Source organism: Viridibacillus sp. d25.2, from assembly GCF_055456015.2.
The window spans coordinates 3171517-3229187 of record NZ_CM196652.1 but is presented as its reverse complement, the minus strand read 5'-3'; the positions used below and the strand labels follow the sequence as shown (position 1 = coordinate 3229187).

At 34.3% G+C, this 57671-nt stretch carries 55 protein-coding genes and 6 pseudogenes (1 of these 61 running past the window's edge); 46 read left to right on the top strand and 15 right to left on the bottom strand.

Features of this window, described 5'->3' with window-relative positions; all coding sequences use genetic code 11:
• Nucleotides 1-422, top strand: a pseudogene (locus tag ACZLO7_RS15915) (serine hydrolase domain-containing protein) (its annotated part extends 619 nt beyond the left edge of the window); the annotation flags it as partial.
• A gap of 480 nt (nt 423-902) precedes the next feature.
• On the opposite strand, the gene ACZLO7_RS15910 reads toward ACZLO7_RS15915, so the two are convergent.
• On the bottom strand, nt 903-1754 hold the full coding sequence (locus tag ACZLO7_RS15910) for a DegV family protein (protein WP_464941359.1): 852 nt from the start codon (nt 1752-1754) through the stop codon (nt 903-905).
• Nucleotides 1755-2220: 466 nt separating this feature from the next.
• Here ACZLO7_RS15910 and ACZLO7_RS15905 point away from each other — a divergent pair, with 466 nt between their 5' ends.
• Both ACZLO7_RS15905 and ACZLO7_RS15900 read left to right on the top strand, forming a co-directional pair.
• A complete protein-coding gene (locus tag ACZLO7_RS15905; RefSeq protein WP_464941360.1) occupies nt 2221-3435 on the top strand; it encodes a hypothetical protein in 1215 nt (404 codons plus the stop codon).
• Nucleotides 3436-3508: 73 nt separating this feature from the next.
• Nucleotides 3509-4705: a hypothetical protein gene (locus ACZLO7_RS15900; protein WP_464941361.1), complete on the top strand. Its 1197-nt coding sequence runs from the start codon at nt 3509-3511 to the stop codon at nt 4703-4705.
• 366 nt (nt 4706-5071) lie between these two features.
• On the opposite strand, the gene ACZLO7_RS15895 is transcribed toward ACZLO7_RS15900, so the two are convergent.
• Nucleotides 5072-6295, bottom strand: a complete 1224-nt coding sequence (locus ACZLO7_RS15895; RefSeq protein ID WP_511261352.1) for an IS110 family RNA-guided transposase — start codon at nt 6293-6295, stop codon at nt 5072-5074.
• Between the two features lie 585 nt (nt 6296-6880).
• Between ACZLO7_RS15895 and ACZLO7_RS15890 the strand changes: the two genes are divergently transcribed.
• The 4 genes from ACZLO7_RS15890 to ACZLO7_RS15875 all read left to right on the top strand — a co-directional run bounded on the left by ACZLO7_RS15890 (nt 6881) and on the right by ACZLO7_RS15875 (nt 9620).
• A complete protein-coding gene (locus tag ACZLO7_RS15890; RefSeq protein ID WP_464941409.1) occupies nt 6881-7333 on the top strand; it encodes a hypothetical protein in 453 nt (150 codons plus the stop codon).
• A 237-nt stretch (nt 7334-7570) separates the two neighbouring features.
• Nucleotides 7571-8344, top strand: coding sequence for an SDR family oxidoreductase (locus tag ACZLO7_RS15885; protein ID WP_464941410.1), 774 nt, complete (start codon nt 7571-7573; stop codon nt 8342-8344).
• Nucleotides 8345-8758: 414 nt separating this feature from the next.
• Nucleotides 8759-9289, top strand: coding sequence for an RNA polymerase sigma factor SigY (gene sigY / locus ACZLO7_RS15880; RefSeq protein ID WP_464941412.1), 531 nt, complete (start codon nt 8759-8761; stop codon nt 9287-9289).
• A complete protein-coding gene (locus tag ACZLO7_RS15875) occupies nt 9276-9620 on the top strand; it encodes a YxlC family protein (protein ID WP_464941413.1) in 345 nt (114 codons plus the stop codon). Before sigY ends, ACZLO7_RS15875 begins: the two co-directional genes overlap by 14 nt.
• A gap of 593 nt (nt 9621-10213) precedes the next feature.
• Here ACZLO7_RS15875 and ACZLO7_RS15870 read toward each other — a convergent pair.
• Complete coding sequence (locus tag ACZLO7_RS15870) at nt 10214-10372, bottom strand: hypothetical protein (protein WP_511261351.1); 159 nt, start codon at nt 10370-10372, stop codon at nt 10214-10216.
• A 276-nt stretch (nt 10373-10648) separates the two neighbouring features.
• On the opposite strand from ACZLO7_RS15870, the gene ACZLO7_RS15865 reads away from it, so the two are divergent.
• The 4 genes from ACZLO7_RS15865 to yidC all read left to right on the top strand — a co-directional run bounded on the left by ACZLO7_RS15865 (nt 10649) and on the right by yidC (nt 12523).
• Nucleotides 10649-10969 (top strand): YbjQ family protein, encoded by a 321-nt coding sequence (locus ACZLO7_RS15865; RefSeq protein WP_402758604.1) that lies wholly within the window; start codon nt 10649-10651, stop codon nt 10967-10969.
• Nucleotides 10969-11205 carry a hypothetical protein gene (locus ACZLO7_RS15860; protein ID WP_464941414.1) on the top strand — a complete coding sequence of 79 codons (237 nt, stop codon included), beginning with the start codon at nt 10969-10971 and terminating at the stop codon, nt 11203-11205. The genes ACZLO7_RS15865 and ACZLO7_RS15860 overlap by 1 nt, the downstream gene beginning before the upstream one ends.
• Nucleotides 11206-11590: 385 nt before the next feature.
• Complete coding sequence (locus ACZLO7_RS15855) at nt 11591-11866, top strand: hypothetical protein (protein WP_368635160.1); 276 nt, start codon at nt 11591-11593, stop codon at nt 11864-11866.
• A gap of 24 nt (nt 11867-11890) precedes the next feature.
• The gene (yidC, locus tag ACZLO7_RS15850; protein WP_464941415.1) at nt 11891-12523 is read left to right on the top strand and encodes a membrane protein insertase YidC; all 633 of its coding nucleotides are present in this window, start codon (nt 11891-11893) and stop codon (nt 12521-12523) included.
• A gap of 233 nt (nt 12524-12756) precedes the next feature.
• On the opposite strand, the gene ACZLO7_RS15845 is transcribed toward yidC, so the two are convergent.
• Nucleotides 12757-13992, bottom strand: a complete 1236-nt coding sequence (locus ACZLO7_RS15845; protein ID WP_511261350.1) for an IS110 family RNA-guided transposase — start codon at nt 13990-13992, stop codon at nt 12757-12759.
• Between the two features lie 352 nt (nt 13993-14344).
• Here ACZLO7_RS15845 and ACZLO7_RS15840 point away from each other — a divergent pair, with 352 nt between their 5' ends.
• The 4 genes and pseudogenes from ACZLO7_RS15840 (at nt 14345) to ACZLO7_RS15825 (ending at nt 19149) form a co-directional block, all read left to right on the top strand.
• Nucleotides 14345-14890, top strand: a complete 546-nt coding sequence (locus tag ACZLO7_RS15840; protein WP_464941440.1) for a GNAT family N-acetyltransferase — start codon at nt 14345-14347, stop codon at nt 14888-14890.
• Nucleotides 14891-15055: 165 nt separating this feature from the next.
• A pseudogene (locus tag ACZLO7_RS15835) lies at nt 15056-16371 on the top strand (IS3 family transposase); the annotation flags it as partial.
• Nucleotides 16372-16496: 125 nt separating this feature from the next.
• Nucleotides 16497-17951 carry an IS1182 family transposase gene (locus tag ACZLO7_RS15830; RefSeq protein ID WP_511261349.1) on the top strand — a complete coding sequence of 485 codons (1455 nt, stop codon included), beginning with the start codon at nt 16497-16499 and terminating at the stop codon, nt 17949-17951.
• 793 nt (nt 17952-18744) lie between these two features.
• Nucleotides 18745-19149: a hypothetical protein gene (locus tag ACZLO7_RS15825; RefSeq protein ID WP_464941435.1), complete on the top strand. Its 405-nt coding sequence runs from the start codon at nt 18745-18747 to the stop codon at nt 19147-19149.
• A gap of 259 nt (nt 19150-19408) precedes the next feature.
• Here the strand turns inward: ACZLO7_RS15825 and ACZLO7_RS15820 are convergent, their stop codons facing one another.
• Nucleotides 19409-20629, bottom strand: coding sequence for an IS110 family RNA-guided transposase (locus ACZLO7_RS15820; RefSeq protein WP_464941434.1), 1221 nt, complete (start codon nt 20627-20629; stop codon nt 19409-19411).
• A gap of 509 nt (nt 20630-21138) precedes the next feature.
• Between ACZLO7_RS15820 and ACZLO7_RS15815 the strand changes: the two genes are divergently transcribed.
• From ACZLO7_RS15815 to ACZLO7_RS15805, 3 genes are all read left to right on the top strand, one after another.
• The gene (locus ACZLO7_RS15815) at nt 21139-21456 is read left to right on the top strand and encodes a hypothetical protein (protein WP_464941432.1); all 318 of its coding nucleotides are present in this window, start codon (nt 21139-21141) and stop codon (nt 21454-21456) included.
• A 120-nt stretch (nt 21457-21576) separates the two neighbouring features.
• Nucleotides 21577-21777 (top strand): hypothetical protein, encoded by a 201-nt coding sequence (locus ACZLO7_RS15810; RefSeq protein WP_464941430.1) that lies wholly within the window; start codon nt 21577-21579, stop codon nt 21775-21777.
• Nucleotides 21778-21856: 79 nt separating this feature from the next.
• Nucleotides 21857-22006, top strand: coding sequence for a hypothetical protein (locus tag ACZLO7_RS15805; RefSeq protein ID WP_464941429.1), 150 nt, complete (start codon nt 21857-21859; stop codon nt 22004-22006).
• 150 nt (nt 22007-22156) lie between these two features.
• Here ACZLO7_RS15805 and ACZLO7_RS15800 read toward each other — a convergent pair whose 3' ends face one another.
• The 3 genes from ACZLO7_RS15800 to gdhA form a co-directional block, all read right to left on the bottom strand.
• Entirely contained in the window at nt 22157-23392 is a 1236-nt protein-coding gene (locus ACZLO7_RS15800; RefSeq protein WP_511261344.1) for an IS110 family RNA-guided transposase, read from the bottom strand.
• Nucleotides 23393-23932: 540 nt separating this feature from the next.
• Nucleotides 23933-24325 (bottom strand): site-specific integrase, encoded by a 393-nt coding sequence (locus ACZLO7_RS15795; protein WP_464940760.1) that lies wholly within the window; start codon nt 24323-24325, stop codon nt 23933-23935.
• Nucleotides 24326-24746: 421 nt separating this feature from the next.
• On the bottom strand, nt 24747-26120 hold the full coding sequence (gene gdhA, locus ACZLO7_RS15790) for an NADP-specific glutamate dehydrogenase (protein WP_464940761.1): 1374 nt from the start codon (nt 26118-26120) through the stop codon (nt 24747-24749).
• 194 nt (nt 26121-26314) lie between these two features.
• On the opposite strand from gdhA, the gene ACZLO7_RS15785 reads away from it, so the two are divergent.
• From ACZLO7_RS15785 to ACZLO7_RS15775, 3 genes are all read left to right on the top strand, one after another.
• The gene (locus ACZLO7_RS15785; RefSeq protein WP_464940762.1) at nt 26315-26764 is read left to right on the top strand and encodes a YaiI/YqxD family protein; all 450 of its coding nucleotides are present in this window, start codon (nt 26315-26317) and stop codon (nt 26762-26764) included.
• Between the two features lie 17 nt (nt 26765-26781).
• Nucleotides 26782-28107 (top strand): D-serine ammonia-lyase, encoded by a 1326-nt coding sequence (gene dsdA / locus ACZLO7_RS15780; RefSeq protein WP_464940763.1) that lies wholly within the window; start codon nt 26782-26784, stop codon nt 28105-28107.
• 375 nt (nt 28108-28482) lie between these two features.
• On the top strand, nt 28483-29514 hold the full coding sequence (locus ACZLO7_RS15775; protein WP_464940764.1) for a serine hydrolase domain-containing protein: 1032 nt from the start codon (nt 28483-28485) through the stop codon (nt 29512-29514).
• A gap of 69 nt (nt 29515-29583) precedes the next feature.
• Here the strand turns inward: ACZLO7_RS15775 and ACZLO7_RS15770 are convergent, their stop codons facing one another.
• Nucleotides 29584-30405 carry a squalene/phytoene synthase family protein gene (locus ACZLO7_RS15770; RefSeq protein ID WP_464940765.1) on the bottom strand — a complete coding sequence of 274 codons (822 nt, stop codon included), beginning with the start codon at nt 30403-30405 and terminating at the stop codon, nt 29584-29586.
• Between the two features lie 393 nt (nt 30406-30798).
• Here ACZLO7_RS15770 and ACZLO7_RS15765 point away from each other — a divergent pair, with 393 nt between their 5' ends.
• From ACZLO7_RS15765 to ACZLO7_RS15730, 8 genes are all read left to right on the top strand, one after another.
• The gene (locus ACZLO7_RS15765; RefSeq protein WP_464940766.1) at nt 30799-32373 is read left to right on the top strand and encodes an amidohydrolase; all 1575 of its coding nucleotides are present in this window, start codon (nt 30799-30801) and stop codon (nt 32371-32373) included.
• Between the two features lie 95 nt (nt 32374-32468).
• A complete protein-coding gene (coaW, locus tag ACZLO7_RS15760) occupies nt 32469-33308 on the top strand; it encodes a type II pantothenate kinase (RefSeq protein WP_464940767.1) in 840 nt (279 codons plus the stop codon).
• A gap of 250 nt (nt 33309-33558) precedes the next feature.
• Nucleotides 33559-33738, top strand: a complete 180-nt coding sequence (locus ACZLO7_RS15755) for a hypothetical protein (RefSeq protein ID WP_464940768.1) — start codon at nt 33559-33561, stop codon at nt 33736-33738.
• 240 nt (nt 33739-33978) lie between these two features.
• Nucleotides 33979-34398: a MarR family winged helix-turn-helix transcriptional regulator gene (locus tag ACZLO7_RS15750; RefSeq protein WP_464940769.1), complete on the top strand. Its 420-nt coding sequence runs from the start codon at nt 33979-33981 to the stop codon at nt 34396-34398.
• Nucleotides 34386-35564, top strand: coding sequence for an MFS transporter (locus tag ACZLO7_RS15745; protein ID WP_464940770.1), 1179 nt, complete (start codon nt 34386-34388; stop codon nt 35562-35564). The genes ACZLO7_RS15750 and ACZLO7_RS15745 overlap by 13 nt, the downstream gene beginning before the upstream one ends.
• 411 nt (nt 35565-35975) lie before the next feature.
• Nucleotides 35976-36368: a YjdJ family protein gene (locus ACZLO7_RS15740; protein ID WP_464940771.1), complete on the top strand. Its 393-nt coding sequence runs from the start codon at nt 35976-35978 to the stop codon at nt 36366-36368.
• Nucleotides 36369-36549: 181 nt separating this feature from the next.
• Nucleotides 36550-36852, top strand: coding sequence for a hypothetical protein (locus ACZLO7_RS15735; protein WP_464940772.1), 303 nt, complete (start codon nt 36550-36552; stop codon nt 36850-36852).
• A gap of 218 nt (nt 36853-37070) precedes the next feature.
• Nucleotides 37071-37448 carry an SET domain-containing protein gene (locus ACZLO7_RS15730; RefSeq protein ID WP_464940773.1) on the top strand — a complete coding sequence of 126 codons (378 nt, stop codon included), beginning with the start codon at nt 37071-37073 and terminating at the stop codon, nt 37446-37448.
• A gap of 204 nt (nt 37449-37652) precedes the next feature.
• Here ACZLO7_RS15730 and ACZLO7_RS15725 read toward each other — a convergent pair whose 3' ends face one another.
• On the bottom strand, nt 37653-37766 hold the full coding sequence (locus ACZLO7_RS15725) for a hypothetical protein (RefSeq protein WP_511261348.1): 114 nt from the start codon (nt 37764-37766) through the stop codon (nt 37653-37655).
• Between the two features lie 434 nt (nt 37767-38200).
• Between ACZLO7_RS15725 and ACZLO7_RS15720 the strand changes: the two genes are divergently transcribed.
• From ACZLO7_RS15720 to ACZLO7_RS15710, 3 genes are all read left to right on the top strand, one after another.
• On the top strand, nt 38201-38908 hold the full coding sequence (locus tag ACZLO7_RS15720; RefSeq protein ID WP_464940775.1) for a DNA alkylation repair protein: 708 nt from the start codon (nt 38201-38203) through the stop codon (nt 38906-38908).
• A 285-nt stretch (nt 38909-39193) separates the two neighbouring features.
• Nucleotides 39194-39628: a cell wall hydrolase gene (locus ACZLO7_RS15715; RefSeq protein ID WP_464940776.1), complete on the top strand. Its 435-nt coding sequence runs from the start codon at nt 39194-39196 to the stop codon at nt 39626-39628.
• A gap of 483 nt (nt 39629-40111) precedes the next feature.
• Nucleotides 40112-40678, top strand: coding sequence for a DUF4256 domain-containing protein (locus tag ACZLO7_RS15710; RefSeq protein WP_464940777.1), 567 nt, complete (start codon nt 40112-40114; stop codon nt 40676-40678).
• A 322-nt stretch (nt 40679-41000) separates the two neighbouring features.
• Here ACZLO7_RS15710 and ACZLO7_RS15705 read toward each other — a convergent pair whose 3' ends face one another.
• From ACZLO7_RS15705 to ACZLO7_RS15690, 4 genes are all read right to left on the bottom strand, one after another.
• Complete coding sequence (locus ACZLO7_RS15705; protein ID WP_464940778.1) at nt 41001-41177, bottom strand: hypothetical protein; 177 nt, start codon at nt 41175-41177, stop codon at nt 41001-41003.
• Nucleotides 41178-41263: 86 nt separating this feature from the next.
• Nucleotides 41264-42130, bottom strand: coding sequence for a type II toxin-antitoxin system SpoIISA family toxin (locus tag ACZLO7_RS15700; protein ID WP_464940779.1), 867 nt, complete (start codon nt 42128-42130; stop codon nt 41264-41266).
• Between the two features lie 693 nt (nt 42131-42823).
• The gene (locus ACZLO7_RS15695; RefSeq protein ID WP_464940780.1) at nt 42824-43036 is read right to left on the bottom strand and encodes a helix-turn-helix domain-containing protein; all 213 of its coding nucleotides are present in this window, start codon (nt 43034-43036) and stop codon (nt 42824-42826) included.
• A gap of 13 nt (nt 43037-43049) precedes the next feature.
• Nucleotides 43050-43586 (bottom strand): DUF2975 domain-containing protein, encoded by a 537-nt coding sequence (locus ACZLO7_RS15690; RefSeq protein WP_464940781.1) that lies wholly within the window; start codon nt 43584-43586, stop codon nt 43050-43052.
• A 223-nt stretch (nt 43587-43809) separates the two neighbouring features.
• On the opposite strand from ACZLO7_RS15690, the pseudogene ACZLO7_RS15685 reads away from it, so the two are divergent.
• From ACZLO7_RS15685 to ACZLO7_RS15670, 4 genes and pseudogenes are all read left to right on the top strand, one after another.
• Nucleotides 43810-44013: pseudogene (locus ACZLO7_RS15685) on the top strand (tyrosine-type recombinase/integrase); the annotation flags it as partial.
• A gap of 83 nt (nt 44014-44096) precedes the next feature.
• Nucleotides 44097-44231 (top strand): GrpB family protein, encoded by a 135-nt coding sequence (locus ACZLO7_RS15680; RefSeq protein ID WP_464940800.1) that lies wholly within the window; start codon nt 44097-44099, stop codon nt 44229-44231.
• Between the two features lie 394 nt (nt 44232-44625).
• Nucleotides 44626-45450: pseudogene (locus ACZLO7_RS15675) on the top strand (MerR family transcriptional regulator).
• Between the two features lie 80 nt (nt 45451-45530).
• Nucleotides 45531-46673, top strand: a pseudogene (locus tag ACZLO7_RS15670) (agmatine deiminase family protein).
• A gap of 458 nt (nt 46674-47131) precedes the next feature.
• Here ACZLO7_RS15670 and ACZLO7_RS15665 read toward each other — a convergent pair.
• The gene (locus tag ACZLO7_RS15665; protein WP_464940782.1) at nt 47132-48007 is read right to left on the bottom strand and encodes a LysR family transcriptional regulator; all 876 of its coding nucleotides are present in this window, start codon (nt 48005-48007) and stop codon (nt 47132-47134) included.
• Nucleotides 48008-48139: 132 nt separating this feature from the next.
• On the opposite strand from ACZLO7_RS15665, the gene ACZLO7_RS15660 reads away from it, so the two are divergent.
• From ACZLO7_RS15660 to ACZLO7_RS15615, 10 genes and pseudogenes are all read left to right on the top strand, one after another.
• Nucleotides 48140-49384: a hydroxymethylglutaryl-CoA lyase-like TIM-barrel protein gene (locus ACZLO7_RS15660; RefSeq protein WP_464940783.1), complete on the top strand. Its 1245-nt coding sequence runs from the start codon at nt 48140-48142 to the stop codon at nt 49382-49384.
• Nucleotides 49381-50355, top strand: coding sequence for an AEC family transporter (locus tag ACZLO7_RS15655; RefSeq protein ID WP_464940784.1), 975 nt, complete (start codon nt 49381-49383; stop codon nt 50353-50355). Before ACZLO7_RS15660 ends, ACZLO7_RS15655 begins: the two co-directional genes overlap by 4 nt.
• Before the next feature lie 546 nt (nt 50356-50901).
• Complete coding sequence (locus ACZLO7_RS15650; RefSeq protein ID WP_464940785.1) at nt 50902-51228, top strand: metalloregulator ArsR/SmtB family transcription factor; 327 nt, start codon at nt 50902-50904, stop codon at nt 51226-51228.
• On the top strand, nt 51215-51913 hold the full coding sequence (locus ACZLO7_RS15645; protein ID WP_464940786.1) for an SRPBCC family protein: 699 nt from the start codon (nt 51215-51217) through the stop codon (nt 51911-51913). The genes ACZLO7_RS15650 and ACZLO7_RS15645 overlap by 14 nt, the downstream gene beginning before the upstream one ends.
• Nucleotides 51914-51961: 48 nt before the next feature.
• Nucleotides 51962-52304 (top strand): annotated as a pseudogene (locus tag ACZLO7_RS15640) (LysE family translocator); the annotation flags it as partial.
• Nucleotides 52305-52474: 170 nt separating this feature from the next.
• On the top strand, nt 52475-53221 hold the full coding sequence (locus ACZLO7_RS15635; RefSeq protein WP_464940787.1) for a nucleotidyltransferase domain-containing protein: 747 nt from the start codon (nt 52475-52477) through the stop codon (nt 53219-53221).
• A gap of 264 nt (nt 53222-53485) precedes the next feature.
• The gene (locus tag ACZLO7_RS15630) at nt 53486-53923 is read left to right on the top strand and encodes a GNAT family N-acetyltransferase (protein ID WP_464940788.1); all 438 of its coding nucleotides are present in this window, start codon (nt 53486-53488) and stop codon (nt 53921-53923) included.
• Nucleotides 53924-54072: 149 nt separating this feature from the next.
• Nucleotides 54073-54639, top strand: coding sequence for a GNAT family N-acetyltransferase (locus tag ACZLO7_RS15625; protein ID WP_464940789.1), 567 nt, complete (start codon nt 54073-54075; stop codon nt 54637-54639).
• A gap of 204 nt (nt 54640-54843) precedes the next feature.
• Nucleotides 54844-56070 (top strand): eIF2A family protein, encoded by a 1227-nt coding sequence (locus ACZLO7_RS15620; protein WP_464940790.1) that lies wholly within the window; start codon nt 54844-54846, stop codon nt 56068-56070.
• A gap of 318 nt (nt 56071-56388) precedes the next feature.
• Complete coding sequence (locus ACZLO7_RS15615) at nt 56389-57228, top strand: YitT family protein (RefSeq protein WP_464940791.1); 840 nt, start codon at nt 56389-56391, stop codon at nt 57226-57228.
• Nucleotides 57229-57671 lie beyond the last annotated feature (443 nt).

Below are 57671 nucleotides of genomic sequence, written 5' to 3'. Positions count from 1 at the left end.
GTCACGAAATTCCGGGTAAGCATGCCACAGGATATAATATGGACAGATCGGGTCATTTGTATGATTTTACAGAAATGAATCAATCATGGGCAAATGCAGCCGGAGATATAGTCTCAACAACCATAGATTTGACTACCTTCTTCAGTGCGCTGTTGGGCGGGGAGCTTCTATCTCAAGAGATGATGGACCAGATGCACACAACAGTAGATGGACCTTTTGGTAAAGTCGGACTAGGAATTTATGAATTTAAAACAGCAGACGGGCAATCCTACTGGGGGCATGCCGGCGGTACTTTCGGATATGAATCGAGAGCCTTTGGATCTCTAGACGGGAAGCATATTTTGGTAACGGCCATCAACGCGGTAGGCCCGGTAGTGTCGCCGGCTCACGATAAAATAATCAATAAGGAGTTTGGCCGTTAAGTTTAAAGCCGACATCGCTCCCTTTATTTGAGAGCGATGTCGGTTTTCTTGCTGAGATTGCAGTCTCTTCATGTAAGGGTTACTGCCAACATTTCGGGGATCTTGTAAAGTAAGCAAATTTAACCTTAAAAAAGCCGTTAAGGAATCAACCTTTTATTTTTCTTGTTGTTACAAACGTTAAGTCGAATGGTTCTCAAAAAAACAAATTATATGTTTTTGTACAATTACCAATGAGTAAAAAGAATGTACATTGTGAAAGTAGCTCTTACAAGGAACAGTCATTAAATTATCGTTGTTAATTTTTGATAGCTATTAGATTTCATTAAGATACTTCATTTACTAACAGGTGCGTTCAAAAAAGGCTGATCCATCTGATACAATTGTACGAAGTTTGATATCCAACAATCGGGCGCGATTGTTTTAGAAGGCTTCTTCTTATCGATGAAGCCTTCTTAGATTTTTAATGTACTGTATACAATGTTAAACTTCTATTCCTGCAATCCCAAATCCTCCAGGACCAGAATGAGTAGAGATCATAGCACCGGCTTGAATCCAAGTAATATTTTTGAATCCAGTTTTATTTGCAATTTCATTTACCCGTTGCTTGATATTTTCACTGAGTCCGATTGAGTATATAAAATAAATTTGTTGTCTATCAATGTCATATTGATTTAAATAATCACGCATTAATTTTTCAGCAACAGTGCTCATATTTCCACGATATTTTTTAGTTGAAACAAGCTTTCCTTCTACTAATTCAATGCATGGCTTTATTTTCAACAAAGCACCTCCGAGATAAGCTAAATTACTTACTCGTCCACCTGCTCTTAAAAAATCTAAGCTACCAGGAATGAAAGCAAGCCTGGATTTAGGAACCTTTGATTCGATTTTTTCTATTAAGTGAACAGGATCAATCCTAGGTTCTTTCTCTAGCAAAGAAACAGTATACATCACAACTGCAGTTAATCCACCTGTAACGTTCAAAGCATCAATTAAAAAAAGATCCTTAAAATCTTCCCCTGCTATTAACGCATTTTGAAAGGAAGCAGATGCCTTTGACGTATAACCAATATGAATAATGATACTATCAGGAAAATCCTTTCTAATTTTCTTGAAAAACTCATGATACTCATGGACATTAGTGGCAGATGTAGATGGTATCTTTTTTGTGCAATCATAAAAATCATAAATTTCATTTACGGATAGATGACCATCTAAATAATCCTGACCATCCATGATTACGTGCATCGGTATCACTTGTACATCATGTTTGTCCGCTAAAACTTCCGGCAAATCGGCCCCACTCTCAGTCGATAAAATAATTCTTCTCACTGTACATCTCCTCCAACTTACATTCTATTAGTGCTTAGCTTTAAAATTTACTCTAACTATACATTAAAAATGTGGGGTATATGTTGAAATGGATTAAATTTGTAAAGTAATGGTTTTATTTGACGAACGGGTGCTTTATTTGAAGATCATTGGGTTGCATATGCAGCTCTTTTTTCATTATTGAACTAGCGGGGCAGGTTTGTTTAAAAAATAATGTATAATAAAACCATTGGTAGGGGGACTTTTATGTTAAAAGTAATGTGCTGTATGGAATAGTAATGGTTTTTAAAAGGTGTTACATAATGTAGAACGTAAAACTAGTCAATTAGATTGTACATACTTAGGTGTAATGATTGTATCGTAAAAATATGATTGTGACGAAAGGATATCGAAGAACACTATCCAAAATATAAATTCCACCCAATACGAGAGCTATTTTATATCAAGAAGACTAGGAGATGATGAGATGGGTAAACTTAGTAAAAACTTAATGTTAGGTGTACTTAGTACGGGATTACTATTATCTAGTGTAGTTGTAGTAGGTACTGAATCTACTGTTCAAGCTAGTACTAAAACTAGCACTGTAAAAAGCAAGGCAGTAAGTCAAAAAGCGTATGTTTCGTCCGCAAAGAAAAAATTAAGTGTGTATAAGAAGCGCTTAGCTGAAAATACCGCTAAATATAATGAGTATCATATTATCCGAGAGAATTTAAGACCTGTAATACGTGATTTAGTAGACAAATGGGAAGACGCAGACGACTACGATGAAGATAAATATTATTATTTAGTTCCAGATTATATAAGTTACGAACGATCAAAGTATATATCTAAAATAGGTGATGTAAGGGAAATTAACGATTTAGACGAATACACGCTTAAATATCCGTCTAGAAAGACACTTAATGAATTCAAAAAAGTAGATTCAGAGTTAAGAAAGAAGAAAATAGATAGAAAAAAGGTAGATAGTCTTCTGTACAATATAAAATCGTCATTACCTTCAAGCAGTACATTCCTTAATTATCCGTATAATTTAGTACTGAAAGTTACCTTTGATGCAAAAGAAATGAACTTCTTACATAGTGAGATGTACGGTGGGAACGCTGTAAGAAGTAAAGTAGTAAAGAAGTTCACTCCTCTTGAGTTAAACTATATTAAACTTATTGAAAGTAAACGTGTGGAGCTATCTTCCTTGAATACTCGCTATTTGGAAACAAGGAATTCCATTAAAAATCGTACGGATGAATTAGAGAACTATACAAAATTAAATAAATACGGGGAATACGTTAAAGGACTTGTATATGATACAAGTGTATATAGTAAATTAACTGTAAAACAGAGGGAGAATGTAACTGCCGCACTTGATTGTTATAGAAATACGAGAACTGAATTGATGAATAATGGTATATACAGTGAAGATGATATAAGTAAAAGAAAAGAAGATATGCTAAAAAGGACCGAAGAATACTACGAGGCATACTCAAAAGCCTCTGAAGAGGTAAAAAATACGAACGGTAAGAAGAGCGGTAAGATTGATATATACAACAAAGCAGCTACTGACATGGTGTTCAACATACAACTGGCTAATGATATTTACGGCCATTGGAACGAGGTAACGAGTACACAACCGATTCAAACTATGTCTTCGCTATTGAAAAAAGCAGGAATGGATATGGAAGAATAAAGAGTAGATAAAACCAACCAAAAACCACTAATGCGGAACGAGAGCTGATTTATATTAATAAGGAGATGATACAATGGGGAAATTTAGTAAAAGCGTTTTGTTAGGAGTATTAAGTACAGGAATACTATTATCAAGTGTAGTTGTAGAAAGTCCTAAATCCACAGTTCAAGCTAGTACTAATATAGAAAAAAGCAAAGTAGTAAGTCAAAAAGCGTATATTTCGTCTGTTAACAAAAAAATCAAACTATATAAGAAACGTATAAAAGAAAATGAGGTTAAATATCAAATATTTTATAGTATGCAAAAGGATTTAAAACCTCTGCATAAAGAAGTATTCAGTAAAATACCAAAGGAAGATATAATCAAGGGAGAAAAGTATTACTCTGAACTTACACCGTATGTCAGCTTTGAAAAATCGAAATATTTATATAGAGTAAATAATGTAGGTTCTATTAATAGATACCAATCATTTGCAGATCAAAACAAGAAATACCCGACAAAAAGAGTAACTGATGAATTCAAGATAATAGAGAAGGAACTAAAGAAGAAAAAGGTTAATAGAACAAAAGTAGATAGACATTTGCGCTATGCAAAATCAGCGGTACATTCAGCCTATTCATCCATAAAACTAATGAATACTGCAACTTCACGAACTACCTTTTATATAAAAGAATTGAATTTCTTGCATAGTGAACTGTTTGGTGGAGACGCTAAACGTAGTAATGTAGTAAAGAAATTTACTCCTGCCGAGTTACATTATATTGATTATATTTCTAGAGCCAGCAGAAAACTATCACCGAGCTACGCGAGTAGTATAAAGTCCCTGGATGAATTAGATACCTATACAAAATTGAACAAATACGGTGAATACCTAAACGATATAGTAAACGATGACAACGTATACAGTAAATTAAGTGTAAAACAACGAGATTACGTAAGTTCTGCGCTTAAGCGTTATGAAGGAGCTAGAGATGAACTAATAAAGAATGGTATATACAGTGAGGATGATATAAGTAAAAGAAAAGAAGAAGTATTAAAAAGAATGGAAGATTATTTTGACCGTAATGTTAAAGCGTTCGATGTAGTAGTAAAAACGTACGGTAAGACAAGCGGTAAAATTGATGATTACATCAAATCGTCAACTGACATGACCACGAGTGTAATTATGATGGACGCTACGCGTGACAATTGGCACAAAGCGTTTAGGGAACAAACGATTAAAGATATCTCTTGGTACTTGAAAGAGGTAGGGCTGGATATGGAAGACTGATAGAGGATAAAAATAAACTTAAAAACCACAAAGAATAATAATTTCTCTGTGATTTTTATGATTATTTTACTTGTTAATCCACAGCGTGTGCAACTGTATTTTAATCAAACTTTATTACTAAGTTACAGTAACTTTATAAAAAGATTGATAAAAATCACCTCTTGAGTTTTTCTTAGAGGTGATTTTTTATTGGATATTTATGCTGAAATCAATGTAAAGCTTGTGAAGAAATGTACTTAAACTACCATGAAAATAAACTTCTGTAATTTAGGGGAAAAGGCAATACTTAAGAAGACGCAGCTCATTCGTCTTTAAAAAAGGGGAGAGCGTCTAATTCAATGGAATATTGTAGGTAGATGGAATGGATTAAGATGCTTCAGGTTCTTGTAATGTAACTGTGTATCCTAAACCCTCAAGTCTTCGTAAGGAATGCCGAACAATGGATTGTTGTCTCTTTCTATCAAAGTAGTCTTCACCTAAGTCTACATACATTTCTTTTCGTGTTAATAGGTAGTAAGATATTCGCAACATGGCATGTGCTACTACAATTCCTGCTCGTTTTTTGCCTTTTCGAGCTGCTGTACGCCTATACAGTGCGCCGAGATAGTTTTTAGATCCTCTTACAGAATGAGCTGCTTCTGTTAATGCTGATCTCAGATATTTGTTTCCTTTCTTGGTTTTAGCTGATTTTCTTTTTCCAGCACTTTCGTTATGACCAGGAACTAATCCTGCCCAAGAACACATATGAGCTGCACTAGGAAATTGCTTTTTCACATCAGTACCAATTTCAGATAAAATTTGTTCCGCCATTCTTGTAGCTATTCCAGGAATAGAATCTAGTCGGTCAATATCATCTTGATGTGTGCTTACTCTTTCAGCTACTTCTTGATCTAACATCTCGATTTGCTCAGTTAAAAAGTCTATATGTTTTAAAATAGTCTTTAACATTAAGCGTTGATGAGAATTAATATATCCCCTTAGGGCTAGCTCCAGTTCTTCTTTTTTCTTTTTCATAGTACGTCGAGCGAAGTTTGATAGAATTTCAGGATCTGCTTCGCCGTTGGCGATAGCGTTAAGCATATCTCGTGAAGAAACACCCATGACATCTGAAACAACAGAACCAAGTTTGATATTTGCACCCTCTAATACTTTCTGTATGCGATTATGTTGTCTAGCGCGTTCTTCAATAATACTTCGACGGTATCGAACTAGTTCTCGGAGTTCTCGCTGATTTCTGTCGGGAATATAACTAGCTTTTAAAAGCCCATGACTAAGGAGTTTAGCAATCCATTCTGCGTCCTTCACATCTGTTTTACGTCCAGGGACCGCCTTCATGTGTTGGGCATTCACAACTAGAAACTCAATATCTTCAGCTTCTAATAAATTCACAATAGGTTTCCAGTAAACACTTGTGCTTTCCATGGCAACATGCGTACAGTTATTCTCCTTAATCCAGTCGACCAACTGTATTAAAAAAATAGTTTTAGTTGAAAACGTTTTAATCTCCTTTCCTTCTGGTGTGATAATGCATGCGGTTATATTGTCCTTATGCACATCCATTCCACATGCTCTTTCAATGACAACATCCATTGAAAAACATCCTTTCTACGGCTCTAATTATTATTGGAGGCTGGTGCAACAATCAGAATAGGATTAATCTACCATGTGTGCTTCCCGTAAGGGAGCGACAGTCAGTGGTGCACCGTGGTCGTTGGAGTCAGACTAACGGATGGGCTCTAACGCACCATAGTTCATCGACCTTCCTCTCCCAGCCGTAGAATCAGTATGGACGGTTTTTCACCATTTTCATTCTCTGTGGTGAAGCGCTGATTTTGCGCTTCATGGATGGCTAACGGGGTGCTTTTGTTGAAGATCAAAGGTTACTTAGGTAACTCTTTTTCTTATTGAACTAACCTCCCTCGTTAGTTCAATAAGCGCGGGCAGTTTTGTGTTAAATTTCAAACAAAGTAAATTAGTGTTAATATTAAAATGAGGTATCGTCAAAAATCCAAATAGTCAAAGAAAAGGACGGACTACAAAATGAAAATTTCTTCTTATAACATAACAAATTCTTTTGATAAAAAAGTAAAACAGAAAAGTAATTAATTAAATCATAATTTTAAATTTTATCTAAACGAATTAGCCAAAAAGGATTTATCTACTACGAATTCAAACATGCGAGTAGATCCAAATGGAAAACCGTATGAATTTTATCCTATAATTTCAGCAGAAGAAATAAGAGAAGTAGTAAATTCCTTAAAAGTCACAAACGGTAACGACGAAGAAATAGCTAAAATAATAGATGTAACTAACTGTTCAAGAAAAGAAATATATGGACTACGTCAATACTTATTCGAAAGTGGTAAAATTACGGAAAAAGAATATCACAACTTAGACGGCATGATTTCTGTACGTGATTTTGATGCTGGTATTTTTACTGGCAGTATTCAAAAAGGTACTTTAGATTTTTGTCATCCAACATCAAACGGAAATAGAAATTGGCTTGCCTGTTTTAAAGACCAATTAAAATTAGAGAGGGTATCTAATCATGGTGTTCTCAATACAAGTAGTAGAGTAGTAAATATAATACAAAATATTAGTAATAAATTCCCAACTCAATTCTCATAAAATTCACCCGGAAAATATTATTGAACTTCCTGCACCTTTACTTTAATACGTTTAAGGAGTTGCAGTAGGGTCATACTATGAATTGATTTTTGAAAGACCTATAAAACAGTAAATAGAACAGAAACCATTAATTAAGAAAGTTTGTGAAGAATTTCTCTTAAACTAACGGGACAGTTTAGTTCAATAAGTGATTTGGTCAATCATGGTAAAGTAATATTAGGTATGGGAGAGATGATAATGGGCCAATTAAAAGGGAAAGTTGCGATTGTTACGGGTGTAAGCCGTCTGAAAGGGATAGGAGCTGCTATTTGTAAGGAGTTAGCTGATTCGGGTTATCATATATTTTTTACTTATTGGACGGAATATGATAAAAAAATGCCTTGGAGCATTGAATTAGATGAACCCGTTAAATTAAAAGAAGAATTAATAAAAAAAGGTATTAAGGTATCATTTATGGAGTTGGATTTAACTCAACATGATGCACCTGAACAACTTATAAATAAAGTTTCTGAACAACTTGGTAGTCCTGATATCTTGATTAATAACGCAGCATACTCAACCAACAACGATTTTTCTAATTTAACTGCCGAAGAATTAGATAAACATTACATGGTAAATGTGCGTGCTACGACACTATTAAGTATTAGATTTGCTCAGAGGTTTGATAAGAAATCAGGTGGAAAAATAGTCAATATTACTTCAGGTCAGTTTCAAGGACCAATGCCTGGCGAATTAGCATATGCAACAACAAAAGGAGCAGTTGATGCTTTAACTATTACGTTGTCGGCTGAACTAGCCCCTTTAGGAATAACGGTTAATGCATTAAATCCAGGCCCAACTGATACAGGTTGGATGACAGAAGAAATAAAAAATGAATTAAAACCGATGTTTCCTTTCGGTAGAATAGGAAAACCGAGAGATGTTGCAAAAACTATTAAATTTCTAGTGAGCGATGAAGCAGATTGGATTACAGGTCAGATTATTCATTCAGAAGGTGGATTTAAAAGGTAAATTTAACTAAAAAGGCTTTGGGTTTTAGAACCTTTTTGTTGTATTAAATTACAAGGAAGTTATCAATTTGTGAAACATTGTACTTAAACTAACGGTGTGCTTTACTTGAAAATCATTGAGTTGCATATGCAGCTCTTTTTTTATTGAACTAATGCAGGTTAGTTAAAGAAGACATACTTAAACAAATCATGTGAGTAGTTTGATATTACTAAAATAATTAAACAAGTATTCTGAACTCGTTGAATGAGCAATAATACTTTGGTTTTTGGTCAAATATATAACTTTCAAGTAAACTACTTAATAAATACTAATAGGTGGCTAAACGTTTTTGATGTGTTTCTTTATTTTGAAAATGAACGATTTTTCCCAGTTAGTCGTATTACATATAGATTATTATTGTATGGAGTAGATCTCATGGATGAAAAGGATTTAATTCGAAAGGCGAAAAAAGGAGATACATTGGCGCTTTCGAAACTGCTACAACAGAATTATTCGTTCCTCGTAAAGTATTTAATGAAAGTTACCCTTCATCCACAAATCGCAGAAGATTTAACACAAGAGACGATGATGAAGTGTATTGAAAAAATCCAACTGTATAATGGTGAATCCAAGTTTTCATCATGGCTCATCACAATTGCAATGAACCTTTTTATCGATCAACAGCGTAGAAAGAAGCGGGAGAAAAACTGGCTAGAGCAGGAACAAGCGCTCCGAAAAATGAAATGGAATGCAGCCAATATGAACGAAGAATGGACTGATGTACTTGATGTACTTGCTCAAATTAATGAAGAAGTACGTATGCCAATCGTGTTAAAGCATTATTACGGATACTCATATGAGGAAATTGGAAAAATGATGGGTATTGCAGAAGGAACAGTAAAATCTCGAGTTTCAAATGGTCTAAAAAGTATACGAAAGGAGTTGGCTGAACTTGAAGGAGTATGATTCTAAAAATAGTAATTCTATGTTGGATGATGAAGATGAATTAACGGTTAAGCAATTAATAGATGGTTTAGAAAAACTGGATCAATGGAATCCAGTATCTACTCCAAACTTACAATGGTTTCAACAGAATGTTGAATTAGAGAAAAAAAGAATACGAAAAAAACAATGGAAAGACCTCCTCACGTTTATCTCTGTTGCAGTATTTGTGCTTTCGGTTGTGATTGCTGTCGTTTATCGTCAGCCAATTCTTTTTCTTTATTTTCAGCTTGTGGGGATTATCTTTTTGCCCTTAGCTCTTAACAAAACTAGAAAGAAGGTCAGTAATGAATGAACTCAGATGAACTAAGTAGCACACCGCTTTGGTTATTGGTCGTGATTGCATTCATTCTGATTTGCCAGAGCTCATGGATGTTTTGGGATGCACAGAAGAGGGGACACAATGCTTGGCTATGGGGCGTTTTAGGCCTTATTCAATTTCCAACGTATCTTATTATCTATCTTATTTTTGCAAGAAAAGTATTTAAAAGAAAGGTCTCAGGATCAAATTCCTGAGATTTTTTTATTTATTTTTTCGTGAGTGAACGATTAGACGAACGTAATCGTATTAAGGGTAAATAAACAATTTGGAGGAGAAAAATGAATGAACTGTTAAATGGAATCCTATGGGGAGCGGTTGCGCCAATTCTTGTCTTACAATTAGGAAATTATATCTATCATGTTGGGACAGAAGAAAACAATAATTAATATAACAAAAGAAACAAAGATACATAATTCAATAACTTTCAAACTAAAATCAAGGAGGTTACTTATGACAAAGTAAAAAAGTGTCACCTTAAATGGTAGCCTTACTCGCCGGAATTCCAGGGACAACAATATTTTAACGGTAGTTTCTGAGAGAAAAATTCGGGGGAGCTTGAAAGAACCCTAACCATGAATATTGAAAAAATAACGAAGCATAACAAGATTGTTTAAGCTTGATTGAATTCTTTTTACATACAAATGTTCAGAAATATCATTTGGATTTAATTCAGAAAGATCAATATCAATTTTCCCATCACGACTAAACTCAGTAAATGTCTCCATTGCAAATTTATATGCCTTTGTTAATTCAATTGTTAAAACACTTGCTAATAAGATGTTGGAATGAAATTTTATGGAGTTTACACTAAGAAAAATGGGGAAACATTTGATGGACAAATGACTATTTTTCAATTTGATAATTCCGGAAAACAATTGATTTCCAAATAACTTATTTAAATAGACGGTAGAATAATTTGTATGGTTTTTTATAATTCAGATGAAAGATGATAATTGATTTCGGAGTCTAAAATAATAAATAGAACATAGGAGATGATGAATGTGCTAGTAGTAACAACAGAACACATTGAAGGGTATAAAGTTGTCGAAGTAAAAGGTTCTGTATTTGGTCTAATTGTAAGAAGTAGGGGGCTAGGCGGGGATATTATGGCGGGCTTAAAAGGATTAGTAGGCGGGGAAATCAAGCAATATACTGCCATGCTTGAAGATTCTAGAAAAGAAGCTATAGACCGTATGATTATGAATGCCAACGAAATGGGAGCGAATGCTATTATCATGATGCGATATGATTCTGGTGAAATGGGTAAAAACATGAGTGAAATTGTTGCATACGGAACGGCAGTTGTTGTGGAAAAGCTATAATGACGACATTTTTGGGGATAGGTATATATTTGATATTTCAAATTAGTATTGCTCTCGTTTGTATCTTACTTGGTTACTTTATATATGACAAACGATATAAACGCAATCATGGAAAAGAAGTTCCTAAAGGTTTTGAGGTAACGAATGAGGTGAATCTTGACCCTGTTACGGGTGAAAAAAAAAGAGTATATTATAATGCAGAAACAGGTGAACGATTTTATAAAAAAGAAAAGTAGTTATTTTTTTGACAAATTTCGGTGATTGTTATTTTAACGGCAACAAATTGGATATTTATGTTACGCTTGTGAAGTAATGTACTTAAACTACCATGAAAATAACCTTCTGTAATTTAGGAAAAAAGGCAATAGCCGTAGAATCAGTATGGACGGTTTTTCACCATTTTCATTCTCTGTGGTGAAGCGCTGATTTTGCGCTTCATGGATGGCTAACAGGGCAGATTACTTTAAGAAGGACAGAATTGTTATGTTGTAATATAGTGATTTCAATTTAAGGATAGAATTAATTATTTGGACATTTAATCCAAATAAGGGGATCGAAATTTGATTTAGCAATTATATAAATAATATAATGTGATTATACAAAAAAGGAAGGAGGGGTATTGTGATTTGGTCCTTTCTAATAAATGATTTATCCATATTTATTAGCACAATTGATTATTTTTGGATATTAGCTTCTTTGGCATTAACCGTATTATGTGTTAGCTTACATCTATATCTAATCAATACAATTACAATCCAAGAAGTTAAAGACGAAGAGTTTAAAATTGATTGTGAAATCACTAATACTTGGACTCCACCTATGCTTACGTGGTTTGTTCTGTGTATTAGGACATCAGAAGACAATGATGAAGAAAGTTTATCTCCTAGTTTAATTTAGAATTAAAAACTAGGAGGAATAGAATTGTTTACATTTTTAACACAACCAATAATTTATTTAATTCATTATATATATTCATTAACGGATAGTTACGCAATAAGCGTCATCTTATTCACAATTGCAGTTAGATTAATTCTTATGCCACTATTTGTTAAATCGGCAAAACATCAAAAAAACTCTAAAGAATTAATGACTGCAATTAAGCCTAAATTAGATGAGCTTACTGTCAAACTTAAGAATAGTAGTAATGAATCTGAAAAGTTAATGTATCAAAAGAAAATTCAAGAGTTAACATCAGATTCAATGAAAAGTTCTTTATTAGGTTGTTTGCCAATAATCATTCAATTACCTGTATTATTTTCACTGTATTATGCGATTAAGATAGATTCAGCAATTGCAAATGAAAATTTCCTTTGGATGAATTTAGGGGTAATGGATATTGGTATTTCGATTATTGCTTGTTTGATTTATTTTATCCAAAGCTTTATATCAATAGATAAAAGTCAACCTACAAATATTAAGGTAATGGTATTCATTAATCCAATTATGATTCTACTTGTTAGTCTGTTTAATCCATCGATATTACCGATTTATTGGGCAGTGAGTGCTTTATTATTAATAGCACAACAATTATTAATTAAAAAATTGTATAGATAGAACCAGAATCCCCTCTTACGAAAATGTAAGAGGGGATTTATTTTTTCTACTAACAGGGAGCTTTACTTCAATAAGGAATAGAGCCTTTTTCTTCTTCAGCTAAACCAGCTAATAGAATGTCAAGAAAAACATTGATAATCAAAAAACACTTCATGTTATACTAAAAATGCGAAAGACAAATAACCCTCCTCATTCAGTGTGGAAGGTTTTTGTTTTATTTGAAAATGCTGTTATTAAATAGTTTCTTGGAATGGTGCTTTCGTTTTTAAAATCGCATAAATCCAGTGTAAAAGCTTATTAGCACAAGCAATAATGGCTACTTTATACGGCTTTCCTTCCTCACGTTTTAAATCGTAGAAGGCTCGTAATCGTTTGTTTCGGGCAATAGTTTCATCTGTTGTTTTCTTTTTACGGCTATCTCGAATGGAACAGCGAACGGCTGTATAAAGCATATGGCGAAGCCTAGCTGAGCCGCGTTTGGTAATGTGATTTTTCGTGCCTTTAAAGCGACCTGATTCAAACACACTGGGATCTAATCCCGCAAAAGCTACTAACTTTTTTGGATGATTAAACCGCTCAATTTCCCCAATTTCTGAAAGTATCGTGGCCGCGATTTTTTCACCTACACCGGGAAGTGATTGGATTAATTCATATTCTTCGAGTTGTGCCGCCAATTGATCAATCTCACGCTCTAACGTAGAAAGTTGTTGGCGGTAAGCTTGAAGTAAATCAATATACATATTCATACTGACGAGAAGGCTTTGATAAAGCGTTGACTGAAATGGGTTGCATTCTGCAGCTACTATTAATACTTCAGCTCTTTCATGCGCCCAATTAAATGAACGTGCTTTACAGTGCTTATCAATAAATTGTGCAATCTCTTCTACGCCTGCGTCTAGTACTAATTCAGATGTAGGGTAGGACTGTAAAGTCCTTAATGAAATCTCTGCGTACAAATCACCAAAAACACCTTTATACTCAGGGAAAACTTGATCTAATACAGCTTGAAATTGTAGCTTTGTTTGAACCATAATTCCCGTCATATTTTCGTGATGCCTTGTCAGATGCCGAAGGTTTAAAAGGCGAATACCACGTTTTTTCTGAGGCTCTAAATCCTCTTTGTAATACAGTTCGCCTAAGTGATAGGCATCAATTACATCTGTTTTAGTTTTTCGTAAACTAGAGCTTTTAGCTCGGTATGAAACGAGCGGATTGACGATAATGACAATATATTCTCTAGCTTCTAAAAATTGTACAACTGGAGCATGATAGTGACCTGTTGATTCCAATACAACAGGTGGTTTTAACCCTGTTTGACGCTCTAAATCTAGTAAATAAGAGTGTAACTCTTCAAGTCCTCCCACCGTATGTTCAATCTTCACACTGCTTTTATAGGGCATTTTTTTATCCAAAAACATTTGAACCTGACTTTCACCTTTTGCGACATCCAGACCAACTACTGGATTCATAGTTTATCTCCTCCTCATGTAGTGTATTGACCGGTAACCTCTATCTAGCTTGTTATTCATATCTTCGCTTGTTATACGGGATCACTATGTCCCAACCAGCCTAATCATGTGTTAACAAGTAGAGGGCGAACAGTTTAGTTGTCGGGATCAAGTCCCACGGGTGCTTCCGTTCTACCCCGGCTACTATCAATCTATAAATTGAATAAAAAATAGTCAACCAGATTCTCTGGCTGACCTTATAATACGAACGGGGTGCTTTACTTCAATAAGAAATTACTGGAAAAATAATCTGATTATTGTTAATGTTAAGATATAGATATTTTATAGGGAAATCGAAAGAGGTGTGTGGATTATGTTAGTACATAAGGTTAATGATGAAGTTTCTTTGAGATTATTTAATAAAGATGATTCAGAAGAGTTCTATGATTTAACGATTAATTCAAAGTCTTATTTAAAAGAGTGGCTTGGTTGGCTCAATTATACAAAGAGTATAGAAGATACTGCGCAAAATATTCAATCAAGATGTAATGAGCTTGTTGAAAATGGGGGATATCCACAATCATTTGCAATTATATATAATGGGAAAATTGCTGGTACAATCGGATTTAATGAAATAAATAAGGCTAACAAAATAGGTGTTGTGGGTTATTGGTTGGGTGAAAAATTTCAAGGAAAAGGTATAATGTCTAAGGCATTCAAAGCAGTAATTGATTACGGATTTAATGAACTTAAACTAAATCGAATTGAAGTTAGAATCGCAGTTGAAAATAAAAAAAGTAGAGCGCTTCCTGAAAGGTTCGGTTTCAAAAAGGAAGGGGAAATAAGACAAGCAGAGTGGTTATATGACCATTATGTAGACCACGTTATTTATGGACTTTTGGCAATTGAATGGAAATAAACTATTCAAATGTTAAATACCCTTCTTCAACTAACGGGTGCTTTCGTATTATAAGGTTAACCAGTTTTTTAAATTGTACCCTATAGAGTAGACACTTAAAAAAGGTCTGCTCTATAGGGTACTTTTATGTATAATGAAAAAAATGAGGAATCGGAGAACATTTAAATGTCAAAAAAACACTTTACTGATACAGAAATGGAAATACTATCTAATAATCGATATGTTAAATCCTTAAGTTCAAAGGGTGTTACATATACAGACGAATTTAAGAGGATTTTTATAGCGGAAAATGAAAATGGAAAATTGCCAAGACACATATTCGAGGAGAATGGTTTTGATATTGAAATTATTGGTATTGTAAGAGTACAAAGGGCTGCCTCTAGATGGCGTACTGCTTATAATAAATCAGGAGTATTGGGACTTAGAGATACGCGTAAAGGAAATTCTGGGAGACCCACTAAGACAGAGCTTTCTCTAGAAGAAAAGAATTCTAAATTAGAAGCTCAAATTCAATTGTTGAGAGCTGAGAATGAGTTACTAAAAAAGTTAGACATGATGGAAAGGGGGCTGGAGAGAATCGAATAAAAGTTTCTGCTGAGCAGCGGTTTCTTTTAATATGTTCAGTGATCGAAAAGTACGAACTCAAAAAGATGGTAAGTTTCCTATGCGAAATTTCGGGGATCTCGCGCTCAGGTTATTATAACTATTTTTCTTCAGAGTCTAAGGAAAGAAGAGAGAAACGAGAAAAAGAAGACTTGATCATTAAAGAAAATATTTTAAAGGCTTTTAATTTTAAACGACGTAAAAAGGGTGCGCGCCAGATTAAGATGACATTAGAAGGACAGTTTCAAATTACTTACAATTTGAAACGGATTCGAAGAGTTATGAAGAAATACAAAATTGTATGTCCTATTAGAAGAGCCAATCCTTATAAGAAAATGTTGAAAGCCACTCAAGAACACACTGTATTGCCCAATTTATTAAACCGAGAGTTTAAACAAGGAATTCCAGGAAAAGTACTACTCACTGATATTACATATTTATATTTCGGTAGTGGACAGAAGGCTTATTTGTCCACCATTAAAGACAGTTCAACGAATGAAATACTTGCCTATAATGTGTCCAGTAGAATGACATTAGATTTAGCTACAGATACATTAGTAAAGTTAATGAAGAATAAACGAGTAAAGTTTGCAGAAGGAGCTTTTATTCACTCTGATCAAGGAGTGCATTATACAAGTCCAACCTTTCAGAAACACGCAAGAAAACTGGGACTTAGACAATCAATGTCAAGAAGAGGAAACTGTTGGGATAACGCTCCCCAAGAGTCTTTCTTTGGTCACTTCAAAGATGAAGCCTTTATAAAGCGGTGTAATACGCTTGAAGAACTTAAAAGAGAAATTAAAAATTATATGACGTACTATAACAATTTCAGGTACCAATGGAACTTAAAGAAGATGACTCCTGTACAATACGAGGACACTGAAAAAGTCCACAAGATAACAAAAGCGATTGTGAGAAACGGATTTACGTTTTCACAATCGCTTTTTCTTTCATTGCTCTCATTATAGTATAATAAGAAAAACTTACTAGAGGTGGTGAGACCATGATTTCCAAACAAGAAACATTAAATTTAAGTCCATATATGGCATTGTATGAGTTAATCATTCCAAAAGATAATATGCTTCGCCAAATCAATGAACTCGTTGATTTTTCATTTATTTTAGATGAACTAAAATCAAAGTATTGTTTGGATAATGGTAGAAATGCTATTCCACCTATTCGTATGTTCAAATATTTACTGTTAAAAGCGATACATGATCTGTCGGATGCCGACCTAGTTGAACGTTCAAAATACGATATGTCCTTCAAATATTTTTTAGATATGGCACCTGAAGAAGATGTCATAGATTCAAGTTCCCTGACAAAATTCCGTCGTCTTCGTCTTCAAGACATGAATTTATTAGATTTATTGATTGGTAAGACAGTTGAAATTGCGTTAGAGAAAGGTCTTATTACGAGTAAAACGATTATTGTCGATGCGACACATACAAAAGCTCGTTACAATCAAAAATCACCGAAAGAATTTTTACAAGAAAAATCGAAAAATGTACGAAAAGCGGTCTATCACCTGGATGAAGATATGAAAGGGAAATTTCCAATAAAACCAACCTCTAATGAGGTAAGTGAAGAATTAAACTACTGCCGTCAGGTCGTTCAAGTGGTAGAAACACAATCAAAAGTAGCACAAATACCAGCTGTGAAAGAAAAGTTAAATATATTGAAAGAAGTGATAGACGATTATAATGTACAACTGAGCTATTCAACTGATCCAGATGCACGTGTTGGACATAAATCAGCGGATTCAGCTTTTTTTGGCTTCAAAACACATATTGCGATGAGTGATGAACGTATTATTACAGCTTCGATTGTGACAACGGGTGAAAAAAGTGATGGACATTACCTTAAAGAGTTAGTAAAGAAAAGTAAAGAAACGGGTATGGAAATTGGTACTGTCATTGGAGATACAGCTTATTCTGGGAAAGAAAATTTACAATATGCTCAAGCAGAAAAGTTTCAATTGATTTCAAAATTAAACCCAAACATTACCGGAGAAACTTCCCATCGAAAAGTAGTCTTTGAATTTAATAAAGATGCAGGAATGTATGTATGTCCAGCAGGTCATATGGCTATTCGAAAAGCACGAACTGGAAAGAAAAATCAAGGAGCTAATCAAGCAGAAACATACTCATTTGATATAGAAAAATGTAAAGTATGCCCAATGCGCGTAGGGTGCTATAAAGAAGGATCAAAAAGTAAAACATACTCTATCAGAGTTAAATCTATGGAACATAAGGAGCAAATTCGTCTTCAAGAAACAGATGAATTCAAAACCCTTTCGAAAAAACGTTATAAAATTGAAGCAAAAAATAGTGAAATTAAAAACCCACATGGTTATAAAACAGCAAAATCAGTGGGTCTATTTGGTATGGAAATTCAAGGTGCAACAACGATATTTGCGGTGAATCTCAAACGGATATTAAAACTTCTAAACGAGTAAAAGTAAGAAATAGGAAAGGAAAGAAGGCACATTCTGTTCAAATCGAACGGAATGTGCCTTCTTTTTTTCTAAAAAACCAAGAGTTATAAAAAACGTAAGTTTTTCAGTGTCCTCGTACAATACAGAAATCATCTTCTCCATGTGGCATGACCTTTTTCAAAAATGTCCTTTACAAAGGGTACAATTTATATTTACTGGTTGACCTTTTTTTAATAGAATCTATTATATCAGTAGCCAGGGTAGGACGTATGGGTGCGTGGGGCAATGATCCCGTCAACTAAACTGTCCACCCTCTACTTGTAGAAACATGTTTGAGGCTGGTTGGGACATAGATCTCGTATAACAAGCGAAGCTATGATACTACGTGGAGGATTAGGGGTACTGGTGATTGGGAAGCTATGATTGACAATTGGCACAAAGCATTTAGCGAACAACCGATTAAAGAGATCTCTTTCTTCTTGAAAAAGGTAGGGCTGGATATGGAAGACTAAAGAGTAGATAAAAATAAACTTAAAAACCACAAAGAATAATAATTTCTCTGTGGTTTTTATGATTATTTTACTTGTTAATCCACAGCTTGTGCAATTGTATTTTAATCAAACTTTATTACTAAGCTATAGTAACTTTATAAAAAGATTGATAAAAATCACCTCTTGAGTTTTTCTTAGAGGTGATTTTTTATTGGATATTTATGCTAAAATCAATGTAAAGCTTGTGAAGAAATGTACTTAAACTATGCTAGGCGAAAAAGGTTACTTATAAAGTTCTAAACTAACGGAGGTTGAAGTTCAAAATGGACCCAAGGAAAGTATTTTTAATTGAACTACACGAAATAATTAAAGATTACTCAGAGATACGGAATCAACTTATAGACCCATCCGAAGATAACATTATTTGGGGTGAGTTTAAGTTGAGTAATGAAGAAGTAAATGCTTTAAAAAAATATAATTTTGATGATGTAGCTTTATCAGCTATTGAAAAAACAGTCAGAGACACTATTCTGGGAGCATTCCACGATGCTTTCGCCTTATTGGACGCTGTTGCAGACCCAAATATTGTTGAGGTTGATAAGACTTGGCTGGGATTAGCACTAAGTGAGCGTGAGCTGAACGAGGAAGAAGAGAACGAGGAATTTCTGCACGATGAGATTTACGGTGCTTATTGGGATTGGTTGGAACAGAGAAATAAAGATAAATAATCGCTTTAGCTCACAATTGTTTATGAAATTCTTTTATTAAACTAACGGGTCCTTTAGTAGAAGATCATTGAGCTGTTCAGACGGCTCTTTTCTTACCTTCAGTCAAGTACTTTTGAAAGAATTTTATTAGAATAGATGATTTTGATTTAGGTGGTAGAGGTACCCCTACCACCTAAATCAAAATTGTGCATATCAAAAAGACCCTAACGAAATATCGTTTTTTCGCAAGGTCCAAATATGATATAGTTAATGTAACCGATTACGAATAGGTTGATGCTGTTTCGTAGTCATAGGTTATTTCTTGTGTAATAAGGTGAAATGCCACTTTCAAGAACTTATTCATACACGCTACGGACGCAACTTTATGAGGTTTCCTCTGAGGTTGCGTTTTTAATTTGTCGTAATACTCCACAAGATGGTTCTTTGTCTTTTGGCGAAGTGTAATCATCGTTTGAACCATATAAAACAGAATTTTTCGTAGCTTATTGTTTCCTCTTTTGTTGATTTTGTCTCTGTAAAACGTGTTGCCCGATTGATAACGCATAATATCAATTCCTACATAGGCATTTAACTGTTTGTGATTCTTAAATCGATGAATGTCACCTAATTCACCAATAAGTCGCACCGCTGTTGCTTCACCGATACCAGGAAATGAAATGAGGACTTTGTATTCCTTTCTATTGCTTGAAAGTTCTACCATCTGCTTTACGAGATTTTGTTTTTTCGCTTTCAAATCGGCTATTCGCTTGGCATAGTCTCGTACTTGCTCACAACGGACATCCTCTTTTGAAATTGCAGGGTATGAATCCTTTGCAGCCTCTAATAATGCCAATCCTTTTTGTTCAGCACGTGCGAGTGAGAGATTCTTTTTTGTGTTCGCATTTAGGCGATTACGAATCACTGTTTTTGAACAAGCTACTACTTCATCTGGGTGCGGATATAGTTGCACAATATTTAAAAAGAGGGCCGATCGTGTAGAAAACAATCGTTCTAATTCTGGAAAACTTAGTTGAAGAATGGCATGCATTCGATTAAATAAATGGTTGATTTCTGAATCGATTTCATCATAATAGCGTGTGAGTGCACGCATTTGTTTATAATAATCATCTTGAGAATAGGTTTCTGAACGATTTAATCGAAAATGAGATTTCGCAAGTTCATGTGCATCACTTTTATCTGTTTTTTGACGACGCATCGAGGCCATCTGAAGATTCGCTTCAAGTGGATTGATGCGATGATATGTGTAGCCTTCTGTTTGAAAGAAGTGTTCTAATGATGAAGAATAGACACCTGTTGCTTCAAAAACAATTTCTGGTGCTTGTCCATCTTGTTTTGTTAAAAATCGAAGTCTCTCGTTCAACGTTTCAAAAGAAGATTTTGAATGTAAAATTTCGCCTTCAAATTCACATTGACGATAATGGTTATAAATCACGATTGTACTTTTACCCATACTGACATCAAATGCCACCACATGTTTCATCTTTATTTCTCCTTTTTAGCCAATCATAGAAGTCTTCACAGTGCCTTATCGATTCTATTTTCTTTTACACGATCTCGAGGATCCAACATACTAAACTGATTCAAATAAGGTTGTAAAGTTGGTCGGTTTTTAATACGGACTCTCAAATGGTCCCAAGAGCTGTGCGACCTTCCTTCACTTCTACTATAAAAAAATAGTAGCACAAACCATGGCCATGGTTTGTACTACTAATGTTAGTATGTTTTTCTTATTCAACTAACGGGGCAGGATAGTTGAGGAAGGAATTCCATTTTTATGACAAAATAAAGAGTTCAAAATGCTATGATTAAACAATAACTTGTACAGAGACTTATTGGTTGGAATGAAAATTGGGGATATTAAGAATTATCTTATCATTATTGTTATTGCATTAGCAGGTTAGATTCTAATTACCAAATGCTTCGAGTTTATGTCGTATTTTATGTTGTTCTTAGGTGCGTATACGTTGAATGGAATGTGAGGCGATTTATATGATAAAAACTGATTATTATCAGAACCATTTAAAAAGGACTTGTAAGCGTAATAATATTTCGCCTAGAAGAGTTAGATTTGAGAATATCGAAGATCTAGTAGTTATTCACGTTAAAAATCAATTGAAAGAAGGAGTTGATTTAGAAAGCTTTAAAATTTTAAATTTTATTCTTCAAACAGTCGTACATTTTAGTATAAAATTCAATCAACAATTATATTATTATCCAGGAGGAAATAGGTTAGATAGAGTTGCAGTAACTTTTGAAAAAGATGATTACCTGCTATTAAATAAAAAAATAGAAGAAGGAGATGTATAAATTCTTCGTTTCTATACAGGGCTTCTTATTGAACTTACGGGGCAGAATAGTTCAATAAAATAAGTTGGTTTAAACCTTTTTACTCAGTCATATATTTAAAGTGAAAAGGAAGTGTACTGAATGAAAAAAGGCAAAATCACTTTAATTGGAACCATAATAATTTTATTTGTTGCAACCTTTCTATGTATCAATAACTCTTCAACAAAAGGAGAAATAGGTGAAACTCCTCCTTCGATAAGCCCTGAAAAACAAGCGGAAAAAGAAAATAAAAGAAGTAGAGGAAATACAAACCCTCCTTTATCAAGAAAGTGGCTTTTTTGAACAAGTAAGCAGTAAATTGAAAGAAAAAAGTTATGTTTTTCAAATGTTGCTTGCAGTTTATTCAAAAGATGATATTAGGGTGAAATATATCTTAACAAATAAAGAGGCTACTGAATCTGTACAAGAAGAGGTAAAATCAATTTTCTATGAGTCAGTTGAAAAGAACAATCTAGATTCCAATTCATTTAATCTTAAAGTGAGTGATAGTGATGATGGACCAGATTGGTAAGGATGTTCTTCTTCAACTAAACCAGCTAATAGAATGTCAAGAAAAACATTGATAATCAAAAAACACTTCATGTTATACTAAAAATGCGCAAGACAAATAACCCTCCTCATTCAGTGTGGAAGGTTTTTGTTTTATTTGAAAATGCTGTTATTAAATAGTTTCTTGGAATGGTGCTTTCGTTTTTAAAATCGCATAAATCCAGTGTAAAAGCTTATTAGCACAAGCAATAACGGCTACTTTATACGGCTTTCCTTCCTCACGTTTTAAATCGTAGAAGGCTCGTAATCGTTTGTTTCGGGCAATAGTTTCATCTGTTGTTTTCTTTTTACGGCTATCTCGAATGGAACAGCGAACGGCTGTATAAAGCATGTGGCGAAGCCTAGCTGAGCCGCGTTTGGTAATGTGATTTTTCGTGCCTTTAAAGCGACCTGATTCAAACACACTGGGATCTAATCCCGCAAAAGCTACTAACTTTTTCGGATGATTAAACCGCTCAATTTCCCCAATTTCTGAAAGTATCGTGGCCGCGATTTTTTCACCTACACCGGGAAGTGATTGGATTAATTCATATTCTTCGAGTTGTGCCGCCAATTGATCAATCTCACGCTCTAACGTAGAAAGTTGTTGGCGGTAAGCTTGAAGTAAATCAATATACATATTCAGACTGACGAGAAGGCTTTGATAAAGCGTTGACTGAAATGGGTTGCATTCTGCAGCTACTATTAATACTTCAGCTCTTTCATGCGCCCAATTAAATGAACGTGCTTTACAATGCTTATCAATAAATTGTGCAATCTCTTCTACACCTGCGTCTAGTACTAATTCAGATGTAGGGTAGGACTGTAAAGTCCTTAATGAAATCTCTGCGTACAAATTACCAAAAACTCCTTTATACTCAGGGAAAACTTGATCTAATACAGCTTGAAATTGTAGCTTTGTTTGAACCATAATCCCCGTCATATTTTCGTGATGCCTTGTCAGATGCCGAAGGTTTAAAAGGCGAATACCACGTTTTTTCTGAGGCTCTAAATCCTCTTTGTAATACAGTTCGCCTAAGTGATAGGCATCAATTACATCTGTTTTAGTTTTTCGTAAACTAGAGCTTTTAGCTCGGTATGAAACGAGCGGATTGACGATAATGACAATATATTCTCTAGCTTCTAAAAATTGTACAACTGGAGCATGATAGTGACCTGTTGATTCCAATACAACAGGTGGTTTTAACCCTGTTTGACGCTCTAAATCTAGTAAATAAGAGTGTAACTCTTCAAGTCCTCCCACCGTATGTTCAATCTTCACACTGCTTTTATAGGGCATTTTTTTATCCAAAAACATTTGAACCTGACTTTCACCTTTTGCGACATCCAGACCAACTACTGGATTCATAGTTTATCTCCTCCTCATGTAGTGTATTGACCGGTAACCTCTATCTAGCTTGTTATTCATATCTTCGCTTGTTATACGGGATCACTATGTCCCAACCAGCCTAATCATGTGTTAACAAGTAGAGGGCGAACAGTTTAGTTGTCGGGATCAAGTCCCACGGGTGCTTCCGTTCTACCCCGGCTACTATCAATCTATAAATTGAATAAAAAATAGTCAACCAGATTTCTCTGGCTGACCTTATAATACGAACGGGGGCTTTACTTCAATAAGTAGTGAAGTCTTTTTCTTATTGAACTAACGATGCAGTTTAGTTTAATAAGGAAAATGATTTTTAAGATGAGATATATAAATCAGAAGGGGGAAAATGGAAAAAATTGTTCGATCATTTCTGTTGTCCTTGCTCCTGTTTCAAATAACATTCGTGCAATAATCATTTCTCGTTGGCTTCTTTACCCGTTTGATATACTTGATACGGAAAATCAATATCATCGATTATTTGTGGCGGCCATTCTTCATTGATAATTATAAAATAGGAGTCTTTTAATCTCGATGAATGATAGGTTTTTCTGTTCCTGTAACCGAAGGCATGCTTAGTTTGTCATCTCGAACACCTCTTAATTCTTCTTTATAATTATGTAAGATATTTTGACAATCCATTAATGGATTACTATATGAATATTCCTTTAAACGAATCATAGACTTATAAAAAGATTTTAACGCTGATAAAAAACGGCTAATTGCATTAGGGCTTATATTTGTTAAATTCACCAAACGAAACGAATCTTTATCATGAACCATACAGTTCATTTCATGCATCAAATAATCCTCAACAGCTACTCGTATCTTTTCTTCTAAATCACTCCAATGCACTCGTTTCCCTTGATAATTACTTTCTTCCTCTAACCACTCGAAAATGGGGAGTAACCATTTCAAATAAGAGGTTGCAGAACTCTTATCGATTCTTCCTAAATAATAATCATAGTGATAATCTTACAAGGGAAGGGAATGTTGGTTTGCTCTAAATGCCAATAACTCATACTCATATTTGCTTTCAATATGTTTTGGACAATACTCATATCACTACAATTACTAGCACCTCACAAAAGAACATTTGTTTTATATTAACTTTTGTTCTTGTAACTGTGAATATCTAACCCTTTAATGAATCCAAGTAGAAATGTTACCAAAATAAAAAATGTACACTACTAAAATTGAATTTAGTAATGTACATTTTTATAATATGTGCAACATTATAAACAAGTTATGATGTAGTAAATCATCATGTACAATTACTTATCATTAATGTTACAGGTAGGATTTACTGCTTTGAAGTTTTTCTATTGAAAATGTAAAATTAAATAACACCTTGAGCAATCATTGCATCTGCTACTTTTAAGAAACCTGCGATGTTCGCACCAATTAGTAAATTACCTTCAAAACCATATTCTTTTGCAGCATCAACACTGTTGCTATAAATTGACTTCATAATATCATGTAATTTTTCGTCGACTTCTTCAAAAGTCCAAAATATACGCATGCTATTTTGAGCCATTTCAAGAGCTGATACGGCAACTCCGCCTGCATTTGCGGCTTTAGCAGGTGCAAATAAGATTTTGTTTTCTAGATAGACTTGAATTGCTTTTAGAGTTGAAGGCATATTTGCACCTTCACCCACTGCTTTTACACCATTTGTAACGAGTATTTTAGCTGATTCTTCATCAATCTCGTTTTGGGTAGCACATGGAAGTGCAATATCACAAGGAATGGTCCAAATGCCATTGCAACCTTCAGTATAGGTAGCTTCTGGGTGACGTTCTACATATTCCTTAATACGGCCGTGTTCAACTTCTTTTATTTGTTTAACAGTATCTAAGTTAATACCATTTGAATCATATATGTAGCCATTCGAATCACTACATGCAACTACTTTGGCGCCTAGCTGTTGTGCTTTTTCAATCGCATAAACTGAAACGTTACCTGAACCAGAAACGACAACTGTTGCATCTTGGAATGTAGCGTCAATTTCTTTTAGCATTTCTTGAACGAAATAAACTGTACCATAGCCAGTTGCTTCTTTACGTGCTAAACTACCACCAAAGCGTGGCATTTTACCTGTAATAACACCTGCTTCATAAGCACCGCGAATTCGGTTGTATTGACCAAATAGGAAGCCGATCTCACGTGCGCCTACACCGATATCACCAGCGGGCACATCGACATCTGGTCCGATATATTTGTGTAGTTCTGTCATGAAAGCTTGACAGAAGCGCATAATTTCAGCATCTGATTTACCTTTAGGATCGAAATCTGAACCACCTTTTGCACCACCAATAGGTTGACCAGTTAAGGAATTTTTGAATATTTGCTCAAAACCTAGAAATTTAATAATACTTTCGTTTACCGATGGATGGAAACGAAGTCCGCCTTTGTATGGTCCAATAGCACTGCTGTATTGTACACGATAACCACGGTTAACTTGTACTTTACCACTATCATCTACCCATGAAACACGGAATTTTACTACACGCTCTGGTTCGATGATGCGTTCTAAAAGACTTGCATCCATTAATTCAGGACGTTTAGCAAAAACAGGAGTTAATGAATAAATGATTTCTTTAACAGCTTGTAAAAACTCAGGCTCATGTGAGTGATGTTTCTTCAAATTGTTAAACACATCATCGATATACTGTGTTGCAATTTGCTGTGATTCTGTTGTAATTGTGACCATTGTGAATACCCCCAGTAATATTTGACCTATTACAATATAGTAGCGTTATTTTTCTGATAATTCAATATTGTAATATTTATGAATATACAAAATTAATGAATTTTTATTCGTGGAAACGGTTTCTAAATTGATAATTTTGAAATATCATACAAGGGTTAATGATATGTAAATATAATGTAAATGAGGTTATAAAAGTGACTAAAATTTTAATAGATGCAGATGGTTGTCCAGTTGTTGATTTAATAATAAAAATAGCGAAGGAATTCCAGTTGAAAGTAACTATTTTTTGTGATACTGCACATCAAATTGAACGGGAAGGGGCTGATACGGTCATGGTATCGAAGGGAAGCGATGCCGTAGATTTTGTACTAGTTAACCGCTTACAAAAAGGTGATATAGTAGTGACTCAAGATTATGGTTTAGCAGCTATGGTATTGGCGAAATCCGGTTATGCCATCGATCAAAACGGAAGAAATTACACATCAGAAAATATAGAACAATTACTTTTCACAAGGCATTTAGGTCAGAAAATTCGGCAAGCTGGTGGTAGAACAAAGGGGCCAAAAAAACGTTCTAAAGAAGCTAATTTGGAATTTGCTGAAGCTTTTCGTCGTTTATGCAAAGAAATTTTGACAAAAAAGTGAACTTGGAGGAAATAAGTATGTTTTCGATAGAAATAGATAATTTGGTTAATACTTTTCCGCAACTACAAAAGGTTAAAACACTTCAAGAAATACTTTGGTTAAACGAAAAATTTAGTCCACATTCAGAGTTGAATCATACTGATAACAAAATAGGGCAAGATGCTATTGATGACGCAGCAGCGAGATTACAACGTTTTACTCCTTTTATAGCAAAAGCTTTTCCTGAAACAGCTGTATCTAAGGGAATTATTGAATCAAAGATCGAAGAAATAGCTGAAATGAAAAGCTTCTTAAATAGACACTATCACGTAACAATCCAGGGAAAACTACTATTAAAATGTGATAACGCATTGCCTATTTCAGGCTCAATTAAAGCGCGTGGGGGTATTTACGAAGTTTTAAAACATGCGGAAAAGATAGCGATAGAAGCTGGTTTATTGACGACAGAGGATTCCTATGAATTGCTCGCTTCAGAAGAGGCATGTGCACTATTCTCCAAATATTCCATTGCCGTTGGATCAACAGGTAATTTAGGGTTGAGTATTGGCATAATGAGTGCAAAGCTCGGCTTTCAAGTTACTGTACATATGTCTGCTGATGCAAAAGAGTGGAAAAAGACGTTACTAAAAGAAAAAGGAGTAAGGGTTGTAGAATATGAATCAGATTATAGCTTAGCTGTCGAAAAGGGGAGAGAGCAAGCTGCAAAAGATCCGATGTGTTATTTTATCGATGATGAAAATTCCAAAGATTTGTTTTTAGGCTATGCCGTTGCTGCGCGAAGATTGAAAGAGCAACTTAAGAAGATGAATATTTCAGTTGATGCAGAGCATCCTCTCTTTGTTTATCTACCTTGTGGCGTAGGTGGTGGACCTGGGGGAGTCGCGTATGGCTTAAAATCGGAATTTGGTGAGCATGTGTATAGCTTTTTTGCAGAGCCTACGAATGCTCCATGTATGACGATTGGTATGATGACGGGTTTACATGATGCTATCTCTGTAGAAAATCTGGGAATAGAACAAAAAACAGAGGCAGATGGATTGGCAGTAGGGCGAGCTTCAGGTTTCGTAGGCAGGGTAATGGAACCACACTTAGCAGGGTGTTATACAATTAGTGATGTAGAAATACTCATGCTTTTACGTAAGATGCATAAATGTGAGGATGTTTTCTTAGAACCCTCAGCATTAGCGGGCATGAAGGGTCCAGTTATGTTAGAAAAGTTGGGCCGAAAATTTATTGCGGAGCAAAAGCTAGATGCAAAGCTGGAAAATGCAACACATATCGTTTGGGCGACGGGGGGGAGCATGGTACCGGATGAGCTTAAGAAAAATTATTTAGATAAATAGTTTTAAATACACTATTAAATGAATCAATTTCATAATTACTTATTTTATCATAAAAAACGAATATTTATGTGACACCTTATTTGATTATTCGTTTTTTTAAAAAGATGGATTTCGTTGATTGAAGCGCAAGGTGGCGACTCCAGTGGGAACAGCACGAGCTGAAAGCCCCGCAGGAACGAAGTGAAGAGGAGATTGAAGCCGTGCCCACGGAAAGTGTCCGCCTGGAGCGGAAATCAACTTTGTTCGGATTTTACTACTAATTACTTCATTATGAAATTGACTAAAATATAAATAATATCCATTTATATTATTTTGTGGTAAATTGAATGGAGGTAAAATGAATAGGATGAAACCATCTGTGCAGGAGGAATACATATGAAACAAGAAAATCTGTTAATGAAGATTGAGTCTGTTCAACGAAAGATTCAATTTTCAGGTACAATATTGACAAAGCAAGGAATAGATGAGCTAGCTAGTATAAGTTATGGATATGCTAATCGTAGTGAAAAAATAGAAAATGAAGTAAATACAAAATACGGCATCGCCTCTGGCTGTAAAATTTTCACAGCTATTGCCATTTGTCAGCTCATTGAAAAAGGAGAGCTCTCATTTGAATCGAAATTAAAAGATTGTTTAGTAATCGAATTTCCATATTTTGATGAAAATATTACAGTTCACCACTTGCTAACGCATACTTCTGGAATCCCGGATTATTTTGATGAAGAAGTAATGGATGATTTTGAAGAGCTGTGGATTAAAACTCCTATGTACCACATAAGAAAATTACAAGATTTTTTACCATTGTTTCAACATGAGCAAATGAAATATCCTGCAGGTGCAAAATTTCAATATAATAATTCTGGGTATATTTTACTGGGTTTAATTATTGAACATGTAAGTGGCATGAGTTTTAGTGAATATGTTGAAACAAATATATTCCAAAGAGTGGGGATGTTCGACTCAGGTTATTTTGAAATGGATGCGTTACCTGTAAAAACAGCGATTGGGTATATCGAACTTTCTGATGGTACGTGGAAATCGAATATCTACTCTCTTCCTGTAAAAGGAGGATCAGATGGTGGAGCATATGTTACGGCAACAGATATGATGAAATTATGGGAATCGTTAACAGACTATACACTTTTAAGTCAGAGCATTACAAAAAAAATGTTAACGCCACATGCGCACGAAGAGGACGGATTATCATATGGTTACGGAATATGGATTGAAAAAAACGATGAAGAAATTTCTAAGTATTTGCTAATGGGCTATGATCCAGGAGTTAATTTCCATGCTGCATTTTATCCTAAGCAAGATATCAAAATCGTTGTCTGTGTAAACACCTCTAAGGGTGCATATGACATGATTTCAGGGATTGAGGAAGTACTTTCTTTTTCTAAAACTTAATCATTTAGAAAAGTAAAAGCCGAGGTAGAATAATTTTCTCCTCGGCTCAATTATTATTTTATATTTCGTTTAACTTTCTTGCGTTACTTCCTCTACAGTTTGTTCAACTTCTTGACGTGTCATTTTCTCATGCCCGTTTTTCATAGCTTGTAGTGTTTTATGTGCCAGTGCTAGAGGGATTTTACAGAACATTAAGATGCTACGCTTTTTAATGCTTTTATTGTACAAATCACCTTTCGCTAGGTTTTCCTCAGCATATTTAAATAAATCATCGCGTGTCCATCCCTCAGGCATGAAGCTTACGCCACGTTCATCGTCTTCATCTTGGTTACGTAAAATGTTAACTGCTTGTAAACCACGTCCATAGCCGATTGCAAGTTCGCGGTCTGTTTCGATACCAGCACCCCAGCGCCAAATATCAGATAGCATTGTCCCAACAAGACCTGCCACATAGTATGTGTAGTCATCTAAATCTTCTCTTGTTTTAACTACCCAATTTTTGTCGGCCCATTTAGCCATTCCCTCAGCCATTTCACTTGTCGAGGCTGCAATTGTATCACGAATTTCTTCAGGACAAAGAGCGAGCCAATCACCAAGGCGGATTGTTACTTCAGGTAGTATGCTTTCGTATGGTTTGAGTACTGATAAGTAAGCTTCATTATCAAATGGTTTTAATAACATAGCACTTACTTGTCGTAAAAGATCACTTTTAACTGCGATATCTAAATCCTCATGGTCTTCAATTTCATCAATAGCACGCATGCATAAATATGCTGTTGCCACAGTTGTTTTCATTTCTTTTTGTAAAAATGTAATAGGGATAAAGAAAGTACGACTTGTTGCTTTTAAAACGCTCATCGCTTCTTTATAGAGTGTTTTTTGTTCCATCATTGTGTCTTCCTCCGTTCAATCAAAAAACGTTCCATACTATCGTATATCAAATGGTGAAAAAGATACAACAAAATCCGTAGAAAATAATGCAAATGTTTTGTGTTAAATGTTTAATCTTAATAATGCATAAAAGTAAAATGCTTAAGAGGATTTTACTTTTCTTTGATTTGTTTGGCTTCCAATAAATCGTAGAAAAGGTTCTCGTTTATTTCCATGCAGTCAATAGATTTTTAGTTTAGTAGGAGATAAAGCACAATTTGATTAGTCAATGAATTTTATTCAATAACATTAGGAACTTACATTTAGATTACCTACCATATCCATACGACCTTTTTACTCAAAATGATATAATAAAAATATTTCGAACAACTTTTTTGAGAAAGGATGGGGGAAATGAGTCAGTTATGGTTTGGTGGAACAATATACACGATGCATCGAGACGGAGAAACAGTTGAAGCTGTTCTTGTAGAAAGTAGTAAGATTTTAAAAGTTGGTTCATATGATGAGCTTATTGGCCAAGCAGAAGAGGTTATTGATTTGCAAGGAGCTGTGATGTATCCAGGGTTTGTGGATAGTCATTTACATATGATCGGGTATGGCGAGAAGCTGTTACGACTTGATTTAACAAAAGTGAAATCTTCAGATGAGATGCTAGACGTTATAAGAGAAGCCGCTGCTAAATGTTCTAGTGATGAATGGTTGATCGCCGAAGGTTGGGACGAAAATCAATTCAATGACTTTCGCATTCCAACAGCTCAAGAGCTGGATGAAATTAGGCAAGCACCGATTGTCTTAAAACGTATATGCAGACATGTGATTCTTGCAAATACTTCAGCGATGGTTGCTGGTAATATTACTCACGAAACGCAAAATCCAGAAGGTGGAGAAATTGGCCGTGATAAAAACGGACGCTTAACAGGTCTATTATATGATCAAGCGCTTTACAAAGTTTTAGATCAAATACCTGTAGAGCGTGAATATTCATTATCAAATACGTTAGAGCAAGCTGTTAATCATATGCTGTCACTTGGTTTAACAGGTGGACATACTGAAGATATGAGTTATTATGGGCATTTTTCGAATCCACTTAATGCGTTTAATGAAATTATCGGTAAAAAGAAAAATTTCCGAGTACATTTATTAAGGCATCATCTTGCATTTGAACAAATGATGACCTCAAATGTTACTTATGCTGAGCCATTTGTAGAAGCAGGTGCTATGAAGATTTTCTCTGACGGGGCACTTGGTGGTGCTACAGCAGCGTTACTTGAACCATATGAAAATCAGCCACAAAACAAGGGGTTATTCATACATACTGCTGAACAACTTGATCAACTTGTAAAATTGGCGCGTACTTATGATGAAGCTGTTGCAGTACATATAATTGGAGATGCGGCACTTGAACAAGTTTTAACTGCAATCGAAGCAAATCCTCTAACGAACGGGAAAAAAGATCGCCTTATACACTGCAGTGTAGTTAATAACAACCTAATTGAACAAATGAGTAAATTGCCTGTTATTTTAGATGTTCAACCACAATTCATCCTTTCTGACTTTCCATGGATTGTAGATAAAATAGGTTTAAAGCGAGCTGAAATGACATATCCATTTAAAAAGTTTTTAGAAAAAGGATTGATCTGTGCAGGTGGTTCAGATGCACCAATCGAGGATGTGAATCCTTTACTTGGCATTCACGCAGCTATTGCACGTAAAAAGCTCGAACAAAATCATGAGGGCTATAATCCTGAAGAAAAACTTTCACGCTTTGAAGCTATTTCTCTCTATACAATTGGAAGTGCTAAGGCAATTGGAAAGGAAAAAGTACGGGGTGTCATTCAACCGGGATATGATGCGGACTTTTCAATTTTCGACAAAGATTTATTTGCTTGTGAAGTAGATGAAATTCCAGATGCCATTGCACTTAAAACAGTTGTTGCAGGTAATATTGTTTTTCAAATAAATGAGTAGAAAAATATAAAAAAATGATAACATCATAGGAAATCATTGCACAAAACTGTTCTTAGCAGTAAAGTTTAGTTTGGGCGATCACAAAGGAGAATGGTATGACAAAGGCAATTGGAATAGACGCAGGCGGTACTCTAACAAAAATAGCTTATGAAAATGAATTGGGCGAGCTAGTGTTAGAGCATTTCCCTTCGAATGACTTACAAGCTGTAACGGACTGGATCAGCAATCACCCTGAAATTGAAGAGATTGGCTTAACAGGCGGTCGAACTGAACAAGTTAAGAATTTACTCAAAGAAGTAAAGTCCATCCATTATATAGTTGAATTTGAAGCAACATTAAAAGGTGTTCGTTATCAACTAATTCAGCATGGTCATCGATTTGACCGCAGTATCATTACAAATGTTGGAACAGGTACTTCCATTCATTTTATGGATGGTGAAACACATAATCGTGTTGGTGGTACTGGTATTGGTGGTGGAACCCTAGTCGGACTGGCAGCATTAACGACAGGAATTTACGACTATCATGAAATTATTAAAAAAGCACAGTATGGTGAAAGACAAGAAATTGATCTTCTAGTACAAGATATCTATCAAGGTATGGATACACCGATTGCAGGAACCTTAACTGCGAGTAATTTCGGTAAAATGGGCATTGGTGAAACGAAAAACCACCCTATCGAAAATATATTAGCGACAGTACAGGGTTTAGTAGGGGAAGTTATCACAACATTAAGTATCCAACTAGCAGAGCAAAATCAAGTCGAACATATTATATATATTGGTACAACTCTAAATGAAAATGAAGCATTAAAAAAGATTATCGCCAACTACACAATATTGAAAAAGAAAACGCCTATCTTCTTAGAAGACCATGGCTTTAGTGGTGCAATAGGTGCCTTTTTAAATATAACAGTCAATCAAAAGAGTCAATAAAAGACTTAGAGTTAATTTATTTAATATAGACTTCAAAATTGGAAATTAAGTTAGATTTGGTAAACCGTGAGAGTAATATTGCTCTTACGGTTTTTTGATGGAGAAGTGGTTGCTATGATTGAACTAGATATTTGTTTAACTCTATCTATTTTAATTTTATATTTGTAGAAATAAGTAATTACTAACAAATATTTGCATAAAATTTAAATTAAAGTCATTATTAAAGAAAGGCTATTATAGGAGGTAGTAAATGTCTAACAAAATGTATGTAAAAAAGTATTTTATAAAACAGTTCTTATTGATAAGTTTACCTCTATTCACCTGTTTATATTTAGATGATAGTATTGGGATTATTCCTGCTGCTTTATGTGGACTTTTTTTACTTATTATATTAGGTATCCTGTTATTCTCAAGAAAAGAAAAAGTATGAGAAATTGATGAAAAAGAATTAAATCATTCAACTTTACCTTTACTTCACCGCATTATAGAATGGGTATTCAATTAAATTCTAAATTTTTATAACGAGAGGGCATTGCTACGTTGGGAAATCAACATAAGGGATAGCCTCTTTTTTATTGTTATAAATACAATTCCCTCTTTACAAACTGTATTAGTGGGAATAAAATTGAAGTATTATTTACCTAAGTAAATAAAATTCGGAGGTAAAAAAATGAATCCTTTATTTCATGAAATCTTTCAAACTACTCGAGATTTTACTAATAAATTAAATGCTTGTTTAAAGGAACATGACCTTTATAGTAGCCAGTGGACGATTCTTTATACGATTAACAAGAATGGGCCGATGTCATTAACAGACATTTGGAAATATTTAAAGGTTGAGGCACCAACTGTAACACGAACTGTTGCAAGACTAGAACAGCTTGACTGGATTGTGCGAACAGAGGGTGAAGATCGTCGAGAAAAAATAGTGTCCTTTTCCGAAGAAGGTAAGAAAAAGTTTCCGGTTGTTTTAGCATCTGTAGTGCAATTTGAGAAAGGTTTGGTAGAAACAATTACTGAGGAAGAGCAACAGCAGTTGCTTGAACTGATAGATAAGTTGAAAGGACGAGTGAATAATTGGGGAAGTTAGATAAAATTTGGACGAAACGTTTTATTAGTCTTTTTTGTACAAATATGGCTGTTTTTTTTGTTTTTTACGGATTAGTTTCCGTGTTACCACTTTATGCAACTGAAAATTTAAATCGCTCTGATAGTGATGCAGGTTTATTATTATCTATTTTCTTGCTATCTGCAATTATAACTCGCCCATTTACTGGGAAAGTATTAGAGCATTTTGGTAAACGTAAACTGCTTTATATAAGCTTAATCGGTTACTTTGTGTGTACCGTACTATATATATTTTTTAAACCGTTTGCATTGTTATTACTACTGCGCTTTATACAAGGGATATTCTTCAGTATATTAACGACAGCAAATAATTCTATTGCTGCCGATATCGTTCCTCCATCTCGGAAGGGGGCGGGACTTGGATATTTTACAATGTCACTAAATTTAGCAGTAGTACTAGGCCCTTTTGTTGGTCTTTTGGTCATTCAGTATTTAAATTTTGAAATCTTGTTTATTATTATGAGTGCAGTTATTTTAATCGGTGGCATTGCAGCATTATCAATTAAATTAGACGATATTCCACAGGGACCTAAACAACAAAAATTCTCGATAGCCCTCTCAGATTTATTTGAGAAGAAGGCATTCCCAACAGCTTCATTAGCTTGTTTTGTTGCAATTGCTTATGCAAGTGTATTATCTTTCCTATCTGTTTACGCAAAACAAAAGGGTTTGATGGAAGTTGCTAGTTTATTTTATACTGTTTTCGCAGCGGCTATGTTGTTAACTCGTCCATTAACAGGACGTTTATACGATCAAAAAGGGCCGAAATTTGTTATCATTCCAGGCTTTATTCTTTTTATCTTAGGTTTAATTACACTAGCTTTTGTTAATGGGCCAGTGTTATTCATGCTAGCTGGTGTGTTAGTTGGACTTGGATACGGAGCACTTGTACCAAGTTTCCAATCAATGACAATCCAATCCACAGATCCAAGACGTAGTGGTTATGCTACTGCTACATTCTTTACATTATTTGATGTAGGGATTGCCCTAGGATCATGGGTTCTTGGTATCATTGCAACACATTACGGTTATGTAGAAGTATATCTTGCTGCAGCATTTGTAGTTGCACTCGGAGCAATAATATTTATGCTGACACAACTGAAAATGCAATTAACTGAAGCAAAATAGCAATCTGATTATCTTTTATTAAAAGAACATGATATATCAATTCTATTTTGTTGAAAGTTGGAAATTTTAAAAAAGAAATTAAGACTGAACTAATTATTTTTGTATTAGTTCAGTTTTTATTAAATAATGGTTTTCTAAAGGTTCTTCAACTAAATGGGCAGGTTACTACAATAAGCAGGAATGATTTTTGTTGATTACGAATGTAAAAATAGGTAAAAATTGGAACTTTTAATTGCTAAACTCGTTTTAATTATAAGCTGGTTAATGGAATAAGCAGAAAACAGTTTCAAAATAACGAAGAATACACTACAGAAGCAGTCTTAGAAAGTAAATTTCTAACGTCTAAAAATAGTATGTATTGAATAGTTTTATAATAGTTATCTTGGCAGGTTAATGTAAGAAGATAATCAGATGTTAATACAGCTAATTAAAGTAAATGTTCAAATAAAAACGAAAAATTATTACTTACAAGTGCATTTGAGGGTGATTGATTTGCTAAGGCTTTTAATTAAGTTTGGTACAGCCTCTATATTATTTTTCCTTTCTATTGTTGTTGCATGGTATGAAGGTAGTACAATCCTTGATAATCCATGGGAATGGAAGTATTCAACACCATTTTCTCGATTGCTTTATGGAGAAGTACATAGTGCTAGCGATATATTACAACTTGACTACTTTATATATGCAGCAAAATTTCAACCCACTTATCCAGTTATTATGGTGATAAGCATTTTATATTTGTTAATTCTTATTGGATATTATTCCAAAGGTATAAATGGTTTGCTTATTATCTATTCATTTTAGGTGGAGGATTATCTTTTCTTAGTTATTTTATTTATAATTCTCCTACATTAGGTGGGAAGATTCTTTTCTCTATTTGTTTTGTGAGTGGTGTTCTATGTTTAGCAACTGCCACGAAATCTTACTTTCAGATTTTTAATCGTAACACGAATGTATTACAAACTAATTATTAGGAGGTTTTTATATGAAAGGGAAATTAGTTTTAACACTTGGTTTTGCAGGAGTTTTAGCAGTATCAATCAGTTTTGCGAAAGGCTTGCAAAAGACAGAAGCATCAGCAGAAGTTTCCTCAAAACAAACAGATACATTCAAACTTGTTGTTACTAAAGAGGAACAAGACCGAAGAGAAGGTATAGTCGCTGAAGGAAAAGATGTTACCACAGGAATAACAGTAAAAGAGCAAAATATGGTGGAAAATAGTTCAGCACAACAAGGATTTTTTTCACAAAAAAATGGGCCAGGTTTCTATTTTACTAAAGAAAAATGAATATCAATTTATAACTCACTACTTTTCACTAAAGGGGGCGATAATCCAAGGAGGATTATCGCTCCTTTTTGTTGAGCTTATTGTACTAACTTGGCAGCTTTCTTGTTTAAAGTACATACCTTAAGACAATTTGGAGTCTCTTTTCTAAATAAAAGAGCTCAATGTTCAAATTAATGTTATAGTTAAAAGTATATTTTAAAAGTGAGTAGGCGAACAACATGATTGAGGTAAAAACATCTCCACTAAGTGATGGAGAATTCAATAGAGGGGTATTTGCTACATGTGATATCAAAAAAGGAGAACTTTTACATGAAGCACCTGTCATTTCTTATCCAAACGACCAGCATCAATACATTGAGCAAACCATACTAGCTGATTACGCTTTTGAGTATGGGATAAAGCATTCAGCTATCCTTCTTGGTTATGGAATGTTGTTTAACCATTCTTATGAACCTAATGCAAATTATGAGATTAATTTTGGAAATCACACATTTGACTTCTATGCTTTTACAGATATAAAAGCAGGAGATGAGATTCTAATCAATTATAATGGCGATGTTGATGACAAAGAACAACTATGGTTTAATCAGGACTAAAAGGATAGCAAATAAATCAGAACTTTGCCTTTAATCGAAAGTACCTAGCTTGTTAATGAACCTTAAACCAGTTAGGTATTGATGAAAAAGGTAAGGTCTGTATTATTGAAGCAAACTTAACTCCTACTGTTTCAATGTTTTATTCAACTAAAGGTGTGAAATAGTAAAAAGGGCAGCTCCATTTGAGACGTTGCCCTTTTTGAATTAAAAGTTCTTTTGATATAACTCGTACCTTAACCTTCCGCTATGTTGAGCGGTTTCACTTTTCTTGTGTCCGATCAGACTTTGAATAACTTCAATAGGTGCTCCATTGTTCAACAAATAAGTAGTATAGCTGTGTCTAAGTTGGATCTCTTTATTAATTCCTGCATGAAAAATAACCTTTCCTTATCGCCTTTTCCGCTTACAATTGCAGAACGATTAGACCAATTAATGTTGTTCTAAACCATATGTGAAAACTATAATTAAAAAAACAACTACTGCATAACCAATTACGTCAACCATCAATTTGCCTCTCTTATTTTCCAATTATAAACCTGTTAACTTTATAGACTTTTCTTGTTCAACTAATCTCCCCCCGTTAGAACTATAAGTTCAACAAAAAAAAGCGTTAATCCTTCTTGGATTAACGCACAGCGTTAGCATACCATGTTCACACCTATATTGCTCCGAAAAACTCGTATATGTTAAGAAGGGTTTTTACAGGATAATTGTAATGGGGTAAATCTCTAAAAAGAAAGAAGTGCTAAACGATGAATTTACAAACTGTTATCCAGGAGCTTGAAGCCCTCGGAAAGGAACGAACAAAAAAAGTGTATATATCCAATGGAGCACACGAACCGCTGTTTGGCGTGGCTACAGGTGCGATGAAGCCAATCGCCAAGAAAATAAAAATAAATCAACCTTTAGCTGAAGAGCTATATGCCACAGGGAACTACGACGCAATGTACTTTGCAGGCATTATTGCAGACCCAAAAGCAATGACTGAGTCGGATTTTGACCGTTGGATAGATGAGGCATATTTTTATATGCTGTCCGATTATGTGGTAGCAGTAACTTTAGCGGAAGCAGATATTGCACAAGACGTTTCTGATAAATGGATTGCAAGTGGTGAAGAGCTTAGAATGTCAGCGGGCTGGAGTTGCTACTGTTGGCTTTTAGGGAATCGCTTAGACGTTGAATTTTCGGAAAGCAAGATTACCAATATGATTGAAATTGTGAAAAATACGATTCACATTTCGCCAGAACGAACGAAAGTTGCTATGAACAACTTCCTATATACCGTAGGGATTTCGTATTTGCCGCTCCATGAAAAAGCGGTCGAAACTGCTAAGGCAATAGGTCCAGTAGAAGTAAAAAGGGACAAGAAAAAAAGTAGTTTCCTACACGCTTTTGAAAGTATTCAAAAGGAAGTAGATAAAGGGAGGCTTGGTTTCAAACGCAAATATGTGAGATGTTAACAATAGCCTAAACAATCTTCAATTATCGAGAGTGTTGAACCAAGAAGGATAGATGCTCTTTTTTATAGAACTTGTTGAACTATGTGTGCTTGAGTAGAAGATCCTTGAGCTGTTCAGGCAGCTCTTTTTTTATGCAACTATAAGGCAGTATAGTTGAATAAGAAAAAAGAATCCATAGTATTCATCTTACTTAAAACAGTAACCATTAAAAATTAAGCATTCTTATTTTATAAAAAATGACATCAATGTAGGTTTTTTTTCATATTATATTTTTGGGGTGGAAAAATGACAAGAGTTAAATACCGAGATTCAGACATTGATTTAATGGCAAGGATGATGAGAGCTGAAGGCGAGGGTGAAGGAAATCAAGGGATGTTATATATTGGCAATGTAATTGTTAATCGTGCTATAGCAGATTGTTTAGACTTTAAAGATGTAAGAACAATTAACGATGTCATTTATCAGGTACAAGGAGGGAATTTTTCTTTTGAAGCTGTTCAGAAAGGGAATTTATTTTATCAAAGAGCGAGACCTAATGAACAAAGATTAGCAAAACAGAATTTGGATTTTTGGAGACAACATCCAGCGAAATATGCCCTTTGGTATTTTAATCCATATGCTCCTTGTCCTCCAACATGGTACGATCAACCTTTTACTGGTCAATTTAAAAATCATTGTTTTTATGAACCAGCAGCTGGAACATGTGAAAGTGTTTATTAAGGGTAGGTTGTCTGGGAGTAATTAATTCTGAAGTTTTAGTTTAATTGAAATTTTGCCTTTTTAATGATATCGAGACAATATTTTTAGCCGTAGCTACTGGTTGGTATCTAACAATATTCATTCCAAATCCTGACCGTAGCCTTTTTTCTCAAACGTTGTTTTGGTGTACTTTTATCTTACGAAATAAAAAGGGAACATCCTGGTAACAGGTGTTCCTTTTTTTTATATCAAACATTTAGTAATAGTAATTTATCCAAGGAAGCAAGATTGTGAAATATTGTACTTAAACTAAATGGGGCGTTAATCCAAGAAGATTACGCTCTTTATTGTTGAACTCATCTTATTGTACTAACGGAGCAGGTTATTAAAGAATCAAACAAGGTTTTTTTCTTTGTTTTAATAGTTTGGAAATTAGCCTATAATTGTTTTTATATAAGAAGTACTTAAACCATTATAAGTAAAAACAATAAGGGGGAAACTAATATGACAACGAGAAATAAGGAGTTGCCACTAGAACAACGTGAGGAACTACTCAGAATTTTGAAAGCCCGTTTTGAGAAAAACATGAACCGCCATAAAGGTCTTGAATGGGCTAAAGTACAAGCTAAGCTCGAAGCTAATACTGAAAAACTGTGGTCGCTCAATGAAATGGAAGGAACTGGCGGTGAACCGGATGTTGTTGGCCATGATAAAAAGACGGGCGAATACCTTTTATATGATTGTTCTGCGGAAAGCCCTAAAGGTCGCAGAAGTGTTTGTTACGACCGTGAAGCACTTGAGTCAAGGAAAAAACACAAACCAGAAAATAACGCTATTGATATGGCAGCTGCCATGGGCATTGAACTTTTAACGGAAGAAAAATACCGGGAGCTGCAGAAACTTGAAAATTTCGATTTGAAAACGTCGAGCTGGGTGCAAACACCTGCTAATATTAGAAAACTTGGCGGGGCAATCTTTTGTGATTATCGCTACGACACTGTCTTTGTGTACCACAATGGAGCAGAATCCTACTATGCTGCTAGGGGCTTCCGTGGCTCGTTAAGGGTCTAAAGTATTTAGGTTACCTAACAAAAGATCATTTGGACCACCACTTAGATTCTTATAACAGTAGGATAGTATTCACAGGATGCTAAGTGTTATTTTTTTGAGAGCATTCTTATCCAGTGCTCATTTTCCTTTTGGACAGGGAATGTGATGTTCTTTGCAATGCAGGGGCGTTTATTCGGATTTCGTGGTGGCGTCAAGTTTGAAACACTTTTTTCTTTCACAGTACACCTTCACCTCTTATTTTGGCTTCTTCGTGTAGGATATGCGGTTTCTAAGAAAATAGCCAAAAAAAAGAGAAGGTATTATTTCTCACCTTCTCTAACGATTATAAGGATCTTTGAATGACAGCACGGTCTTCTGCTTTCATTCGTCCGATGGAACGATTCATATTAACGGTTGTTGGTCTTTTGTTTGGATTTCTTGGAGGCACATTTATACCATGTCGGGAAGTATTTCTAGTCTCCTCAGGATTTACTTCTTTATTTGGGGTTTTGACTGACATTTCTTCCACACTCCTTCTCTTCTATTTTCATCATAACATATAGCGTTTAACGTTTCCATCTTCTTCGTAGGGTTCTTGGCTGCTGATTAATCTTCATGTGTTTCTTCGCGTTCTATTGCCTCTATGAGTTCATCTTCATTCGATATGAGCCAATTATCCAGTGTATATAGCATGTTCAGTAGAAGTGATGCATCTGCACCAGTTACGTCTCCACCTTTTTTACTGGATATGACAAAGAGGAGGTTATAATATTCACCGAAATATGGAAATAAAACATAAGTGCATTCTTTACCGATTATCTCTATGTTTTCCCCATCTTTCAATGTTTTAATCACTTGTCGTTTTCTCATACCGACACCACGGATGCTAAAATCATGCTCTTCCCGAATTATTTCATAAACATTCTCTATATTGGAAACAAATACACTGTCATCATCAGAAGACTGTACATAATACGAGTACAGATCCAATCCAAATGTTGATGTAAACGTCTTTAGGTATGACGAAACAAATTCCTCGTATTTCTCAGAACTGAAATCAAATTCATCAAGCTGCCATTGTGCCTTGGATTTTGGCATCGTTTCATTGACTTTAATTAATTTCTCACTCAATTCAATAAAGGTGCCTCGGTTTTTATTGATGGTTTGTACCAATTCTTCTTGCTTTAATTCATTCGACATAAACTTAGTGATGTCTGGCGTTTGGTACACAAACAAATCGATAATAACGACACCGATTACAAGTGCAATCAACTCATTAATTCCATTGATCGTTATTGAACCAAAAGTCCACAGTGAAGCCCCAATGATAACAATATAACTGTAGTATATTTTTCTGATTCCCGTACGATGTTTTAGGTAAAATTCACGATTCCATATGTACAAGACTACACTGCTAGCTATTCCCACAAGCAATATTAGTAGGGTTAATACAGTATATAGGTTAACTTCCAATAAAATCCCTCCCAACATATTATTATACGCCATATCTTCCAATTAGTTTAATTGTGTAATGTGAGAGTGGCTTATTTAAGGCGTGATTTTAGATAGTTAATGAGCATCAACAGATTGATCCTCTCGTAGGTATTATACGAATAGGACAATTTTTTGGTGGAGTTATCTTAATTAGTTTTGGGATTGTTTAATTTTATGTAAAGTAGTAATAAATAAGAATTTTAATCTTTTACTAAAATATTGTGAATGAAATCAATTAAACAAAAGGGTGCAAGAGTTGAAGATCCAGCTGCCGAAGTCATAGGCAGCTTTTCTTATTGGGCTAGCGAGGCAGTATTGGGCAAAGTGAAGAATACACAGATGAAAATAAAAGTAGAGGTACATATCAGCCGGTGCGGGTAGACACAGAAAACCTTTTATTAGACCTAAAGAAATTGTAGAAAGTATACATTTCTTAATCAAGTAACGAGGCAGCATTCCTGTTTGAAAGATGTTCAGGGTCTTGAAAGAAAAAGAGTCCTATGATGCTGAGTGTCAACGACCATTGACCCAACATCTACAAGGAAGACTCCTAAATACATTCTAAAATGAATTACTGATAATACACTCGACGTTGGTATAGACATCGCGAAGCGCGTTCATTTATTATTGTGCAATATTGCGGAATAGTTGAAAACTGACATATAACAATTGTTATATGTCAGTTTTCTCTTCATATTCGAGTATATCACCAGGCTGACAATTTAATGTCTGGCAGATTTTTTCTAATGTGGCAAAGCGAATACCACGCGCTTTATCCGTTTTTAGTATTGATAAGTTCGCTTGAGTAATTCCAATTTTTTCCGCTAATGCTTTTGAAGAAATTTTTCTTTCAAGCATTACTCGATCTAGATTAATTTTTATCATTAGGAGCTCCCACCTAAATCATATTGTTAGAATCTTCTTGTAAAGATATGCCGTGTTTAAAAACTAAATAAAGCGTATAAACGATGGATAACAAAAGTATGTTTACTAATAAACTTGACCAAGAATCTGAAAAGATATAACCGACATTGTACGCATGTACTTGAGCAAAGAACAATTGACTAACGATGTTCAAGACGGTAAAGCTAGTAATCGAGATTAAGATTAATTTTAGGTGTGTAAGATTTCGAGAAACAAAGAAGTGTTGTTCGTAAATATTACCAATTATTTTATGTAGAGCGTACATAATGATAAACAGACAAGCAATGATTGCTAGAGCAATTAAGCAAGAAAATAATAAAAACCATACTGATGGGTTTGTGCTTGAGTTTAAATCTGCATACTGTAGCAATTGTTTTTTGACTCCGTTTGATACTAACAATAAAGCTCCAGACGCAAATAATAGTATTAATCCAACAAACGCAAATAAAAATTGAGCAATTAGCGACATAATTGATAAAAATTTTAGAACGGTCTTTGTAAAAATATTCATTATAAATTTCCTCCTCACTTTACATATTATTCTAAAACAATAAAGTGTTATCGTCAAACAATAATTTTTTTATAATTTTTTTAAAAGAGATTCCTGACGTATAGAGGAGAGTGAAAGACGTATGTTATTATCCTAAGCGTGGAAAAGTATCCCTTTTCCAATATAGTATTTTGTCTTGTTGGGGTTTTTCAATAACGTTGATATGGTTGAATTTAGTACAGATAAGTTAAAAGAGCCGAAATTAGGTAAAAGGATTCTTAAGTTTCTCTCTGAATTGGAAATTGAACCTCTAAGGGAAGCTTGCCAATGGAGAATGCGCTATTTTATGTATTCGACTGGATGTCGAATTAGGGAAGTTGTAAGATTAGATCGTGATGATATTGATTTTCGAACGAATTCAATCATTGTACAAGGTAAAGGTGATAAATAAAGGAATCTACATATCTTTCAAATCAAAAGTGAACACATAAAAACTCATTTAGATTTTAAAGATACTTGATAAAGAACCCTGTGGGAGCTAAAAAGTATGGAGAATTGAAAATCAACTTAGCAAAACAGTTTCCTAACGAACATCATAAGTATCAAGATGGAAAACAGCAGTTGGTTAATGAATTAGCCGATAAAGCGAAAGAATGGGCGTCATAGAGAAGGTTTTCTTATTAAAGTAACGGGTGTGTTGATCGAAGAAGGATTAACGCTTTTTTGTTGAACTTCTGTATTCGCTTTCCCACTTTAGACCCTTTAATTTTTGAAGTTGGATTCTTCTGTATGTAGCCTTCTTCATGAGACCAACGAAACAAAGATTTCATAAAGCGAATTCTATGTGATAGGATGGATGGTTTTAAATGCTTAAAGATATTCTTTAAGTAGATTTGTTTCTAAATTGTTATTTCCACATCCTCAAAATAATTAATTTGTAATGATGCTTGGAATCGGTGTGCCTTCAATTCGTTTGTCAGATTCAAATGCTTCCAATGCTTTCAAGACGATATACCACCGATTCTGCCCCCAAAAACATCACACAAAGTAAAGGAGAATTATGTACACAATCAGCAGATTTTCACAACTTTGCAAAATGAGTGCACGCATGTTATGACATTATGACAAGGAAGAACTTTTGAAACCAGTTCATGTAGATACTACAAACGGGTATAGATATTATGAGAAGAGTCAATTAGAAACGGCATTACTAATCAAGAAATTGAAAGAATATAGATTTTCCCTTCCTGAAATTAGAACAATCCTCCAGTCGTCAGACAGTTCATTGTTAATAGAAATGATACACGCGAAAATAAATGAAATATCAAAAGAGATGAGTCGATATAGACAGATCATTACAGAAATGCATGAGATGATCGAAAAAAATGAGGATTTAATACAAGGAGAAAGAAAATCGTATGATATATTGCTTGGAATGCGAAACGAGATCAGAGTCGTAAGTCAAAGATTACAGATTAAAATTGATGACATGGACAAGTACATTGATTCCTTTTACGATAAGGCTAAAGAGAGTAATATTCAGTTACTTGGTGTTCCGTCTGTCATTTTTTTTGATCAAGAGTTTACCCCTGACCACTGCGATATTGAATTAATGATTCCGATCTTTCATAGGAATGACGAAAAAATATCAAGGGAATGGCAAATAAAAAAACTCCCACAAAAGATTGTTGCTACTACCTTGCATATCGGAAGTTATGACTATATCGGATACGCACATCTGGCACTTGAAGAGTGGGCAGAAAGCAATGGCTACTGCATGGATGGTCCGCCTTATGAAACCTACTTGAAAGGTTCAGAATGTGACTGTCATGTAGAGGAGTATGTGACGCAAATTAGCCTTCCCGTCATCAAAAAAGAAACGTAATAATTGCTTGACTTTGACACTATGTCAAAGCTTATTCTACTTCCAAGAGAAAGCTATCACAACTAAAGGAGATCTTGGGTATGAAAAAGATAATTGTACTTTGCACAGGGGCTGTATTAACGGCTGGAATCATAATGGGGGGGTGTAATCCAACTAAAGGTGAGGGGAGCCAATTCGTGAAAAAACAGCACGTAGGTAAATACACAATGCCTGATGAAAGCAGCAAACATGAAGGTACGTGGTTGCAATGGCCTCATTCCTTTACATATGGTAAAGGCTATGAAAAAAAGGTTGAACCAATTTGGATTGAGATGACAGCTGCCCTTAGTGAAGGAGAAAATGTTCATATTATCGCATATGATGAATATGAAAAGAACTATATTAATGATCTTCTGTATGATGAGGGCATAAATATGGACAAAATTGATTTTTATATTGTTCCTACTGACGATGTATGGGCAAGAGATACAGCACCAATTTTTGTATACGATAAAGAAAACAATCTGAAACTCATGGATTGGGGATTTAATGGATGAGGTAAGAAAACGCTATACAAAAAAGATACATTAATACCAAGTGTTCTTAGCAAGCAGTTAGATATGGAACGAATTAATCTAAATAGTGTAGTACTTGAAGGTGGAGCATTTGAACTAGATGGTAATGGCACTTTTTTATCGACACGTAGTGCTGTTACTAATAAAAATCGAAACCCTAAATTATCAGAATCAGAAATCGAGGAGTATATGAAGGAGAACCTTGGTGCTATTAATTTTATTTGGATAGATGGAGTACCAAATCTAGATATTACAGATTTTCATATTGATGGTTTTGCAAGATTTCATGATAAGTCTTCAATCATTACAATGAAAAAAGATGATTTAGAAGAATGGGGTCTTTCTAATAAGGATATTAAAAAATTGATGAATGCAAAGAATGCCTTCGACAAGCCTTATCAGTATGTGTATTTACCAATCAGTAAAAATAACGTAATTTTAGATAACGGAAAAAATTTGGGGTATAAAGGTTCATATGTAAACTTTTATATTGGGAATGCAGTTGTATTAGTTCCGAATTATAATGACCCTAATGACAAAACAGCAAACGATACAATCCAAAAACTATACCCTAATCGTAAGGTAATTGGTATTGATGTAAGGGAACTTTATAAAGAAGGTGGTATGATTCACTGTGTTACACAACAGCAACCAGTCAATTTAAAGTGATAGAGTTTGTTACAGCGAATCACAACATAATTGACAACAATGCTATCATTACTATTCCATTTTCAATATTGTTTACTAAGCGATAGAACAAAAAGAATTGCTTCTACTTTGCCCCTAGGGATAGCTTTGTAGTTAGTATCCCTAATACACAAAATCTCGGTAAATCCTTAGCGTATAGAACACCGTTTCAGTATGTCACTTAGCTTATATTTACGATGATATCTTAGCGGTTGTAATTATTTTGTGAAAAGTTTGATTAAAATCATCGCACCTCTATAGATTTTTTAGAGGTGCGATGATTTTTTATGGGATATTTATATTGATATTACTATAAAGATTATGAAGAAATATACTTAAATTTTTCAGATGAAATATAAAAATCGATGTAAACGGCCATAGGTCTAGTGATGAATTTATCGTGAATCATTGTATAAATGATTTGTTTTAATGTCCGTAATTTAATCAACTTCTAAGAAGCATTCTTTTGTGGTTTTGATAAACTTTTTTAGAGCATTCGTTGATGGAATATCATTTCTTTTAATAAACACGGTTGTAACATATTTATATTTTTCAGGAACATCATGATATTGCATTTTATTATCAGTATTTAGTTGCTTTGCAATTAGTTTGGATACTAAAGCAACACCAAGACCTGCTTTAACACAGCCCATCATTCCCTCTATCGTTCCGAATTCAATTTTTCGAGCAACAATGCCGTCTTCTTTTACCCATGTTTCTAACTTTCTTCTATATGTGCATCCACTTTTAAAAACTAAAATGGTTTTCTTTTTTAAATCTTTCAAGGAGTTAATAGGCGGATGTTCTTTATTTGAGATTAAAACTAATTCTTCTTCAATAAGTTTTTCTTGTAAGATTTTTGGTTGATCAATCGTATCTGTTATAAACGCTCCATCCAAATTAAACTTCAGTACCTCCTTTATTAGTTCTTCAGAAGAACCATTAATTAAAGATAAATCTACAAACGGATATAATTCGAGATAAGCTGTTATCACAGCTGGTAATCTTGCAATGGTAGTTATATCAGTCGCTCCAATACCAAGATGACCAGAAAGCAATTCGGGATCTTTTAAGTCATCTAGTACTTCTTTATGCAATTGGAGCATTTTATCTGCATATTCTAGGAAGCGCTCACCTTCTGATGTTAATAAAACTCCCCGATTTGTTCTAATAAGTAATGAAACACCTATTTCCTTTTCTATTTTTAACAATCTATTTGTTATGTTTGATTGAACATAATTTAATTCATTAGCCGCTTTGGTAACATTTTTATTATTTACAACGGCCCTAAAAATTTCTAGGTCTTTTATATCCATACCATCACTCCCCTCTATAAAAAAATTCTGATATCTAAAAAAAGGATTTCTACAATCACTTTCATTCATTTTACATGATGCCAAAGTCTGAATACAATAAAAATGTAAATATTTTGAATAGGAGTGTTAAAAATGGTAATTACATACCCAGCTAATCACAAACCAAGGTACGGAAATTTTGAAATAGAAGGTTTCTTAGACGAAACGCTTCGTGAAGGTGCAGAACGTTGTTTATTTACTGTTGATGAAGATGAGAAATACGAATTAATAAACAAGTTAATCGAAGCGGGAATAAGAGATATTATTGTTGGCTCTGGTCCAAAAGATCCTCAGCTAATTCGCAGATGCTTAGATGAAAAATTCAATAACCCAAATGCGCCACGAGATACGAAATTTAATTTTATTTTACTGCTTAATTCATGGGAACCTATTTATGAACAATTTAAATTATTCCCACGTAATTATCTTGAAGATATTTGCATCAGTTTTGGAATGGTGGAATACGGCGCAAAAGAACTTTTGTTAGAAAAGGTTTTTGATAAATTTAAGGCACTTGGTGTAAATTCTTATCGAGTAAGTCTAATTAATAATTTTTCTAAAGGTGTTGACGAGACTAAATATGAACAAATTTCAAACCAAATTAATAGATGCCTTAATTTAGGAATAAACACAGTTAGAATAAATGATTCACTAGGTGTACTTTATCCAGAAACTATGAGAATTCTAGCTGCAAATCTTGTTCATGATTTTCCTCAGGTGACTTTTTGTCTACATGCTCATAACGACAGAGGTTTAGGATTACAAAATGCGTTAGAATCTATATATGAAGGCTTTGACGTTATAGAAGGTGCAATTGCAGGTTATGGTAACCGTTCAGGTTTACCAGCAATTGAAGTAATTGAGCAAATTTTTAAAGAAAAAAATATTAAAATCAAGAACCTTACTCTAAAAACAGAAAAGCTTAATGAGGCAGCGAGTATAGCTGATAAGGTGTTTATGACTGTTCCTAATATCTACAGACCATTTAGCGGGCTTGTTGTAAATAAAGAGAATCTTGGCGTTTTAAATATTCCAGATTATCTAGGTGTCGAAAGACAAACGGATTATTTTTTAAATAATGTAGGACTTCATATAAATACTGTAAAGAAAACTTTAGAAGGTGCTGGTTTTTCTCAAGAATTAATTCATAATGAAGCATTTATTCAAAAAATTCTTGAACTAGTAGAAGAAAAAATGAATCGTATCTATCAATATAAAAGAGGAGAATTTAATGAAATAAACGAAAGAATTGTGGAATTTTATACTACAGATATAATGTCTGCTATTGATATTCAAAACATTGCGAAATCTTTTTCGTTTGAAGACGCATTGAAATGATAACCATATTAAACGTTGTACTGCCCATTTTCGCAATAATATTGTGTGGATATATAGCAGGTTCTACGGATATCGTTCCAAAAACTGGTGCAAAAACGTTAAATAACTATGTGTTCTATGTTGCGTTACCGGCATTATTATTTCTATCAACTGCTACATCACCTATTGAGCAACTTATGAATTGGCAATTTTTATTTATTAATTTAGGTGGAATTCTAGCAAGTTTTCTAATTGCTGTTCTTATTTCAAAATTAGTGTTTAAAAATAATATTATTTCTTCAGCAATTTACGGAATGAACACTTCTTACGGTACAACAGGTTATATGGGAATACCTTTAGTTATTGCTGCATTTGGAAGTGAAGCTGCATTACCGGCTGCTTTAGCTACCCTTATTCACAATATACCTGTTATAACAATTGTTTTACTCATTTGTGAATCAGCTGCAGTAATTAATGATTCGCAAGAAAGACAAAATAAGCTAAATACTCTATGGATGATTATTAAACCTGTTATCTCAAGTCCATTAACTATTTCTGTAATTGCAGGTATAACTATAGCTATACTAGATATAAATCTACCCGTCTCAATATTGACGTTTGCAGAATTATTGGCAGGTGCCTCTGGATCAACTGCATTGTTTGCAATAGGACTTGGGCTTGTAGGACAATCATACTTAATCAAAGAACTAAGTTCTAATAAATTAGAAGTAGGCATTATTATTTTCTTGAAGTTATTTATACAACCAGCTGTTACTTTCGTTTTAATTATGTATGTATTCGATGTAGAACCTTTATGGGCCGTCGTTTCATTAATAATGTCAGCTTTACCAGTAGGTGCAGGAGTTTTTATATTTTCGCAAAAATACGAGAAATTGATGAAGCAAACTTTAACAGCTATATTGATTTCAATTTTCATTTCTGTTATTACCCTATCAATTATCCTTGTATTTATCAGCAATAGTTTATTTTAATAAGATTTCAAAATGTCGCTTTTGTAAGATCTAAGGCGACATTTTCTTATTGATTTCAAAAGATGGATTATACGTTTCTGAAAAATGCGGTTCTTATATGAATTTAGGTTTTATGAGAGCAATCGAGTAAGAGGGTTACGCGATTAAATGGTTTTCGGATTGTTAGAAGGCTTTTAGTTTTTGTTACATGTATTGAGAAAGCCAAACAACAATGGAGAATTCGCTATTTGAATTTATATATTCGACTGGATGTCGTTTTGGGAAGTTGTAAGATTAGATCGTGACGATATTGATTTTCGAACGAATTCAGTCATTGTACAAGGTAAAGGTGATAAGAGGATGGATCTGCGCTTTTTTACACGAAATGGCCATGTTCTTGAATAAAGGTTAGTTGTTGAATGAAAATATTAGAAGATCTACCAAATTTGAAGTGTTTTTTTCTAAGGATAATAAATAATATTCTTCCAGAAAAGTATTTACATATTTTTTGTTATGTATATATTACATATAACCAAGTGGTTATATGTAAAGAGTGAGGGAATGATAATGCCAGATGTTTATCGAGCATTAGGTGATTCAACGAGGCGCCGTATATTAAGTATGCTCAAACAAGGAAACAAAACCCAAAAGGAGATAGTCGAAGCATTTGATATCTCTCAACCAGCAATTAAGAAGCATTTGAATATTTTATTGGAAGAAAGAATTATTTCGGAGAGCTTGAATGGGAAGTTTCGTATCTATTCATTAAATCTCAATACACTCCAAATAACCTACCATGAAATCCTTCAATACATCGGAGAACTACTTGATGATCAGCTCGTAAGTCTAAAAAATCATGTGGAAAAAGGAGCGTTTCGAGATGAAGATGATTAAGGATTCCATAAAGAGAGAAATTGTTGTTAATGCACCTTTGAAGCAAGTTTGGGATGCACTGACTAAGCCTGAGCATTTAAACAGATGGTATACAAAAAATGCTGAGATAGAATTTCGTATAGGTGGTAGAGGTTACATGAATCATGGCTGGGGGGCAACATCTGAGGGGGTATTTACAGAAATAGATACAATGAAAAGCTTTGTACTTCAGAGCCTTGATGGGGATTCTACTACCGTTACTTCTTTAGAAGAAGTTGAAAATGGTATTCATGTGAGTATTGAATATCAAGCTTCCTTTATTGGTGAAATGAATCAATATACAAAGGAAAATATGTTGTTTGGTACCAGTCAATTCTTAGAAAATCTAAAGAGTGTCTATGAAACTAGTACTGATGAGCGTGCAAAGTTTTGGAAAGCATGGATTGGTATTGTACACACTACAAACGAGACGAATAGCGGTACAAGGGTTTTACAGGTGAAGGAAGGTTCGGTAGCTGCAGCTGCTGGAATTAAATCTGAAGATATTATAGTGGAGATCGACGGAGAAAAAATTGGAGGATATGAATCATTTGAAAGAACATTGAATGAAAAAACTGTTAATTCTACTGTTACCTTAACAATAGTAAGAAAAAGTGAAGAGTTACGGGTAAAATGCTTTGTAGATGCTTATCCTGTACCTTATTAATATTTAATGAAGAAGATGCAATCCTAATAGCATCTTTTTTGACAAAATGCTTTCCAGGCTTCATCCAATAAATTGAACATTAGAAAGATTTATATACAAGGACTTTTAAAAAGTCTTACGAATCCAAAAGTCTCTTTATTCTTAATTTCGTTTCTTCCGCAATAGATACAACAGCTTAAGGTACTATTCCTTTTATCATTTTAGGACGTACTTTTACAGCAAATGTATTATTGTGGTGTTTATTTGTTGCTTATTTCTCTTCGTATATTACTAAAAACTAAGAGGAAACCAAAAGGTAAGAATGATTCTAAATAAGGTAGCAGGAATGATTTTTATTGGTAGGGGGTTAAAGTTGCTTCAAACGGAAAGCTCCTCACACAAGTTATTTTAAAGCTGAACTAATTTTTGTATTAGTTCAGCTTTTATTTGTGATTAAATATATAATTTGGAATATTTGTGAAATAGAAGTATAGTATAAGTTAAATGTTAAATTATATATTCGTCAACTCACGAGACAGGGGAATGGAAATAAATACGTGAATTTAACCGGAGGTGATGATAATGGGAGATATGAACAAATTAAATCCAATTGATGCAGCACATCAATTTATCAACAAGTATTTTCCGAATTGTCAAGGGGCTGTGTTGGCAGGAAGTGTTGTCAGAGGCGAGGGAACAAATACTTCTGACCTTGACATAGTGGTATTTGATAACAGTTTAAATTCAAGTTATAGAGAGTCTTTAATAGACTTTGGGTGGGCAATAGAGGTTTTTGTACATAATTTAACGTCTTACAAACATTTTTTTGAACTCGACTACAAAGTTGCTAGACCTTCTATGCAAAGAATGATATTTGAAGGAATTATTTTAAAAGATGAAGGGATTTTACATTCAATAAAAGAAGAAGCCAAAGAGATTTTGGATAAGGGACCAGAAAGATGGTCAGAAGAAATAATTAAAATAAAGCGTTATTTTATAACGGATGCTCTTGATGATTTCATAGGTTGTAATAATCGTGCTGAAGAAATATTCATAGCAAACGCGTTAGCTGAGCTTATTCATGAATTTGTGTTGAGAACTAATGGACGTTGGATAGGGTCTTCAAAATGGATAATTCGCGCATTAAAGCAATACGATGAGAAGTTTACCGATGAATTTGTAGACGCATTTGATACATATTATAAAACGGGTGTGAAAAGTAAAGTTATTCAATTAAGTGAAATGATTATAGAACCATACGGCGGACGACTATTTGAAGGCTTTTCAATGGGAAACGGGGGCATTAGTAAAAAGGGGAGCGTGATTTAAACGCTGCCCTATATTAATTAAAAGTACTTTTGATAAAACTCTTTTATAAGTCTTCCGCTTAGTTGAGTGTTAATCCGAGTAGTTTCGCTTTTTTCATGCCCCATCAGACTTTGAATGACGGGTAAATGCCCTTCACCCTAAGACCTTGCGAAATCACTTGTTACTTCATTCATTTGACGTTTTTTTTGTGATAACGGGGTAGTTTTTGTATAAGAAAATATGATTGACTGTAATTTACAGGAAATTTAAAAAGGAGTTTTAACTTTGAGTACTTTAAAAATAAAAGAACTTAAATTACGTGATGAGATAATTGAGGCATTTCCAATTATGAGGCAGTTACGAACTCATCTTAACGAAGGCACTTATCTTGAATTAGTAATGGAAGCACAAGAAGTAGATAGATATAAAATGTTGGCTTTATTTGATGATGAGAAAATTGTGGCGGTTACCGGTTTTAAGCCAATGACAACACTGTATTATGGAAGATTTGTTTGGGTTTGTGATTTGGTTACGGACACTAATATACGATCAAAGGGATACGGTGAAAAACTACTTACATATGTTCATGAATGGGCAAAAGAAAATAAGTATGAAAGTGTTGCCCTATCTTCAGGATTGCAGCGTACAGATGCACACCGTTTTTATGAAGATAAGATGAATTATGACAAAGTAAGTTATGTGTTTAAAACACCTTTAAAATAAGTACGATATTAAACGAACGGGTGCTTTTGTTCAATTAGAGCAATTGCTTATTATGCTAACGGCAAAGGTGTGATGTCTTCTGGCTAATACATTTAATATAGGTAATACAAGTAGTTCTAGGAAAAGGTTAAAGAAGGGAAGATATCACATTGATTAAGAAGGAAAAAACAATTGATTGTATTTCAGAAACAGAAAGATTAGTAATAAGACCATTAAAAAATGCCGATTATCATAATTGGCTTAACGAGTTTAATAATAGATTTCCTTCTCAGCATAGACACGATATAGGGAAAATTGATATGAGTGAATGTACTGAGGAATGGTTTCATAATTTGGTGAAAAAACACCAGACGTTAGCATTAAGTGATACAGCTAACGTATTCGGTATCTTTCGGAAAATTGATGGTATACACTTGGGAATGGTAGACTTCTCCACATTAGAAAGAAATAATTTTCAATGGGGTAGAATCGGATACACCATTCATAATCAGTACTGGAGAAAAGGGTACGGAAAAGAAGCGGTAAAAGGTGCACTAAATATTGCATTTAAGGACTTGCAGTTTCATAGGATTGAAGCACATATAAACGTTGATAATACACCTTCTATAAATTTAGCAGAGAATGTAGGTATGGAATTTGAATGTGTTCGTAAAGAATTTATATATGAATATGAAGAGTGGACTGACCAACTGGTCTATTACATAAATGCTAAGTAATCCTTGTTAAACTAGCAAGGACGTTGATCCAAGACGATTACGCTCTATTTTTTTGAACTTATTGTACTAACGAGCAGGTTTTTTTAATAAGGAAAAGGTGCTTAACTTGTGTTCAACAAACGGGCCATATAGTTGAATAAGGATAGTTGTTATTAATTTGGGCAAAATATGATTTGTTAGATCTTTTTAGTAGGAGGGATTGATGTGAGAATTCGGATTTTATTACTCCTCACTCTCATCTGTTTTCATTTCTCGTCGATAGCAAGTGCAGAAGCCCCACTAACAGATGTATTTATTCGTGATCATCAGTTATGGCTCAAAAATGGTGGTAAAGAAATACAACTTACAAAGAACCGATATGTGTATTCTCCGAAATGGTCATATGACGGTCGTTTCATTGGATATATTGATGGTGATGAAAAGGGAGAAAAATCGAATTTATTCATTTATGATACAAAGGAAAAAGAAAGCTACCAACCTTACGAAAGGGTCGAAACATCTGACTTTAAATGGTCCCCAAACAAAAATCAGCTGGCCTACAATGATCAAGGTATATTAAATGTGACAAAAATAAAGAATGGCCGGCCGCAAGGATTTGAAAATGTCTCATTAGGCGTTAGTGGTTTTGAATGGTTTCCGAACGGGAAAGAATTTATTGTTTCCTCACAATCCAACTTACTTCCTACCGGATGGAGTCCAATCCCACTTTTTAGAATTCCAGTAAATGCAAATCTTGCTAAAGATAAAATAAAGCCTTTTTATACGATTCAAACTAAAGAACCTAACTTGTTTGGGATTGATGTCAATTATTTTAAGTGGAGTTCAGATGAGAAATGGGTTAGCTTTTTAGTTGTTCCTACAGCCTCTTGGTCCATGGACAGTAATACATTAAGTATTTTATCATCACGAGGAGAACACTTTCATGCAGTGGGGAAAATGTTAGGGGTTAAAGACTGGTTTAAGTGGGCTCCTTCTGCCAATCGATTGGCTTATATTTCAGGAGAAGGGAGATTTTTCGTTGAAAACAAGCAAATGACGATTGCAGAAATACCAACATTTAAAAAACAAAAAGAATACACACCTAAAGGATTTGTAGACCTTGATCTGGAATGGTACTCTAAAGATTTGGTAATTGTGGCTCGTGCGATAGAGAACAAGGAGTGGAAAGAAGGACCTGTACCAACTATGTTCACAACACTTTACTCAATAAATATAAGAACAGGAGAGCAAAAACAAATCTCATTTCCAGGGAAGGATGAACTTGACGTAGATCCTCAAGTTGTTGGACCTTACCTTACTTGGTTTCGAAAGAAGGCAGAGCAAACTAAAGGTGATGTATGGGTAAAAAATACTTTAAATGGTCAAGAGCATATTTGGCTTAAAAATGTAGATTACGCTCCAACGTTTTTTACACCGGAGCAAAGTCCCTAAGAATATGTTGAATAAGTTTCACTTTTCTTCTTCAACTAACGGGGTGCTATAGTGGGATAAGGAGATATAAAATAATCAATCACATTCATTTTAAAAGTGTATGAAAACTGGCAGGGGAGTAAGCCGAGAACGGTTAAAACTTTCAGAATTGGGCATACTAAATTAAAAACGGAGTTATAGTCAATGGGATATAAGGTTCAATAAAAAACAAATCCTGTATTAAAATAAGTAAAAGACTACTGTTCGATTTAAATGTTCCACGATATAATGGTGAGAGTTTGTTCCTAGTAAATATTTTTATAAGCAGTGAGGTAGTATATGAAAAAAAGAACCAAAGACATTATTTTTATCATTATTGGTGCATTTATTTTTGCGTTAGGTGTTAATTTATTTGTTATTCCGAACGAGCTTGGTGAAGGAGGAGTAACTGGTATCACAATTATTACCTATTATTTATTTGAGTGGTCACCAGGTTTAGTCAACTTAATTCTGAATGCATTTTTGTTAATAATCGGTTATAAATTTTTGAGTAAAGTAACAACGATTTATACGATTATTGCTGTAGTTTCTAACTCGCTTTTTCTTCATCTGACAGAAAGCTGGAATATTGCTTCTAATGATTTGATGGTAAATGCCATTTTTGGAGGGATATTTGTAGGGTGCGGGATTGGCCTAATCATTCGGGTTGGTGGAACAACAGCAGGTACTACCATCTTAGCAAGGATAACACAAAAGTATTTAGGATGGAGTATCAGCTATGGTCTATTGTTTTTTGATTTAATAGTTGCTTTTTCATCTTATTTCATCATTGGTGCGGAAAAGCTGATGTTGACAATCATTATGCTATATGTAGGAACGAAAGTAATGGAATTTGTAATCGAAGGCTTGAATCCGAAGAAGGCCATTACGATTATTTCTGATAAACCGGATGACATTGCCAAACAGGTGACTACATCAATGGACAGAGGGGTAACCGTATACTCAGGTCATGGTTATTACACAAAAACCCCAAAGGAAATTCTTTATATTGTTATTAGTAAGCAGGAAGTAATAAAGTTGAAACGGATTGTTCAATCTACTGATCCGAATGCTTTCATTGCTATACACGATGTACGTGATGTGTTCGGGGAAGGATTTATTGACATTTCCAAAGCTTAGTAAGAGGTTGTTTTAAAAGAGTTATAGTGGGTATTAGAAAGATATCTACCTGTTTGAATTACTAATCTACAGGCAGAGGAAGCCCTGTATTAATGTAAGTTGGACGGGGAAGGTACTGAACCTTACATAGTTGCTGGCAATACCACTTCAGATACAAAGAAGCACCACGCAACATTAATAATTTGTATTGTAGGTATCATGACTGAGAAGGGGGCTGCTAACGCGGTCTCCTTTTTTGATTACTAAAACATAAGGGAGAGACATTAGGAGCTAACGGAATTGTAGGGTGCAAAATGTGCTTTAAAAAAAGATTGATAATTTGTAATAAAGTTTGATAAAAATCACCTCTTTAGTTTTTAGAGGTGATTTTATATTGGATATTTATGTTAATATTGATGTGGAGATTGTGAAGAAACATACTTAAACTAGAGGAAAGTAGTTCA

Excerpts from the sequence above, each read along its gene's own strand:
- ACZLO7_RS15650 (WP_464940785.1), top strand. The coding sequence starts at position 50,902 with ATGCCAGATGTTTATCGAGCATTAGGTGATTCAACGAGGCGCCGTATA.
- ACZLO7_RS15735 (WP_464940772.1), top strand. The coding sequence starts at position 36,550 with ATGAAAGGGAAATTAGTTTTAACACTTGGTTTTGCAGGAGTTTTAGCA.
- dsdA (WP_464940763.1), top strand. The coding sequence starts at position 26,782 with ATGTTTTCGATAGAAATAGATAATTTGGTTAATACTTTTCCGCAACTA.
- ACZLO7_RS15895 (WP_511261352.1), bottom strand. The coding sequence starts at position 6,295 with ATGGATGTTGTCATTGAAAGAGCATGTGGAATGGATGTGCATAAGGAC.
- ACZLO7_RS15830 (WP_511261349.1), top strand. The coding sequence starts at position 16,497 with ATGATTTCCAAACAAGAAACATTAAATTTAAGTCCATATATGGCATTG.
- ACZLO7_RS15730 (WP_464940773.1), top strand. The coding sequence starts at position 37,071 with ATGATTGAGGTAAAAACATCTCCACTAAGTGATGGAGAATTCAATAGA.
- ACZLO7_RS15705 (WP_464940778.1), bottom strand. The coding sequence starts at position 41,177 with ATGTCAGTCAAAACCCCAAATAAAGAAGTAAATCCTGAGGAGACTAGA.
- ACZLO7_RS15750 (WP_464940769.1), top strand. The coding sequence starts at position 33,979 with ATGAATCCTTTATTTCATGAAATCTTTCAAACTACTCGAGATTTTACT.
- ACZLO7_RS15810 (WP_464941430.1), top strand. The coding sequence starts at position 21,577 with ATGAAAAAAGGCAAAATCACTTTAATTGGAACCATAATAATTTTATTT.
- ACZLO7_RS15840 (WP_464941440.1), top strand. The coding sequence starts at position 14,345 with ATGTTAGTACATAAGGTTAATGATGAAGTTTCTTTGAGATTATTTAAT.
- gdhA (WP_464940761.1), bottom strand. The coding sequence starts at position 26,120 with ATGGTCACAATTACAACAGAATCACAGCAAATTGCAACACAGTATATC.
- ACZLO7_RS15815 (WP_464941432.1), top strand. The coding sequence starts at position 21,139 with ATGATAAAAACTGATTATTATCAGAACCATTTAAAAAGGACTTGTAAG.
- ACZLO7_RS15870 (WP_511261351.1), bottom strand. The coding sequence starts at position 10,372 with ATGGAGACATTTACTGAGTTTAGTCGTGATGGGAAAATTGATATTGAT.
- ACZLO7_RS15665 (WP_464940782.1), bottom strand. The coding sequence starts at position 48,007 with ATGGATATAAAAGACCTAGAAATTTTTAGGGCCGTTGTAAATAATAAA.
- ACZLO7_RS15715 (WP_464940776.1), top strand. The coding sequence starts at position 39,194 with ATGACAAGAGTTAAATACCGAGATTCAGACATTGATTTAATGGCAAGG.
- ACZLO7_RS15845 (WP_511261350.1), bottom strand. The coding sequence starts at position 13,992 with ATGAATCCAGTAGTTGGTCTGGATGTCGCAAAAGGTGAAAGTCAGGTT.
- coaW (WP_464940767.1), top strand. The coding sequence starts at position 32,469 with ATGACAAAGGCAATTGGAATAGACGCAGGCGGTACTCTAACAAAAATA.
- ACZLO7_RS15775 (WP_464940764.1), top strand. The coding sequence starts at position 28,483 with ATGAAACAAGAAAATCTGTTAATGAAGATTGAGTCTGTTCAACGAAAG.
- ACZLO7_RS15655 (WP_464940784.1), top strand. The coding sequence starts at position 49,381 with ATGATAACCATATTAAACGTTGTACTGCCCATTTTCGCAATAATATTG.
- ACZLO7_RS15770 (WP_464940765.1), bottom strand. The coding sequence starts at position 30,405 with ATGATGGAACAAAAAACACTCTATAAAGAAGCGATGAGCGTTTTAAAA.
- ACZLO7_RS15825 (WP_464941435.1), top strand. The coding sequence starts at position 18,745 with ATGGACCCAAGGAAAGTATTTTTAATTGAACTACACGAAATAATTAAA.
- ACZLO7_RS15820 (WP_464941434.1), bottom strand. The coding sequence starts at position 20,629 with ATGAAACATGTGGTGGCATTTGATGTCAGTATGGGTAAAAGTACAATC.
- sigY (WP_464941412.1), top strand. The coding sequence starts at position 8,759 with ATGGATGAAAAGGATTTAATTCGAAAGGCGAAAAAAGGAGATACATTG.
- ACZLO7_RS15860 (WP_464941414.1), top strand. The coding sequence starts at position 10,969 with ATGACGACATTTTTGGGGATAGGTATATATTTGATATTTCAAATTAGT.
- ACZLO7_RS15690 (WP_464940781.1), bottom strand. The coding sequence starts at position 43,586 with ATGAATATTTTTACAAAGACCGTTCTAAAATTTTTATCAATTATGTCG.
- ACZLO7_RS15615 (WP_464940791.1), top strand. The coding sequence starts at position 56,389 with ATGAAAAAAAGAACCAAAGACATTATTTTTATCATTATTGGTGCATTT.
- ACZLO7_RS15890 (WP_464941409.1), top strand. The coding sequence starts at position 6,881 with ATGCGAGTAGATCCAAATGGAAAACCGTATGAATTTTATCCTATAATT.
- ACZLO7_RS15660 (WP_464940783.1), top strand. The coding sequence starts at position 48,140 with ATGGTAATTACATACCCAGCTAATCACAAACCAAGGTACGGAAATTTT.
- ACZLO7_RS15755 (WP_464940768.1), top strand. The coding sequence starts at position 33,559 with ATGTCTAACAAAATGTATGTAAAAAAGTATTTTATAAAACAGTTCTTA.
- ACZLO7_RS15720 (WP_464940775.1), top strand. The coding sequence starts at position 38,201 with ATGAATTTACAAACTGTTATCCAGGAGCTTGAAGCCCTCGGAAAGGAA.
- ACZLO7_RS15800 (WP_511261344.1), bottom strand. The coding sequence starts at position 23,392 with ATGAATCCAGTAGTTGGTCTGGATGTCGCAAAAGGTGAAAGTCAGGTT.
- ACZLO7_RS15900 (WP_464941361.1), top strand. The coding sequence starts at position 3,509 with ATGGGGAAATTTAGTAAAAGCGTTTTGTTAGGAGTATTAAGTACAGGA.
- ACZLO7_RS15905 (WP_464941360.1), top strand. The coding sequence starts at position 2,221 with ATGGGTAAACTTAGTAAAAACTTAATGTTAGGTGTACTTAGTACGGGA.
- ACZLO7_RS15635 (WP_464940787.1), top strand. The coding sequence starts at position 52,475 with ATGGGAGATATGAACAAATTAAATCCAATTGATGCAGCACATCAATTT.
- ACZLO7_RS15765 (WP_464940766.1), top strand. The coding sequence starts at position 30,799 with ATGAGTCAGTTATGGTTTGGTGGAACAATATACACGATGCATCGAGAC.
- ACZLO7_RS15695 (WP_464940780.1), bottom strand. The coding sequence starts at position 43,036 with ATGATAAAAATTAATCTAGATCGAGTAATGCTTGAAAGAAAAATTTCT.
- ACZLO7_RS15645 (WP_464940786.1), top strand. The coding sequence starts at position 51,215 with ATGAAGATGATTAAGGATTCCATAAAGAGAGAAATTGTTGTTAATGCA.
- ACZLO7_RS15710 (WP_464940777.1), top strand. The coding sequence starts at position 40,112 with ATGACAACGAGAAATAAGGAGTTGCCACTAGAACAACGTGAGGAACTA.
- ACZLO7_RS15740 (WP_464940771.1), top strand. The coding sequence starts at position 35,976 with ATGTTAATACAGCTAATTAAAGTAAATGTTCAAATAAAAACGAAAAAT.
- ACZLO7_RS15885 (WP_464941410.1), top strand. The coding sequence starts at position 7,571 with ATGGGCCAATTAAAAGGGAAAGTTGCGATTGTTACGGGTGTAAGCCGT.